At 66.2% G+C, this 55,575-nt stretch carries 54 protein-coding genes and 1 tRNA gene (1 of these 55 running past the window's edge); 18 read left to right on the top strand and 37 right to left on the bottom strand.

The window, feature by feature from the left end; translation table 11 throughout:
• The 4 genes from ACX3PH_RS05580 to ACX3PH_RS05565 all read right to left on the bottom strand — a co-directional run.
• On the bottom strand, positions 1 to 25 hold the start of the coding sequence (locus ACX3PH_RS05580) for a PadR family transcriptional regulator (RefSeq protein ID WP_459090266.1). 254 nt of this gene lie to the left of the window's left edge; 25 of the gene's 279 nt are visible here — the first part of the coding sequence; the start codon lies at positions 23 to 25; its stop codon lies off the left edge, out of view.
• 199 nt (positions 26 to 224) lie between these two features.
• Positions 225 to 995 carry a fumarylacetoacetate hydrolase family protein gene (locus ACX3PH_RS05575; RefSeq protein WP_459090264.1) on the bottom strand — a complete coding sequence of 257 codons (771 nt, stop codon included), beginning with the start codon at positions 993 to 995 and terminating at the stop codon, positions 225 to 227.
• 64 nt (positions 996 to 1,059) lie between these two features.
• Positions 1,060 to 2,166, bottom strand: a complete 1,107-nt coding sequence (locus ACX3PH_RS05570; protein WP_459090262.1) for a branched-chain amino acid aminotransferase — start codon at positions 2,164 to 2,166, stop codon at positions 1,060 to 1,062.
• A 29-nt stretch (positions 2,167 to 2,195) separates the two neighbouring features.
• Entirely contained in the window at positions 2,196 to 3,248 is a 1,053-nt protein-coding gene (locus ACX3PH_RS05565; RefSeq protein WP_459090260.1) for a 3-isopropylmalate dehydrogenase, read from the bottom strand.
• 180 nt (positions 3,249 to 3,428) lie between these two features.
• Here ACX3PH_RS05565 and ACX3PH_RS05560 point away from each other — a divergent pair, with 180 nt between their 5' ends.
• Positions 3,429 to 3,698, top strand: a complete 270-nt coding sequence (locus tag ACX3PH_RS05560) for a DUF6458 family protein (RefSeq protein ID WP_459090258.1) — start codon at positions 3,429 to 3,431, stop codon at positions 3,696 to 3,698.
• A gap of 57 nt (positions 3,699 to 3,755) precedes the next feature.
• Here the strand turns inward: ACX3PH_RS05560 and serA are convergent, their stop codons facing one another.
• A complete protein-coding gene (gene serA / locus ACX3PH_RS05555) occupies positions 3,756 to 5,345 on the bottom strand; it encodes a phosphoglycerate dehydrogenase (RefSeq protein WP_459090256.1) in 1,590 nt (529 codons plus the stop codon).
• 166 nt (positions 5,346 to 5,511) lie between these two features.
• On the opposite strand from serA, the gene ACX3PH_RS05550 reads away from it, so the two are divergent.
• From ACX3PH_RS05550 to ACX3PH_RS05535, 4 genes are all read left to right on the top strand, one after another.
• Positions 5,512 to 7,707, top strand: a complete 2,196-nt coding sequence (locus tag ACX3PH_RS05550) for an LLM class flavin-dependent oxidoreductase (RefSeq protein WP_459090254.1) — start codon at positions 5,512 to 5,514, stop codon at positions 7,705 to 7,707.
• Between the two features lie 18 nt (positions 7,708 to 7,725).
• A complete protein-coding gene (locus ACX3PH_RS05545) occupies positions 7,726 to 8,622 on the top strand; it encodes an LLM class flavin-dependent oxidoreductase (RefSeq protein ID WP_459090252.1) in 897 nt (298 codons plus the stop codon).
• A 39-nt stretch (positions 8,623 to 8,661) separates the two neighbouring features.
• Positions 8,662 to 9,549 (top strand): DUF72 domain-containing protein, encoded by an 888-nt coding sequence (locus tag ACX3PH_RS05540; protein WP_459090250.1) that lies wholly within the window; start codon positions 8,662 to 8,664, stop codon positions 9,547 to 9,549.
• A 102-nt stretch (positions 9,550 to 9,651) separates the two neighbouring features.
• On the top strand, positions 9,652 to 10,659 hold the full coding sequence (locus ACX3PH_RS05535) for a hypothetical protein (protein ID WP_459090248.1): 1,008 nt from the start codon (positions 9,652 to 9,654) through the stop codon (positions 10,657 to 10,659).
• A gap of 10 nt (positions 10,660 to 10,669) precedes the next feature.
• Here the strand turns inward: ACX3PH_RS05535 and ACX3PH_RS05530 are convergent, their stop codons facing one another.
• Positions 10,670 to 11,017 (bottom strand): hypothetical protein, encoded by a 348-nt coding sequence (locus ACX3PH_RS05530; RefSeq protein WP_459090246.1) that lies wholly within the window; start codon positions 11,015 to 11,017, stop codon positions 10,670 to 10,672.
• Positions 11,014 to 11,418, bottom strand: coding sequence for a hypothetical protein (locus tag ACX3PH_RS05525; protein ID WP_459090244.1), 405 nt, complete (start codon positions 11,416 to 11,418; stop codon positions 11,014 to 11,016). The genes ACX3PH_RS05530 and ACX3PH_RS05525 overlap by 4 nt, the downstream gene beginning before the upstream one ends.
• Before the next feature lie 171 nt (positions 11,419 to 11,589).
• Between ACX3PH_RS05525 and ACX3PH_RS05520 the strand changes: the two genes are divergently transcribed.
• Complete coding sequence (locus ACX3PH_RS05520) at positions 11,590 to 11,859, top strand: DUF1905 domain-containing protein (protein WP_459090242.1); 270 nt, start codon at positions 11,590 to 11,592, stop codon at positions 11,857 to 11,859.
• Positions 11,860 to 12,074: 215 nt separating this feature from the next.
• Here the strand turns inward: ACX3PH_RS05520 and ilvC are convergent, their stop codons facing one another.
• The 15 genes from ilvC to ACX3PH_RS05445 form a co-directional block, all read right to left on the bottom strand.
• Entirely contained in the window at positions 12,075 to 13,100 is a 1,026-nt protein-coding gene (gene ilvC / locus ACX3PH_RS05515; protein ID WP_459090240.1) for a ketol-acid reductoisomerase, read from the bottom strand.
• 66 nt (positions 13,101 to 13,166) lie between these two features.
• Complete coding sequence (gene ilvN, locus ACX3PH_RS05510; RefSeq protein WP_459090238.1) at positions 13,167 to 13,673, bottom strand: acetolactate synthase small subunit; 507 nt, start codon at positions 13,671 to 13,673, stop codon at positions 13,167 to 13,169.
• A 4-nt stretch (positions 13,674 to 13,677) separates the two neighbouring features.
• Complete coding sequence (locus ACX3PH_RS05505; RefSeq protein ID WP_459090236.1) at positions 13,678 to 15,480, bottom strand: acetolactate synthase large subunit; 1,803 nt, start codon at positions 15,478 to 15,480, stop codon at positions 13,678 to 13,680.
• Positions 15,481 to 15,540: 60 nt separating this feature from the next.
• Positions 15,541 to 17,220, bottom strand: coding sequence for a dihydroxy-acid dehydratase (ilvD, locus tag ACX3PH_RS05500; RefSeq protein ID WP_459091432.1), 1,680 nt, complete (start codon positions 17,218 to 17,220; stop codon positions 15,541 to 15,543).
• Between the two features lie 186 nt (positions 17,221 to 17,406).
• Complete coding sequence (gene mnhG / locus ACX3PH_RS05495; protein ID WP_459090234.1) at positions 17,407 to 17,775, bottom strand: monovalent cation/H(+) antiporter subunit G; 369 nt, start codon at positions 17,773 to 17,775, stop codon at positions 17,407 to 17,409.
• The gene (locus ACX3PH_RS05490) at positions 17,772 to 18,086 is read right to left on the bottom strand and encodes a monovalent cation/H+ antiporter complex subunit F (protein ID WP_459090232.1); all 315 of its coding nucleotides are present in this window, start codon (positions 18,084 to 18,086) and stop codon (positions 17,772 to 17,774) included. Before ACX3PH_RS05490 ends, mnhG begins: the two co-directional genes overlap by 4 nt.
• Positions 18,083 to 18,646: a Na+/H+ antiporter subunit E gene (locus ACX3PH_RS05485; protein WP_459090230.1), complete on the bottom strand. Its 564-nt coding sequence runs from the start codon at positions 18,644 to 18,646 to the stop codon at positions 18,083 to 18,085. The genes ACX3PH_RS05490 and ACX3PH_RS05485 overlap by 4 nt, the downstream gene beginning before the upstream one ends.
• Positions 18,646 to 20,205, bottom strand: coding sequence for a Na+/H+ antiporter subunit D (locus tag ACX3PH_RS05480; RefSeq protein WP_459090228.1), 1,560 nt, complete (start codon positions 20,203 to 20,205; stop codon positions 18,646 to 18,648). The genes ACX3PH_RS05485 and ACX3PH_RS05480 overlap by 1 nt, the downstream gene beginning before the upstream one ends.
• Positions 20,202 to 20,669, bottom strand: coding sequence for a Na(+)/H(+) antiporter subunit C (locus ACX3PH_RS05475; protein WP_459090226.1), 468 nt, complete (start codon positions 20,667 to 20,669; stop codon positions 20,202 to 20,204). The genes ACX3PH_RS05480 and ACX3PH_RS05475 overlap by 4 nt, the downstream gene beginning before the upstream one ends.
• Positions 20,666 to 23,611 (bottom strand): Na+/H+ antiporter subunit A, encoded by a 2,946-nt coding sequence (locus tag ACX3PH_RS05470; protein ID WP_459090224.1) that lies wholly within the window; start codon positions 23,609 to 23,611, stop codon positions 20,666 to 20,668. Before ACX3PH_RS05470 ends, ACX3PH_RS05475 begins: the two co-directional genes overlap by 4 nt.
• A gap of 99 nt (positions 23,612 to 23,710) precedes the next feature.
• Positions 23,711 to 24,469 carry a trehalose-phosphatase gene (gene otsB / locus ACX3PH_RS05465; protein ID WP_459090222.1) on the bottom strand — a complete coding sequence of 253 codons (759 nt, stop codon included), beginning with the start codon at positions 24,467 to 24,469 and terminating at the stop codon, positions 23,711 to 23,713.
• On the bottom strand, positions 24,462 to 25,949 hold the full coding sequence (locus tag ACX3PH_RS05460) for an alpha,alpha-trehalose-phosphate synthase (UDP-forming) (protein ID WP_459090220.1): 1,488 nt from the start codon (positions 25,947 to 25,949) through the stop codon (positions 24,462 to 24,464). The genes otsB and ACX3PH_RS05460 overlap by 8 nt, the downstream gene beginning before the upstream one ends.
• A gap of 86 nt (positions 25,950 to 26,035) precedes the next feature.
• Positions 26,036 to 27,910, bottom strand: coding sequence for a YhgE/Pip family protein (locus ACX3PH_RS05455; RefSeq protein WP_459090218.1), 1,875 nt, complete (start codon positions 27,908 to 27,910; stop codon positions 26,036 to 26,038).
• Positions 27,907 to 30,870, bottom strand: coding sequence for an MMPL family transporter (locus ACX3PH_RS05450; RefSeq protein WP_459090216.1), 2,964 nt, complete (start codon positions 30,868 to 30,870; stop codon positions 27,907 to 27,909). Before ACX3PH_RS05450 ends, ACX3PH_RS05455 begins: the two co-directional genes overlap by 4 nt.
• 2 nt (positions 30,871 to 30,872) lie before the next feature.
• A complete protein-coding gene (locus ACX3PH_RS05445) occupies positions 30,873 to 31,442 on the bottom strand; it encodes a TetR/AcrR family transcriptional regulator (protein WP_459090214.1) in 570 nt (189 codons plus the stop codon).
• A gap of 147 nt (positions 31,443 to 31,589) precedes the next feature.
• On the opposite strand from ACX3PH_RS05445, the gene ACX3PH_RS05440 reads away from it, so the two are divergent.
• Positions 31,590 to 31,781 (top strand): hypothetical protein, encoded by a 192-nt coding sequence (locus ACX3PH_RS05440; protein ID WP_459090212.1) that lies wholly within the window; start codon positions 31,590 to 31,592, stop codon positions 31,779 to 31,781.
• A 2-nt stretch (positions 31,782 to 31,783) separates the two neighbouring features.
• On the top strand, positions 31,784 to 32,344 hold the full coding sequence (locus tag ACX3PH_RS05435) for a hypothetical protein (RefSeq protein ID WP_459090210.1): 561 nt from the start codon (positions 31,784 to 31,786) through the stop codon (positions 32,342 to 32,344).
• A gap of 15 nt (positions 32,345 to 32,359) precedes the next feature.
• Here the strand turns inward: ACX3PH_RS05435 and ACX3PH_RS05430 are convergent, their stop codons facing one another.
• Positions 32,360 to 33,520 carry a mechanosensitive ion channel family protein gene (locus tag ACX3PH_RS05430; RefSeq protein ID WP_459090208.1) on the bottom strand — a complete coding sequence of 387 codons (1,161 nt, stop codon included), beginning with the start codon at positions 33,518 to 33,520 and terminating at the stop codon, positions 32,360 to 32,362.
• Positions 33,521 to 33,914: 394 nt separating this feature from the next.
• On the opposite strand from ACX3PH_RS05430, the gene ACX3PH_RS05425 reads away from it, so the two are divergent.
• Positions 33,915 to 34,415 (top strand): hypothetical protein, encoded by a 501-nt coding sequence (locus tag ACX3PH_RS05425; RefSeq protein ID WP_459090206.1) that lies wholly within the window; start codon positions 33,915 to 33,917, stop codon positions 34,413 to 34,415.
• 112 nt (positions 34,416 to 34,527) lie between these two features.
• Here the strand turns inward: ACX3PH_RS05425 and ACX3PH_RS05420 are convergent, their stop codons facing one another.
• From ACX3PH_RS05420 to ACX3PH_RS05400, 5 genes are all read right to left on the bottom strand, one after another.
• Complete coding sequence (locus ACX3PH_RS05420) at positions 34,528 to 35,817, bottom strand: HNH endonuclease signature motif containing protein (protein WP_459090204.1); 1,290 nt, start codon at positions 35,815 to 35,817, stop codon at positions 34,528 to 34,530.
• A complete protein-coding gene (locus ACX3PH_RS05415; RefSeq protein WP_459090202.1) occupies positions 35,781 to 36,110 on the bottom strand; it encodes a hypothetical protein in 330 nt (109 codons plus the stop codon). The genes ACX3PH_RS05420 and ACX3PH_RS05415 overlap by 37 nt, the downstream gene beginning before the upstream one ends.
• Positions 36,111 to 36,377: 267 nt before the next feature.
• Positions 36,378 to 37,280, bottom strand: coding sequence for a glycine betaine ABC transporter substrate-binding protein (locus ACX3PH_RS05410; RefSeq protein ID WP_459090200.1), 903 nt, complete (start codon positions 37,278 to 37,280; stop codon positions 36,378 to 36,380).
• Positions 37,277 to 38,269, bottom strand: coding sequence for an ABC transporter permease (locus ACX3PH_RS05405; RefSeq protein ID WP_459090198.1), 993 nt, complete (start codon positions 38,267 to 38,269; stop codon positions 37,277 to 37,279). The genes ACX3PH_RS05410 and ACX3PH_RS05405 overlap by 4 nt, the downstream gene beginning before the upstream one ends.
• Positions 38,266 to 39,582: a quaternary amine ABC transporter ATP-binding protein gene (locus ACX3PH_RS05400; RefSeq protein ID WP_459090196.1), complete on the bottom strand. Its 1,317-nt coding sequence runs from the start codon at positions 39,580 to 39,582 to the stop codon at positions 38,266 to 38,268. The genes ACX3PH_RS05405 and ACX3PH_RS05400 overlap by 4 nt, the downstream gene beginning before the upstream one ends.
• 405 nt (positions 39,583 to 39,987) lie before the next feature.
• Between ACX3PH_RS05400 and ACX3PH_RS05395 the strand changes: the two genes are divergently transcribed.
• Entirely contained in the window at positions 39,988 to 40,683 is a 696-nt protein-coding gene (locus ACX3PH_RS05395) for an SOS response-associated peptidase (RefSeq protein ID WP_459090194.1), read from the top strand.
• Between the two features lie 143 nt (positions 40,684 to 40,826).
• Here ACX3PH_RS05395 and ACX3PH_RS05390 read toward each other — a convergent pair whose 3' ends face one another.
• The gene (locus ACX3PH_RS05390) at positions 40,827 to 41,411 is read right to left on the bottom strand and encodes a cysteine hydrolase family protein (protein WP_459090192.1); all 585 of its coding nucleotides are present in this window, start codon (positions 41,409 to 41,411) and stop codon (positions 40,827 to 40,829) included.
• A 74-nt stretch (positions 41,412 to 41,485) separates the two neighbouring features.
• Positions 41,486 to 42,082 (bottom strand): helix-turn-helix domain-containing protein, encoded by a 597-nt coding sequence (locus ACX3PH_RS05385; protein ID WP_459090190.1) that lies wholly within the window; start codon positions 42,080 to 42,082, stop codon positions 41,486 to 41,488.
• Positions 42,083 to 42,151: 69 nt separating this feature from the next.
• Between ACX3PH_RS05385 and ACX3PH_RS05380 the strand changes: the two genes are divergently transcribed.
• Both ACX3PH_RS05380 and ACX3PH_RS05375 read left to right on the top strand, forming a co-directional pair.
• On the top strand, positions 42,152 to 43,180 hold the full coding sequence (locus ACX3PH_RS05380; RefSeq protein ID WP_459090188.1) for an NAD(P)/FAD-dependent oxidoreductase: 1,029 nt from the start codon (positions 42,152 to 42,154) through the stop codon (positions 43,178 to 43,180).
• Between the two features lie 5 nt (positions 43,181 to 43,185).
• Positions 43,186 to 43,848: an SAM-dependent methyltransferase gene (locus ACX3PH_RS05375; protein ID WP_459090186.1), complete on the top strand. Its 663-nt coding sequence runs from the start codon at positions 43,186 to 43,188 to the stop codon at positions 43,846 to 43,848.
• Between the two features lie 44 nt (positions 43,849 to 43,892).
• On the opposite strand, the gene ACX3PH_RS05370 is transcribed toward ACX3PH_RS05375, so the two are convergent.
• Positions 43,893 to 43,965, bottom strand: a tRNA-Lys gene (locus tag ACX3PH_RS05370).
• 81 nt (positions 43,966 to 44,046) lie between these two features.
• On the opposite strand from ACX3PH_RS05370, the gene bcp reads away from it, so the two are divergent.
• Positions 44,047 to 44,529, top strand: coding sequence for a thioredoxin-dependent thiol peroxidase (gene bcp / locus ACX3PH_RS05365; protein WP_459090184.1), 483 nt, complete (start codon positions 44,047 to 44,049; stop codon positions 44,527 to 44,529).
• Here the strand turns inward: bcp and ACX3PH_RS05360 are convergent.
• Positions 44,526 to 44,984, bottom strand: a complete 459-nt coding sequence (locus ACX3PH_RS05360) for a hypothetical protein (protein ID WP_459090182.1) — start codon at positions 44,982 to 44,984, stop codon at positions 44,526 to 44,528. The two genes, bcp and ACX3PH_RS05360, sit on opposite strands and share 4 nt — an antisense overlap.
• A 185-nt stretch (positions 44,985 to 45,169) precedes the next feature.
• Here ACX3PH_RS05360 and ACX3PH_RS05355 point away from each other — a divergent pair, with 185 nt between their 5' ends.
• A complete protein-coding gene (locus ACX3PH_RS05355) occupies positions 45,170 to 45,418 on the top strand; it encodes a WhiB family transcriptional regulator (protein ID WP_459090180.1) in 249 nt (82 codons plus the stop codon).
• 24 nt (positions 45,419 to 45,442) lie between these two features.
• On the opposite strand, the gene ACX3PH_RS05350 is transcribed toward ACX3PH_RS05355, so the two are convergent.
• Positions 45,443 to 46,939, bottom strand: a complete 1,497-nt coding sequence (locus tag ACX3PH_RS05350) for a sensor histidine kinase (protein ID WP_459090178.1) — start codon at positions 46,937 to 46,939, stop codon at positions 45,443 to 45,445.
• Positions 46,940 to 47,017: 78 nt separating this feature from the next.
• On the opposite strand from ACX3PH_RS05350, the gene ACX3PH_RS05345 reads away from it, so the two are divergent.
• Entirely contained in the window at positions 47,018 to 47,476 is a 459-nt protein-coding gene (locus ACX3PH_RS05345) for a nuclear transport factor 2 family protein (protein WP_459090176.1), read from the top strand.
• The gene (locus ACX3PH_RS05340) at positions 47,473 to 49,080 is read left to right on the top strand and encodes a DUF5671 domain-containing protein (RefSeq protein ID WP_459090174.1); all 1,608 of its coding nucleotides are present in this window, start codon (positions 47,473 to 47,475) and stop codon (positions 49,078 to 49,080) included. Before ACX3PH_RS05345 ends, ACX3PH_RS05340 begins: the two co-directional genes overlap by 4 nt.
• Before the next feature lie 12 nt (positions 49,081 to 49,092).
• Here the strand turns inward: ACX3PH_RS05340 and ACX3PH_RS05335 are convergent, their stop codons facing one another.
• Complete coding sequence (locus ACX3PH_RS05335) at positions 49,093 to 50,316, bottom strand: AAA family ATPase (protein ID WP_459090172.1); 1,224 nt, start codon at positions 50,314 to 50,316, stop codon at positions 49,093 to 49,095.
• Between the two features lie 2 nt (positions 50,317 to 50,318).
• The gene (locus ACX3PH_RS05330) at positions 50,319 to 50,972 is read right to left on the bottom strand and encodes an SAF domain-containing protein (protein WP_459090170.1); all 654 of its coding nucleotides are present in this window, start codon (positions 50,970 to 50,972) and stop codon (positions 50,319 to 50,321) included.
• A gap of 117 nt (positions 50,973 to 51,089) precedes the next feature.
• Between ACX3PH_RS05330 and ACX3PH_RS05325 the strand changes: the two genes are divergently transcribed.
• On the top strand, positions 51,090 to 51,377 hold the full coding sequence (locus ACX3PH_RS05325) for a helix-turn-helix domain-containing protein (protein WP_459090168.1): 288 nt from the start codon (positions 51,090 to 51,092) through the stop codon (positions 51,375 to 51,377).
• A gap of 68 nt (positions 51,378 to 51,445) precedes the next feature.
• Here ACX3PH_RS05325 and ACX3PH_RS05320 read toward each other — a convergent pair whose 3' ends face one another.
• The gene (locus ACX3PH_RS05320; RefSeq protein WP_459090166.1) at positions 51,446 to 52,048 is read right to left on the bottom strand and encodes a hypothetical protein; all 603 of its coding nucleotides are present in this window, start codon (positions 52,046 to 52,048) and stop codon (positions 51,446 to 51,448) included.
• Positions 52,049 to 52,224: 176 nt separating this feature from the next.
• Here ACX3PH_RS05320 and ACX3PH_RS05315 point away from each other — a divergent pair, with 176 nt between their 5' ends.
• Positions 52,225 to 52,695, top strand: coding sequence for an Rv3235 family protein (locus tag ACX3PH_RS05315; protein WP_459090164.1), 471 nt, complete (start codon positions 52,225 to 52,227; stop codon positions 52,693 to 52,695).
• 41 nt (positions 52,696 to 52,736) lie between these two features.
• Here ACX3PH_RS05315 and secA read toward each other — a convergent pair whose 3' ends face one another.
• On the bottom strand, positions 52,737 to 55,568 hold the full coding sequence (gene secA / locus ACX3PH_RS05310; protein WP_459090162.1) for a preprotein translocase subunit SecA: 2,832 nt from the start codon (positions 55,566 to 55,568) through the stop codon (positions 52,737 to 52,739).
• Positions 55,569 to 55,575 lie beyond the last annotated feature (7 nt).

The raw sequence follows: 55,575 nt of genomic DNA, 5'->3' as shown, positions 1-55,575 counted from the left end.
GGACGTTTCGGGCCGACGCGCGCACTTTTCAGTGGGTCGCGCAAAAGTATGCGCCTGCGAGCTACTGAAAAAGGCGCGCTGCCGGGTCTCGACAAGCTCGACCAGCGGATGTGACGAGCGGCGCCCCGTCGGCGAGCCCAGGGAACGGAAGCCGGGCAGACCCTTTGACGAGGTCAGGGCAGCGGATGGCTCTGGGCGGCGGGCGGCTCGGTGAGTGAGCAGCCTCAGGCGCGGTTGCGCGCCGGGTTGCTCAGGGTACCGATCTCGTCGATGGTGATGTCGACGGTCTGGCCGTCGACGAAACCGCCGAGGCCGGCGGGCGTCCCGGTGAGGATGACGTCGCCTGGCAGGAGGGTCCACACGTCCGAGATGTACTCGATCAGCTCGGGGATCTTGTGAATCAGGTCCTTCGTGTTGCCGTGCCGACGCGGCTCACCGTCGACAAAGGTCTGGATGTTCAGGTTGGTCGGGTCCAGCTCTGTCTCGATCACCGGTCCCAGCGGGCAGAACGTGTCATAGCCCTTCGCCCGGGCCCACTGGCCGTCGGCGAACATCTGGTCCCTGGCCGACACGTCGTTGGCGATCGTGTAGCCGAAGATGTAGTCGGCGTAGTCGGCCGCCTTTACCCGCTTGGCGATCTTGCCGACGACGATTGCGAGCTCGCCCTCGTGCACGATTCGACCCTCCACGGGCGGAATCTGGATGGCCTCGCCCGGGCCGATCACCGAGGTGTTCGGCTTGAGGAAGATCAACGGCGCGCTCGGCGCATCGATCGGCATCTCCGCCTTGTGCTCGGCATAGTTCAGCCCGACGCAGACGACCTTGGAGCGCGGAATGACCGGTGCCAGCAGCTTCGCGTCCGCGAGGGCCACGCGCTCACCGGTGGTGCCGTAGCCGCTGAACATGGGGTCCCCGGCCAGGACGACGAGTTCGTCACCATCAACAATTCCGTAGCGGGGGCTGGCATCATCAACTGCAAAGCGCGCGATTTTCACCGTTCGAGTCTACCGGCGCGGTTGCAACCGCTTACACGGGCGGATACCACGCAGTGCATGTCCACTACGCGTCCAGGCGGGTCAGCCACCCGTGCTTGTCGGGCACCCGGCCGTACTGGATGTCGGTGAGTTCCTGGCGCAGCGACATGGTCAGCTCACCGGCCACGGCATCCGCTGATCCGATCTCGAAACCTTCGGCCTTGACGACGGCGATCGGCGTGACGACGGCCGCGGTACCGCAGGCGAACATCTCGACGATGTCACCGGATGCCACGCCTTCGCGCCACTCATTGATGGTGACCCGGCGTCGCACCACCGTCAGCCCACGATCTTCGGCGAGCTGCAGGATGCTGTCGCGGGTGATCCCCTCGAGGATGCTGTCGGACTCCGGGGTGACGAGCGTGCCGTCCTTGTAGACCAGCACCACATTCATGCCGCCCAGTTCTTCGACGTATTTGCCCTCAGCGGAGTCGAGGAACAGCACCTGGGCGCACCCCTTCTCGGAGGCCTGCGCCTGGGCGAGCAGCGACGACGCGTAGTTGCCGCCGGTCTTGGCGGCGCCGGTTCCGCCGCGGCCGGCCCTGGCGTACTCGGTGGAGAGCCAGATCGCAACGGGGGCGACACCGCCGTGGAAGTAGGCGCCGGCCGGGCTGGCGATCACGTAGTAGTTGACCTTCTTTGCCGGTCGCACACCCAGGAACGCCTCTTTGGCGAACATGAATGGCCTCAGGTACAGGCTGGTCTCCGCGGCCGACGGCACCCAGTCGGCGTCGACCGCGATGAGCTGCTTGAGCGACTCGATGAAGTAGTCGGTGGGCAGTTCAGGCAGGGCGAGGCGCGCAGCGGAGTGCTGCATCCGGCGGGCGTTCGCCTCCGGCCGGAACGTCCAGATCGAGCCGTCCTGGTGGCGATAGGCCTTCATTCCCTCGAAGATCTCCTGGCCATAGTGCAACACCGCTGCCGCAGGGTCGAGGGCGATCGGGCCGTAAGGCTGAACCCGCGGACGGTGCCAGCCGCCCTGCTCCGACCAGCAGATGTCGACCATGTGGTCGCTGAAGCTGGTGCCGAAGCCCGGGTTGGCCAGAATCGCCTCCCGCTCCTGAACGCTTCGAGCGTTGTCGTTCTTGGTGACGGCGAAGGTCAGTTCGGTGGGAGCGAGCAGGTTCTTCATGGTGGTCCTTTACTGGTCTTGCGTAGAGATTACTCCGACAGTGCTGCGACGATCGCGTCGCCGATCTCGGCAGTGCTGCGCCGTGCGTCTCCGCGGACGGCGAGGTCGGCTTCAACGGCTGCGTCCACCCGGTCCGCCGCTTCCGGCAGCCCGAGGTGGTTCAGCATGAGCGCCACCGAGAGGATGGCTGCCGTGGGATCTGCCAGCTGCTGGCCGGCGATGTCTGGTGCCGAGCCGTGCACCGGCTCGAACATGCTGGGGAATGTGCCGTCCGGGTTGATGTTTCCGGATGCCGCCAGCCCGATGCCACCGCTGATTGCGCCGGCGAGGTCGGTGAGGATGTCACCGAAGAGGTTGTCTGTGACGATCGTATCGAATCGGGACGGATTCACCACCAGGTGGATGGTCGCGGCATCGACGTGCTGGTAGTCCACGGCGACATCCGGGTACTCGGTGCTGATGGCATCCACTGTCCGCTGCCAGAGGCTGCCCGCATTCACCAGCACGTTGGTCTTGTGCACCAGGGTGAGTTTCTTCGCCGGCCGCGAGTTGGCCAGTTCGAATCCGTAGCGAACCAGACGGTCGACGCCGAACGCCGTGTTGACGCTCACCTCGTTGGCGACCTCCTGTGGCGTGCCACGGCGGATGCTGCCGCCATTTCCGACGTACGGCCCCTCGGTTCCCTCCCGCACGACCACGAAATCGACATCGCCCGGATTGGCGAGCGGCGACGCCACAGAGGGGTAAAGACGGGTGGGGCGCAGGTTCACGTAATGGTCGAAAGCGAACCGGAGCTTCAGCAGCAGGCCGCGCTCGATGATGCCGCCGGCGAGGCGGGCATCCCGTGGGTCGCCGCCGACCGCGCCCAGGAGGATCGCGTCGTGCTTCGCCAGCTCGTTCAGGTCGTCGTCATCGAGGATGTTTCCGGTCTCCAGGAAGTGCCGCGCGCTGAACGGAAAGTCCGTCGTTTCGACCGCCACATCGTCCGAAACCACCGCGTTCAGCACTTTCACAGCCTCCGCAGTGACCTCGGGGCCGATTCCGTCCCCGGCGATGACGGCAAGCGTGATGGTACGGGGCATTTCTGGCTCCTCAGGGGCTCGGGACGGATGGCTCCCCCAAGGCTACCGCGCCGCGTTCCGCTATCACTTTCCCGCCGTTTTCGGCGTCGCCGCGCTAGCGTTGTGGGGAGATAGCAGTGCGCGGCTCAGCCTTACCGGCCGTTACTGAGGTCTACCAACGCAAGTGAGAGGACACAGAAAATGGGTATCGGATCTGGAATTTTTCTCTTCGTTGTCGGCGCGATCCTCACCTTCGCCATCAACGTTCAGGTCGACTGGGCAAACCTCGACCTTATCGGCTACCTGCTCATGGGAGCCGGAATCGTCGTGTTCCTGGTATCGCTCGTCCTCGTCATGAGGAAGCGTTCCTCGACTGAGACAGTGCGTCACGTTGACAGTGCGGGTGGAGAACGCGTCACCCAGCGCGAGAACCGCTCGACGACTGACAACACGACTGACCCGCTGGTCTAAGAACAGACGACGAAGGGCCCGGCAAGACTGCCGGGCCCTTCGCCATGTTCGAAGGTCTTATTCGCTGATTTCGATCTGACGCACCAGGTCTGCCTCGATCGCCACTCGCACGGTGTTCAGCAGGTCCTCGGATGCCGGCGAGTCGATAGTCAGCACGCTGAGCGCCTGTCCACCGGCTGTCCGCCGGCTGATCTGCATGCCGGCGATGTTGATTCCGGCTTCGCCGAACTCCTGGCCGAAGATGGCAACGATGCCCGGGCGGTCGGTGTACACCATGACGACGAAGTGGTCGGCGATCGGCACCTCGACATCGTAGCCGTTGATCTCGACTACCTTCTCGATCTGCTTCGTGCCGGTCAGCGTTCCCGAGACGGACACCTCCGAGCCGTCGGCAAGCCCGCCGCGGATGGTCAGGAGGTTCCGGTATTCGTCGCTCACGCCATCCGTGATCAGGCGGGTCTGGATTCCCCGTTGCTCGGCAAGCAGCGGTGCGTTCACGTAGGAAACGTTCTCGCTGACGATGTTCGTGAAGATGCCCTTGAGGGCAGCCAGCTTCAGCACGCTGACGTCGAACTCGGCGATCTCGCCCCGGGCTTCGATGTCGATGCTGGTCACGGGGCTGTCGGCGAGCCCACTGAAGATCTGGCCCAGCTTCTCCATGAGCGGGATGCCGGGTCGCACCAGGGGGTTGATGACCCCGCCTGCGACGTTGACGGCATCCGGAACCAGTTCGCCGTCGAGGGCAAGACGCACCGACTTGGCAACCGAGACGCCGGCCTTCTCCTGCGCCTCGTCGGTGGACGCACCGAGGTGGGGGGTGAGCACGATGTTGTCGAGGCCGAGCAGCGGGGAGTCGCGCGGCGGCTCGCTGACGAACACGTCGAGGCCTGCTGCCGCGATCTGCTTGGTGGAGAGCGCCTGGTAGAGAGCGTCTTCGTCAATGATGCCGCCGCGGCTGCAGTTGACGATGCGCAGGCTCGGTTTCGCCTTGGCGAATTGCTCGGCGCCGAACAGGCCGGTGGTCTCCGGGGTCTTCGGGATGTGGATGGTGATGAAATCCGACTGTTCGACGAGCTCGTCCAGGGTGACGACCTTGACACCGAGTTGCTGCGCACGGGTCGGGGTGACGTAGGGGTCGTAGGCGATGAGTTCGGCGCCGAATCCGGCCAGGCGCTCAGCCACCAGGCTGCCGATGCGGCCGAGGCCGACGATGCCGATAGTTTTCTCGAACAGCTCGATGCCGGTGTATCTGGAGCGATTCCACTCCCCCGCCTTCATCGACTGGTTCGCCTCCGGAATGAACCGGGCCAGGCTCAGGATGTGGCCGACCGCCAGCTCGGCGGCAGAGATGACGTTCGACGTCGGTGCATTCACGACCATGACGCCGGCGGTGGTTGCCGCCTTGATGTCGACGTTGTCGAGCCCAACACCCGCGCGAGCGATCACCTTCAGCTTCGTGCCCGCCGCGATGGCCTCCTCATCGAGTCGGGTCGCCGAGCGGATGAGCACAGCACTCGCATCCCCCAGTTCACGCAGCAGCGCGGCACGGTCCGTGCCGTCGACCTTCCTGACCTCGAAGTCCGGTCCCAGGGCCTCTACGGTGGCCGGCGACAGTTCTTCAGCGATCAGTACGACAGGTTTCGACACGAAACGTTCCTTCGGTTGCGCAGGCGGGAGGGCTTCGCGCCGCGACCCTGGGGCGCCAGATAGTTACATACTCTAACGGCAGGCGGATACGCACCGGGGAATGTGACGGCCATCCGCCCAAGCCCGCCGGAATACTGGGTGTCGTTCGCCACTTACTACCAGTGACATGGAGAGCGCGGTGGCGGGGATGGGATCGAACTACAACCATCCCCTTCGCTTCGGACTCTCGCTGGACCCGTCCTCGACGGATGAGGTCACGGGGCACGCAATCCTCGCCGACACGCTCGGGTACGACCTCGTCTCGGTGGACGACTCGGTAGTCCTGGACGCGTGGAGCGCCCTCTCCTGGATCGCTGGCCGCACCCGGAACATCCGCCTGCTTCCGATCGTGGACCTCTCCCTGCGCTCCCCTGGTGTGCTCGGACGTGCCGCTGCGAGCCTCGACCTGCTCTCCGGCGGTCGGCTGGAGCTCGGACTCACGGCCGACGACGCCGATGCTGTGGCTGAGGCGATCAGTATCATCCGGGGAATGTGGGCCGTCGACGACCGGCGACCGCCCCGCCATGCCGGTGCGCACTACCGCGTCGACGGAGCCGAGCGGGGCCCGGCTCCCGCGCACGATGTGCCAATCCTGGTGCAGGGAACGGGCGAGCAGATGCTGCGGCTGGTCGGCTCCGACGCGGAAGGCTGGCTCGTGCGATACCCCGCCGCCCTCGAATCGGGCAACATTGTCATCGATACTGAGGCACAAGGTGCCGGACGTGACCGGCGGGAGATCCGCCGAGTTCTCGACGTGGACTCGTTCGATGGTTCGACAATCGACTGGGTGGCGCAATTGCTACCCCTCGTCACTCGGGACGGCGTGGGCACGCTCCTGCTGAAGAGCGATGACCCGGCCATGATCCGCCGCTTCATCACCGAGGTCGCGCCCGCCCTGCGCGATGCGGCAGAGCAGGAGATTCCCGGGCTGTCGACCTCACGGCCGATCCGTCCGGCGGCATTCCTCGCGAAGCGGGTGCCTGGCATCGACTACGACGCCGTGCCAAGTACGCTCGCCGCCATCGAGCCGGGCGACATCCGCTATTCGGGCGTGCGCTCGACATATATGCGCGGTGGAGCGCCGGGGATCGTCCTGCTGCCCGCCACCCCCGCACAAGTGGCGGATGCCCTGGCCTTCGCGCGAGACCACCCCCAGCTGCCGCTCGGAATCCGTAGCGGTGGACACGGTATCAGCGGGCGTTCGACCAACCACGACGGCATAGTCATCAACCTGTCTGCGCTGAACAGCATCGAGGTTCTCGACCGCGCCACCCGGCGAGTGCGGGTCGGCCCTGGTGCGACCTGGGGCGAGGTGGCCGCTGCCCTTGAACCGTTCGGGTGGGCCATCAGCTCCGGCGACTACGGCGGGGTCGGTGTCGGGGGGCTGGCTACGGCTGGCGGCATCGGATTCCTCGGGCGGGCACACGGACTGGCGATCGACAACCTGCGTGCCGTCGAGGTGGTGCTCGCCGACGGACGGATGCTGCGCACCAGTGACACGGAGAACGCCGACTTGTTCTGGGCGATGCGTGGGGCCGGCGCCAACTTCGGTGTCGCCACCGCCTTTGAGTTCGAAGCCGCCGAGGTGCCCGGGGTCGGCTGGGCCCAGTTCGTGTTCGACGCGAGCGACACCGCAGACTTCCTCGTGAAGTGGGGCGCAGTGCTCGAAACGTCCCCCCGCGACACCACGAGCTTCCTCATCCTGGGAGGCTCCCACCCCGGCGAGCCCGCGATCGCCCGCTTCTTCGGAATGGTCGACTCGATCGACCCCGACACCATCATCGCCCGCCTTCAGCCGTTCGCCGACGTGGCACCGCTGTACCAGCAGTCGGTGCAGTTGCTGTCGTACAGTGCGGCGCTCATGCCGGCCCAGGGTCAGGCCAACCAGGGTCGCGGTGAGCCTGTCAGTCGCTCTGGCCTTCTGGAGCACATCACTCCCGAATTCGCGGATGCGGCCCACCGACTGCTCGACAGCGGCGCCACCCACTTCTTCCAGATCCGCGCGACGGGGGGCGCGGCATCCGATGTCCCGCCGGATGCGACGGCATACGCCCACCGCTCGGCCAACTTCTCGGTGGTGGCCGTCGCCTCGAGTCAGCAGCGGCTGGACACGGAGTGGCAGCGGCTCGCGCCGTTCTTCGACGGGCTTTACCTGAGCTTCGAGACGGGCGCGGGCCCGGAACGCATCCGCGACGCGTTCCCGCCAGCAACGCTGAAGCGACTGCGGTCGCTGAAGGCCGAGTACGACCCTGGCAACCTTTTCCGCGACAACTTCGCGATCGGCACCACCACCCAGGACACACCTGAACGACGCACCGCCTAAGAATGAAGAGGATCTGATATGACGGACTACGGCCACGACCTGCAATTCGGGGTGTTCATCACCCCGACGAATTCACCCGCCCAGCAGGCCGTGGAATTGGCGGTTGTGGCCGACCGGGCCGGCCTCGACCTGGCGACGTTCCAGGATCATCCGTACCAGCCGAGATTTCATGACACCTGGACGCTGCTGTCGTTTATCGCCGCACGCACGGAACGCATTCATCTGAGCGCCAACGTGCACAATCTGCCGTTGCGGCACCCCGCGCTGCTGGCGCGCAGCGCAGCCAGCCTCGACTTGCTGAGCGGCGGTCGCCTCGAGCTCGGCATTGGTGCCGGTGGTTTCTGGGATGCCATCGTAGCTATGGGCGGCGTGCGCAGGACTCCCGGCGAGTCGATAAAAGCGCTGGAGGAGGGCATCCGCATCATCCGCGAGATTTGGGATGTCGACCAGCCCGGTGGGGTGCGATTCGAAGGCGAGTATTACACCGTGAAGGGCGCCAAGCGCGGACCTGCCCCCGCCCACGACATCGGGATCTGGGTCGGAGCGTACAAGCCGCGCATCCTGCGCATGACCGGCCGCGCCGGCGACGGCTGGCTGCCATCGCTCGGCTACCTGCAGGGCGGACCGTCCGAGTTGGCCGCCATGAACGCGCACATCGATGAAGGGGCGGATGCCGTCGGTCGCGACCCGCGCGCCATCCGTCGCCTGCTCAACATCGGCGGGAAGTTCGCGCCGACGGGCGGCGGGCTGCTGCAGGGTCCACCGGAGCAATGGGTTCGCGAGCTGACCGGGATCGCCCTCGACTACGGCATCTCCGGGTTCATTCTCGCGAGCGACGACCAAGCGACGATTGAACTGTACGCCCGGGAGGTCGCACCAGGCGTGCGGGAGGCTGTGGCGAAGGAGCGGGGCTGAACCCAGGCCGACCGACAACCTCGCTACGCTACTGGCAGGATGAGCGAGAACGAGAGCCGCAGCCGGGTCGGCACCTCCGGATGGGATCACCGTCATTGGCAGGGCCACTTCTACCCGCAGTCGTTGCCACAGCGCGGGCGTCTCGGCTACGCATCGGAGCGCCTGTCCACGCTCGAGATCAACACGACATTTCACGGTGGCGGGTCACCGAGTAGCTTCCTGGCCTGGCGAGACGCGACGCCCGCAGACTTCGCATTCTCGGTCAAGGGCCCGAAGTCGATCACGCACGGTCAGGCGCTGAGGAATCCGGCGCGGGGCGTCGCCGACTTCTTCGCCTCCGGAGTGCTCGGTCTTCGCGAGAAGCTGGCAAGCGTGCTCTGGCAGTTTCCCCCAGGGCTGGGTTTCTCCCCTGAGGTGGTGGAAGGCTTCCTCGCACTGCTTCCGCATTCCATCGCCCAGGTCCAGCGGCTGATCGAGCAGGAGGGCAGGGCGGCAATCGACCCCGGTGCCTCGGATACCCCGATTCGTCATGCTCTCGAGGTGCGGCACGCGAGTTTCGACACTCCCGCGTTCGTCGACCTGCTCCGCCGCTATGACGTGGCCGCGGTCGTCACCAACTCCCCCACCTGGCCGCAGTTGCGCGAGGTCACCGCCGACTTCGCTTACCTGCGGTTGCACAGCGGCAAGGATCACCACCCGAACGGCTACGACGCGGCGTCCCTCGACGAGTGGGCCTCGCTTGTCGATGGCTGGCGCAGCGGGGCCGGCTGCACTGACGGAAGCGGGCGCGACACGTTCGTCTACTTCGTGAACCCGGAGCACAACAGTATTCGCCCGCCCTTCGACGCCATGGCCCTTCAGGGCAGACTTGGCGGCGCAGGCGGCAACGAGCCTCCGCTTTCTGTCGGGCAACCCTCCCTGTGGTGACGCCGCTCCGCCGGTACTGCTGCGGTCGGCCATCCGGCCAGGCCCCAACGTTCTCCGCCGGTCACGCGTCCTAGTTAACGTGGCCATGACGAGGGGAGTCTGGTGAAAGCACAACGAGGTGGCCGATCCGTGCTGCTGGCGAGCGTCGGCATGCTGACGGTGGCGCTCCTGCTGGCCGGATGCGCGGGCATCCGAGGGACCGTCCCGGATGCCGCCATCGTTCCCCAGGCCGACTGCGGCGAGACCGGCTCGGCCGGGCGCGTCCCGAGCGACTTCGTGCCGGTCAGTGTCGCTCTGTGCGACGACTTCGGCACGGTCACCGACGAGGATGGCGTCTGGTCGGGCCCGGCCACCCGCCACCTGGAGGGCGACCTCGTCCCGCTCATCGAAGCATTGAACCAGGCCGATGACCCGCGCTGGCTGGGACCGTGCACTGCGCACATGGTCATCGTTCCCCAGCTATGGCTCGCGGATGCTGCCGGGCGCGCCGTGCACGTGACCTACCCGGTCGACGGATGCAGGCAGCCGAAAACGGAGGCCGTGAATGCGGCCCTCGCGCTGCTTGAAGTCACCGCCGGCAGCGTCGACCGGCAGAACCTCACCGAGTCGGCAGCAGCCATCGAGGCCGGCTGCCGCACCCAGTGGACGCCGCTCCGAGTCGTGGCACCCGATGAGCTGGCTGACGTTCCCGGCCTCGACACATCTCCGAAACAGCCGGGCGACACCGGCTCGGACGAGTTCGCAACCGTTCCGCTCGGGTTGCCGCCCGTCGGCCAACTCGACGGAATGCGGCTGTGCCGGTACGCCGCCGACCCGAGCCCCGAATACTCCGAGCTGGTCGGCCTGCCCGTCGTGGGGACTTTCACCAATGGCTCGACACTGAACGCCGAAGAGGGACGCATCATCCTGACTGCCGCGGAGTACGAGGTCATGCCGCTGATCGCGTGCCTCCGCCCCGCAACGGAGTTTGTCGTCGCACACCCTCTCGTCGACGGGCAGCATGCCGGCGGTACCGTGACCATCGAGGTGGACGGATGCCAGCGGCTCTTCGGCACCACCGGCTTCACCCTGGTCTCGGAGGAGATTCTCGCGCTCGTCCGGCCGCGGTAGCGCGCCTGGCTCAGACGAGAGCGGTCAGCGTCAGCGTGACGGCCGCCACGATGGCCAGGGCCACCAGGTAGAGCAGCGCCTGATGTGCGACACTCCGGCGGCGGCCCATCCACCAGGCCAGCGCGAATGCGGCAATCGGAAGGACGGTGTTCGCGATCAATATGACCCATGGCACCTCGATCGTCGCCAGGCCGTTTTCGCTGGCGAAATCGTTGGCGTCGGCGATCTGGGCCGGCAGCCCCACCAGGTTGGTGATCGCCTCGAACAGGTCGTAGGCGAACAGCAGGCCGAACACGATAGCCACGGCAAACGGGAGGATGCGTCGCCGGGTGCCGTGGGCATCCGTCTGCCGCATCATGCGAGACCTCCCAGGATGAACGGCCAGGGGGCGACCAGGAGCAGGCCGGCCAGCAACCAGGAGATCCGCGCGACCGCGCGACTGTCACGGTTGAGCAGCAGCACGGCGCCGAACCACACCGCAGGCGATGCGATCGCCAGGAACTCACCGAACTGGTACATGATCTCGGAGAGCAGGCTGCCCTGAGTGTAGGTGTCGCGTTGCACGGCGATGATCCAGCCGACAATGTAGAGCAGGTAGGCGCCGCCGAATATTCCGTAGACGACAAGCATGGCCGAGCTGGTGGTCGGTGATGCGGAGGGGCTCGTTTCGGCATTCCGCTGAACTGCGGGCGGTGCATCGACGTGGGTCGGATCGGTCTCGTCACCCCAGCTCAGGGGGTCATCCGGGTCCCGGCTCATGCATCGACTCTACCGGGCCGCGACGTGCCGACCTCGGTGTGACGCCGCCAACCGCGCCGTCGTTTGTTGACGGTGAGCCCCCACCACAGGCTGACAGAGAGGGTTGTTCCCCCTCGAGGTCAACAAACCGAGGTGCCGTTGGCTGGGCACCGACATGTGTACACTGTGCACATGTCGGATATGCTCACCTTCTCCTCCACCATCGTGAACCCCGAGTGGATGCCGTCCTGGTCGGTCATCGAAGTGCCGGATTCCGAGGTCTTCTTCGGCACCGGCAAATCTGTGCGAGCCAACACCACTGTCGACGGGGTCTCCGTGACATCCGCCCTGATGCCCTCCGGCCGGGGCCACCATTTCATTTCGGTGAGCGCCGCGCTGCGAAAGAAACTCGACAAGGGAGTCGGCGATCAGGTCGAGGTGCGCATCGAGCGCATCCGCTGACGTTTCGCGGTGACATCACTCGACGATGACGGTGTTTCTCTTCGATGAGCCCGTTTGGATCAGCGTCATCGAAGAGAAACACCGTCATCGATGAGCGGAGGCGGAGTGAGACGACGAAGGGGCCGAGCCTCGTGGCTCGGCCCCTTCGCAAAGTGGAATACGGATGTCTCGACAGGCTCGACTGATCTCGACGAACTCGACCCGCTTAGACGTGTCTAGCGGGCGGCGGAACCGTCGGTGTAGTCCTCGTCCTGCTGCTTCCAGGCGAACAGCGAGCGGAGCTCCTTGCCGGTCGCCTCGATCGGGTGCTGGGCACCCTTCTCGCGGAGTTCCAGGAACTCGGGGCCGCCGGCATCCTGGTCCTTGATGAACCGGTCGGCGAACGCGCCGGACTGGATGTCGGCGAGAACGGCCTTCATGTTCTCCTTCACCGACGGGTCGATGACGCGCGGGCCGGAGACGTAGTCGCCGTACTCAGCGGTGTCGGAAACCGACCAGCGCTGCTTGGCGATGCCGCCCTCCCACATCAGGTCAACGATGAGCTTCAGTTCGTGCAGCACCTCGAAGTATGCGATCTGCGGCTGGTAGCCGGCCTCAATCAGCGTCTCGAAGCCGTACTGCACCAGCTGCGAAGTGCCGCCGCAGAGAACGGCCTGCTCACCGAACAGGTCGGTCTCGGTCTCCTCGGTGAACGTGGTCTTGATGCCGCCGGCGCGCAGGCCGCCGATAGCCTTCGCGTACGACCAGGCCAGGTCCCAGGCCTTGCCCGAGGCATCCGCCTCGACGGCGACGATGACGGGAACGCCACGGCCGGCCTCGTACTCACGACGAACCGTGTGACCCGGGCCCTTCGGAGCGACCATGATCACGTCAACGCCGTCCGGCGCCTCGATGTAGCCGAAACGGATGTTGAAGCCGTGGCCGAAGAGGATCGCCTTGCCATCGGCCAGGTGCGGCTTGATGTCGACGGCGTAGAGGTGACGCTGGTGCTGGTCCGGGGCGAGGATGACGATCACGTCGGCCCACTCGGCGGCCTCGGCAGAGCGCAGCACCTTGAAGCCGGCCTCCTCAGCCTTCTCGATCGACTTGGAGCCTTCCTTCAGGCCGACGACCACGTCGACACCGGAGTCGCGCAGGTTCTGTGCGTGCGCGTGACCCTGCGATCCGTAGCCGATGACGGCCACCTTCTTGCCCTGGATGATCGACAGGTCCGCGTCTTTGTCGTAAGCGATTTCGGTCATAGTGTGTGCTCCTTGGTTGTGTGAGGTTTTCAGGTGCGGGTCTCGACAAGCTCGACCAGCTTCAGTTCAATTCTTGAAGATGCGCTCGGTGATGCTCTTGGACCCGCGGCCGATGGCCAGCAGGCCGGACTGCGCGATCTCCTTGATGCCGTAAGGCTCGAGCACCTTCAGCAGTGCCTGCGTCTTGGCGGTGTCGCCGGTGACCTCGATGACCAGCGCATCCGTCGCCACATCGACGATGCGAGCCCGGAACAGCGTGGTCGCCTCCAGGATCTGGCTGCGGGTGGTGTTGTCCACCCGCACTTTGATCAGCAGGTGCTCCCGCTGAACGGTCTGCGCCGGATCGAGTTCGACGATCTTGATCACGTTGACCAGCTTGTTGAGCTGCTTGGTGACCTGCTCGAGGGGGAGCTCCTCGACATCCACCACCACGGTGATGCGCGAGAGGCCCTTCACCTCCGACTTGCCGACGGCGAGCGACTCGATGTTGAAGCCGCGGCGCGCGAACAGTCCGGCGACCCTGGTCAGCAGACCGGGTTTGTCCTCGACGAGGAGTGACAGAACGTGCGTCATGGGTTTACTCCTCTTCCCACTCTGGGGCGTTGTCGCGGGCGTATTGGACGGACGAGTTGCCGACTCCCTGGGGAACCATCGGCCACACCATGGCGTCTCGGCTCACGATGAAGTCGATCACCACCGGACGGTCGTTGGTCTCGTTGGCGAGCTTGATCGCAGCGTCGACCTCCTCCTTCTTGGTGACGCGGATGGAGAGGGCGCCGTACGCCTCCCCCAGCTTCACGAAGTCGGGGATCATCACGGTGTCGGCACCGGTGTTCAGGTCGGTGAAGGAGTGACGGCCGTTGTAGAACAGCGTCTGCCACTGGCGCACCATGCCGAGTGAGGAGTTGTTGATGATCGCGACCTTGATCGGGATCTCGTTGATCGTGCAGGTGGCGAGCTCCTGGTTGGTCATCTGGAAGCATCCGTCGCCGTCGATCGCCCAGACGGTGCGGTCGGGGTTGGCGACCTTCGCACCCATGGCGGCCGGCACGCCGTACCCCATGGTCCCGGCGCCACCGGAGTTCAGCCAGGAGTTGGGCCGCTCGTACTTGATGAATTGCGCAGCCCACATCTGGTGCTGACCGACACCGGCGGCGTAGATGCCCTCCGGTCCGGTGATGGCGCCGATGCGTTCGATCACGTATTGCGGCGACAGCAGGCCGTCGTCCGGCTCGTCGTACCCGAGCGGGTACTGCTCGCGCAGGAAGTCGAGCCGGGTCCACCACTCGGTCAGGTCCGGCCCGGATGCCTTCGCGGCGTCGGCGAAGGCAGCGATGAGGTCGATGATGACGTCTTTGGCGTCCCCGACGATGGGCACATCGGCGATCCGGATCTTCGAGATCTCGGCCGGGTCGATGTCGACGTGCACGACCTTCGCATCGGGGGCGAACTCGGTCGGCTTGCCGGTCACCCGGTCATCGAACCGAGCGCCGAGCGAGATCAGCAGGTCGGACTCCTGCAGCGCGAGAACCGCCGGAACGGTGCCGTGCATCCCCGGCATGCCGAGGTGCTGCTTGTGCGAGTCGGGGAATGCGCCGCGCGCCATCAGCGTGGTGACCACCGGAGCACCGGTCGCCTCGGCCAGTTTCAGCAGTTCAGCGGATGCGCCCGCCCTGATCACGCCGCCGCCCACGTAGAGCACCGGCCGCTTCGACTCGACCAGCATCTTCGCCGCTGCGTTGATCTGCTTGCCATGGGCCTTCACCACCGGGCGGTACCCGGGCAGGTCGACTTTCGGCGGCCAGATGAACGGCGCAGAGTTCTGCTGGCAGTCCTTGGTGACGTCGATGAGCACCGGCCCAGGGCGACCCGTCGTGGCGATCTGGTACGCCGCCGCCACCGTCTTCGGGACGTCCTCCGGCCTGGTCACCAGGAAGGAGTGCTTGGTGATCGGCATCGTGATTCCCACGATGTCGACCTCCTGGAACGCATCCGTGCCCATCGAGGTGGAGAAGACCTGTCCGGTGATGACGATGAGCGGAACCGAGTCCATGTGGGCATCCGCAATCGCGGTCACCAGGTTGGTCGCGCCTGGGCCGGATGTCGCGATCGCGACACCGACCTTGCCGGTGGATGACGCGTAGCCCTCGGCCGCGTGTCCTGCGCCCTGCTCGTGCCGCACCAGGATGTGGCGAATGGTGCTCGACGACATGAGCTCGTCGTAGAACGGCATGATGGCGCCGCCCGGCAACCCGAAGACATCCGTGATGCCGAGCTTCTCGAGGGAGCGAAGGATGGCGCCTGAGCCGGTGAGGATCTCAGGCGTCGCCTTCTGCTTGGGGGCGGATGCGTGGGGCACGGGCGGTGATTCCGTGGACATCAATCTTCCTTAGTTCGATCGTTTCGACCGAGTCGGCACGAAAAGGCGAGAGCCGCGAAGCTACCCGGTGACGGCGCCCTTGGCGGCGGAGTGCACGAGCTTCGAGTACTTGGCGAGGACACCACGGGTGTAGCGCGGTGGAAGGGGAGCCCAGCCCAGCTGGCGAGCTTCCAGCTCTGCCGCGTCGACAAGTAAGTCGAGCGAGCGAGCTGCGATATCGACCCTTATTAGATCACCATCGCGCACGAAGGCGATCGGACCTGCGTCCACCGCTTCGGGTGCTATGTGGCCGATACACAGTCCGGTTGTGCCGCCTGAGAATCTGCCGTCCGTCAAGAGTAATACATCTTTGCCGAGTCCCGCGCCCTTGATGGCTGCCGTGATGGCCAGCATCTCCCGCATTCCGGGCCCACCCTTGGGCCCCTCGTAGCGGATGACGACGATGTCGCCCTTGACAATGCTGCCGGCGGTGAGGGCGTCCATCGCGGCGCGTTCGCGCTCGAACACGCGTGCCGGCCCTTCGAATACCTCGGCGTCGAAACCGGCCGTCTTCACAACGGAGCCTTCCGGCGCGAGCGACCCGTGCAGAATACTGATGCCTCCGGTGGCATGAATCGGGTTGTCGAGTTTGCGGATGACCGTGCCGTCGAGTTCGTCGGGGTTCAGTTCGGCCAGGTTTTCGGCCACCGTCTTGCCGGTGACCGTGAGTGCGTCGCCGTGCAGGAGGCCGGCATCCAGCAGCGCCTTCATGACGACCGGCACTCCCCCGTGGCGGTCGACGTCGTTCATCACGTACTCGCCGAACGGCTTCAGGTCGCCGATGTGCGGAACCTTATCGCCGATACGGTTGAAGTCGTCCAGCGTGAGTTCGACCTCGGCTTCGTTGGCAATGGCCAGCAGGTGCAGCACGACGTTGGTTGAACCGCCGAACGCCATGGCGACAGCAATCGCGTTCTCGAACGCCTTCCTGGTCAGGATGTCGCGGGCGGTGATTCCGAGGCGCAGCAGGTTGACGACGGCTTCACCGCTGCGGTGGGCGTAGTAGTCGCGACGACGGTCAGCGGATGCCGGTGACGCCGAGCCTGGAAGGCTCATTCCGAGGGCTTCCGCGACGCTCGCCATGGTGTTGGCGGTGTACATGCCTCCACAGGCACCTTCGCCTGGTGCGAATGCGCACTCGATGCGCTTGGCATCCGCCTCGCTCATGATGCCCGCCTTGACCGAGCCGACCGCCTCGAACGAGTCGATGATGGTGATGTTTTTCTCGGTGCCGTCGCTGAGCTTGACCCAGCCTGGGGCGATCGAGCCGGCGTAAAGGAATACGGATGCGAGGTCGAGCCGGGCGGCCGCCATCAGCATTCCGGGGAGTGACTTGTCGCATCCGGCCAGCAGCACGGAGCCGTCCAGGCGCTCCGCCTGCATGACCACTTCGACCGAGTCGGCGATCACTTCACGCGAGACCAGCGAGAAGTGCATGCCCTCGTGGCCCATCGAGATGCCGTCCGAGACGGAGATGGTGCCGAACTGCAGCGGGTAGCCTCCGCCGGAGTGCACACCTTCCTTCGACGCCTGCGCAAGGCGGTCGAGTGACAGGTTGCACGGCGTGATCTCGTTCCAGGAGCTGGCGATGCCGATCTGGGGCTTGTCCCAGTCGGCATCGCCCATCCCGACGGCGCGCAGCATCCCGCGGGAGGTCGTCGCTTCGATCCCGTCAGTGACGACGCGGCTGCGGGGCTTCATGTCGATGTCGTTCGTAGGCACCCATTGAGTCTAACGATTCGCCGGATGCGCTTGTCTCGGCTTCGCCCGTCAGCACAAAAGGAGGAGAAACCCTTGTCTAGACCGAAAAAACTCCTCCTTTACCTGCTGATGTCAGAAAGGCTCTCTCATTTGCGGCGAGGAAGGGAGCAGGAACAGCAGGCGCGGCTAGGGCGACGGGCGCTCGGACTGCGCCTCGTCGATGGCTTCTTCGAGTTCATCGGCCAGCAGGTAGTCCGGGTTCACATTGCCTGCGCGGTACGCGGCGCGTCCGATCATGTGTGCGGAGATCGGCGCGGTCAGCATCTGGAAGATGAGAACGGGAATGAGCGTGGCCACCGTCAGCCAGCTGCGATCCGAGATGGCGACCGCCAGCAACACGAAGATCAGGCCGACCATCTGGGGCTTGGTTGCCGCGTGCATCCGTGACAGGGCGTCCGGGAAGCGGATGAGCCCGATCCCAGCCGCGACCGACAGCAACGCACCCACCAGCAGGCAGCTGGCGGCAACCAGGTCGAGTATTGCGTCGGGGCTCATTGCGCCTTCCTCCGCTTCTTCGCCGGCTTGACGGGCACGGTCGGCTTCCCGCCACCCTGCTTCGACACGTAGCGTGCCACCGACATGCTGGCGAACACGGCGGTCACGGCCAGCACGACCATGATCGGGATAGTGCGCGTGTGGTTGTGGTAGACCATTTCGGCACCGAGCACCAGGATGAGCGTGGTCACCAGCATGTCGGATGCGATCATCCGGTCGAGGATGGAAGGCCCCCGCACGATGCGGTAAACGGATGCGCCTGCGGCGGCAGCCAGCAGCACGCCGACGGCGACCAGGATCAGGTCGGTCATTTCTTCGTCGCCTCCTCGCGCTCGATGAGGTCGTACTCCTCGCGGGAACCGAGCGCCCTGACGATGCGCCGTTCGACAGCGAGCACGCTGGCCCTGGCCTCATCGACGTCCTCCAGGGTGTCGGTGTCGAGGACGTGCACGTACAGCACTGCACGCAGACGGTCGGCTTCCACGACCAGCGAGCCAGGCACCAGCGAGATGGCGATCGAGACGAACGTCATGATCAGGTCTGATCTGCTCCGCAGTCGCACGGCGACGACGGAGCTGTGCGGAATTTTCCGCGGGTCGATGGCGATCCACGCCACCTGAACGGATGCCCGGAACAGGTCGTAGGTGAAATGAGCCGCGAAGACGAGGGCCCACCACGGGTTGAACCGGCCGGACAGCCTGACCGGCGGCAGGTAGAACACCCGGGTGACCAGGAGCGCGATGATGACCCCGGTCAGCAGGGTCAGCCAGGTGAACGATCCCCACAGCAGGCCCCACAGCACGACCAGCCACACCAGCATGGGAATCTGGTGCAGGAGTACCCTGCGCAACCGTGCCCGGTTCTCCGCCATCACTCCACCCCCTCGGGGAAGACGAGGTCAATATAGTTGTTCGGCCCGTTCAGGTTCTCTCCTGCCCGGGAGCTGAGCCCGTAGAGCGGCCCGGCGAAGACGGTCAGCGCGACACTCAGTGCGACCATGCCGGCTGTTGCCGCCACCATCAGCGTCGGCGTGCTCTTCGCCTCGATGTCGCTGTTCTCGCCGGGAGCTTCACTGAGTTGCTCCAGCAGGCGGGACTCGTACTGCTCCACCTCGTCCGCCGGGCGCCAGAACGCCATGTTCCAGACCCGGGCAAGGGCGTAGAGGGTGAGCAGCGAGGTGAGCGCGCCGGCCCCCATGACCGTGTAGACCAGCCAGCCGGCGTCCTCCGCTGCGGCGTTGAACAGTGCCAGCTTGCCGAGGAAACCGGAGAACGGCGGTATTCCGCCGAGGTTCAGGGCGGGGATGAAGTACAGCACGGCGATGACCGGCGCCGCGGCGAGCAGCCCGCCGATCCGGTTGATGGAGGTGCTCCCGCTCTGGCGCTCGATCAGGCCGGCGGTGAGGAAGAGGGTCGTCTGCACGATGATGTGATGCACGATGTAGAAAATCGTGGCGTTCAGTCCGGCCACTGTCCCCATCGCGATCCCGAAGATCATGTACCCGATGTGGCTGACCAGGGTGAACGAGAGCAGCCTCTTGATGTCGGCCTGGGCGACGGCACCGAGGATGCCGACGATCATGGTGAGCAACGCGACGATGAGTAACGCATCGCCGAGCTGGTTTCCGGGGAACAGGATCGTCTCGGTGCGGATGATCGCATACACGCCGACCTTCGTCAGCAACCCGGCGAAGACCGCCGTGACCGGTGCCGGGGCCGTCGGGTAGGAGTCCGGAAGCCAGAACGACAGCGGGAACACGGCCGCCTTGATGCCGAAGGCGATCAGCAGCATCACGTGCAGGGTGAGCTGCACGCTGGGGTCGATCTCGGCCATCCGCACCGAGATCTGCGCGATATTGACGGTTCCGAGGGCGCCGTAGATCATCGCGATCGAGGCGAGGAACAGCAGTGACGACACCAGGCTCACCACGATGTAGGTGACGCCGGCGCGGATGCGTGGACCGGTTCCTCCCATGGTCATCAGCACGTAGGAGGCGACCAGCAGGATCTCGAACCCGATGTACAGGTTGAAGAGGTCCCCGGCGATGAACGCGTTGAAGACTCCGGCGGCCAGCACCATGTAAGTGGGGTGGTAGATCGACACCGGCGTCTCGCTGTCGCCGTCCGCCATACCCTGGCCGACCGAGAACAACAGCACCGCGAGGAGCACAGCGGCCGAGACGATGAGCATCAGCGCGGTGAGCCGGTCGACGACCAGCACGATGCCGACCGGTGCCGCCCAGCCGCCGACCTCCATGACCAGCGGCCCGGTGGCATCCACGTCGATCAGCAGGAAGATGCTGACCACCATCACGGCGACGAGCGCGACGACCGTGACCAGCACCTGCAGCAGTTGACGACGGCCGGCGATGAGCGCGCCGGCCGCACCGATCAGGGGCAGCATGACGACGAGCGGGATGAGGGCGGTCACTCCTCCTCCCCCGTCTCTCCCAGTTCCTGGGCGGCCGACAGCTCGTCGAGGTGGTCCACTTCGGTGTCGAGCGGGTCCGGATGCTGCAGCTCTTCTTCGACTGCGGCGTCGCGCTCCGCGATCGCGAGGTCTTCCGGGTCGTCTTCGAGTTCATCCGCCCGCGACAGCCGCCACGAACGGTAGATCAGCGCCAGCAGGAACGCGGTCACCCCGAAGGTGATCACGATGGCGGTGAGGATGAATGCCTGCGGCAGCGGGTCGTTGAACTCGTCAACGGATGCGCCGCCGCCCAGGATCGGCGCCAGCCCGCGGCGACCGCCCATCACCAGGATCAGGATGTTGGTCGCGTTGCCGACCAACAGGAAGCCGAGCACCACCCGGGTCATGCTGCGTTCGATCATCAGGTAGACGCCACTGGCGTACATCACGGCCATCAGGATGACCAGGAGCAGGGTGACGCTCATCCGGTCACCTTCTCGCCGACTGCGTCGTGGAGGCGTTCATTCGGGGTGTTCGGGTCTTCGTCCTCCTGCTGGCGGTCGACTTCGCCGCCAAGGCTTCGCAGCACGTCGAGCACGAGGCCGATGACGATCAGGTAGACGCCGATGTCGAAGATCGTCGATGTGACGAATTCGACGTGGCCGAGTGCCCACACTTCAGCTTCGATCCAGGTGGAGGTCAGGGCGTCGGCGCCGAAGAACAGCGGGACAAGGGCGGTGCCGACGGCGAGAACCAGTCCGGTGCCCAGCAGCTTTCCGGCGTCGATGGTCACGGCGGCGCCCAGTTCGTAGCGCCCGCCGGCCAGGTACCGGGCGACCAGCGCCATGCCGGCAACCAGACCAGCCGCGAAGCCTCCACCCGGCGCGTTGTGACCGGTGAACAGCACGAAGAGCGACACCACGATGATCGAGTGGAAGAGCAACCGGACCGTCACTTCGAGCAGGATCGAGCGGTTCTCCGGGGCGAGGGTGCGCCCGGCGAGCAGCCAGGCGAGTCGTGTCTCCTCGGTCTCATTCTCCCCGAGCTGCCTGCCGCGCGGCCGTGCCGGTTCTGTCACCGGGCGCTGGCGTGAGAGGAACCCCTGTCGTCCAGTCAGCTTGGTCGGCCGGGGCAGGTCGTCGATGCGCCGGTCGAGGAAGATCAGGCTCGCAACGCCGGTCGCCGCCACGATGATGACCGACAGTTCGCCCATGGTGTCCCAGCCGCGGATGTCGACCAGGGTGACATTGACCACGTTCTTGCCGTGCCCGCCCTCGTACGCCAGCGACGCCAGGTCGAGAGAGATCGGGTCGGCGATGCGGGAACCGAGCGCGATGATGGCGACCAGCGCCATGGTGACACCGACTCCGACTGCCAGGAGAACGCGCAGCCAACTGCGGCTGCGGCGCGGATGGGCGACTCCGATGCGCTGCGGCAGCCGGCGCAGCACCAGCACGAACGCGACCAGGGTGACGGTCTCGACGAGCACCTGCGTGAAGGCGAGGTCTGGCGCGCCCTGCAGCGCGAACAGGGCAGCCATGCCGTAGCCGGTCACTCCCACCAGCACGACCGCGGTGAACCGCTTGGTGGCTCGCACCGCGGCGATTGCGGCGACCGCCATGAGCACGGCGATGGCGAGCTGCCCGGGGAAATCCCACCAGAGGAACTCGGTCGGCCACGGCTGGTCGATGGTGAGTGTCGCGCCCACCGCGAGCACCATCACCAGCAGGATGACACCCAGGTAGAACGGCAGCGAACCGCGCTGGGTGGTCGCCGTGACGCGTGCGGCCGTGCGATCGATGAGCCGCATGCCCTTCCAGTAGCCGTCCGCGGCGTTGATGAGTGACGGCACCCGGTTCTGCAGTGCCAGCACCCGGCTGCGCAGGAAGAACATGACCAGGCCGAGCGCCAGGGTGCCCGCGGAGATGAATAGCGCAGGCTCCAGCCCGTGCCACAACGCCAGGTGGTAGTCCTCGTGGCCTGCGGCACTCGGGAAGCCCTGGGAATATCCACTGAGCCATCCGCCCACCACCGGGGAAATCACCCCGAGCGCCAAGCCGCCCACCGCCAGGACCGCCGGCGATGTCAGGATGCCCGGCCGGTCATCCGCCACTGTCGTCTGCTCGACGTCCGGCTTGCGGAAGAAGGCACCCCAGAGAAAACGTGCGCTGTAGGCGGTCGTGAAAACCGACCCGACCGCAACGCCGACCAGGGCAACGACGCCGATGCCGGTTCCCGATTGGAGCAGTGCGGTGAACACGGCCTCCTTGGCAACAAAGCCGAACGCGGGTGGCAGGCCGACCATCGAGATCACGGCGATGGTGGTGATCGTCGCCACTGCCGGCGAGCGCCTGCCGAACCCGCTCAGCTTGCGCAGGTCGCGCGTGCCGGTGCGGTGGTCGATGATCCCGACGATGAGGAACAGGGCCGACTTGAACAAGGCGTGGGCGATGATGAGGGCGATCCCGGCGAGCGCTGCGTCCCGGCCCCCGAACCCGATGATGACGGTGAGGAACCCGAGCTGACTGACCGTGCCATAGGCCAGGAGGAGTTTCAGGTCGTGCTGACGGATGGCCCGCCAGCCCCCGACGAGCATGGTGAACACGCCGACAATCACGAGGGTTTCGCGCCAGCCGGGGATGTCGGCAAACCCGGGGGCGAGCGCAGCGACAAGGTACACACCCGCCTTCACCATGGCAGCGGCGTGAAGGTAGGCGCTGACCGGGGTCGGTGCCGCCATCGCCGCGGGAAGCCAGAAGTGGAATGGCACCAGAGCGGACTTCGACAGCGCACCGACCAGGATGAGGAAGATCGCGGTGGCCACGACCGCACCGTTGGGCGGGTCACGAACAATGGCGGTGAGGCTGGTGGTACCAGCCTCCACCGAGAGCAGGACCAGGCCGACCAGCATGGCGAGCGCCCCTGCCGTGGTCACCAGCAGGGCCTGGAGCGCTGCACCACGGCTCGACTTGCGGTCGGTGTAGTGCCCGATGAGCAGGTAGGAGAACACCGTGGTTGCTTCCCAGAAGATGTACAGCAGGAAGACGTCGTCCGCGATCACCAGCCCATACATCGCGCCCGCGAACGCGAGGAAGATACCGGCGAAGCGACCGAGTGCAGGCTCGGATACCGAGAAGTACCTCGCGCAATAGATGAGCACCAACGCACCCACCCCGAGCACGATCAGGCTCATCACCCAGGAGAGCACGTCGAGGCGAACGCTGAGCGAAAGCCCGATTTCCGGGACCCAGCTGTACGACTCGCTCAGGATATTGCCGCCCAGCACCTCCGCCGACCCGGCCAGCGTCTGCGCGACCCCGAAAGCAGGAACCAGTGCGAGCAGGTAGAACACTCGGGTACCCAGCCACTTCGTGAGTACCGGCGCCAGAACTGAGGCCGCTACGAAGACGGACAGGGCGGTGAGCACGTGACCTCCGTCGTCTCGGCGGGCGGCGCGCGTACGAATTAACGTGAGCGGCTACTGGGTAGGCCAATTCTACCTGCGCGCCCGGGCTGGAATTACGGGCTAGACGCCGCGCCGCCTGTCCGCAAGCTCTTGCAGCACCTGTGCCACTTCGGGGAGGCCCGGAACGCTGAAGGTCGCATTCGTCGGGCCGGTTCCGCATTTAAGCCCGAGATCCTGCCCCGTCAACACCGCGAAAGCGTCCTCGTCGGTCACGTCATCTCCGGCGAAGAACACCGCCGTCGCACCGGAATGTTCGCGCAGCCGCTCGAGCGCGTCACCCTTGTTCGTCGATCGAACCGAGAACTCGAGAACATTGCTTCCGCGCCGGGTGGTCAGGTCCCCCAGGCTGGCGACAGCGGCCAGGGCGTGGCTGGTGGCCGATACGGCGTCATCAGCGGATGCGAGGCGGGTGTGCAGGGCGAAACCGGCCGGCTTAACCTCCACCCACACCCCGTAGAATCTGTCGGCGACCGCCTGCAGGGCCTCCCCCAGCCGACCGACGCGCCCCGTCTCATCCGCCGTCAACGTCAGTGACGGTTCAGAATCGAGCCTCACCTCGACACCGTGCGAGCCGCTGAGGAGCACACCGTCCGGCGCTTCGGAAACCTCGACCAGGCTGGCCATTGCCCGCCCCGAGATCAACGCGACGCGGGTTCTCGGCGCCTCCAGGAGCGCGAGGATCGCCTCCCTCGCCTCGGGGAGCGCACGCGCATCCGCCGGATCATCGACGAGCGGCGCCAGCGTGCCATCGAAGTCGAGGGCGACCAGCAGCGTCTCCGTACCGGCGAGGTCGGCGATCGCTTCAGTCAGCTCAGACACCGCGAGCGCCACCCAGCACCGCCAGGAACTCGGACGACCACTTGGCGACGTCGTTGTCCATCACCCGTTTGCGCAGGGAACGCATCCGCTGCCTGCGGTCGGCCGCCGGCATCTCGACGGCGCGCACGATACTGCGCTTCAGCCCGTCGATGTCGTGCGGGTTCACCAGCAGCGCCCGCTTCAGCTCATCGGATGCTCCCGCGAACTCACTGAGCACCAGCACACCGTCGTCGTCGATTCGGCTGGCGACATACTCCTTCGCGACCAGGTTCATGCCATCGCGGAGGGCGGTGACCAGCATGACGTCCGCCGCCAGGTAGAGCGCGACCATCTCTTCGCGTCCGAAACTCGTGTGGTGATAGCTGATCGGATTGTGGGCGATTGTCGCGTGATCACCGTTGATCCTGCCGACCATGAGCTCGATCTCATCCCGCAACTCCATGTAGGTGAGCACGCGTTCCCGGCTGGGGCTGGCGACCTGCACCAGGGTGACCTCGCCGACGGTCAGTTTCTCCTCCGCCAGCAGCTCACCGAACGCCTTGAGCCGGTGTCCGATGCCCTTGGTGTAGTCGAGGCGGTCAACGCCCAGGATGATCGTTTTCGGGTTACCCAGGTCGCGGCGGATCTGGCGGGCGCGCGCCTGGATCTCCGGTGTGCGGGCGAGTTCGGCATAACTGTGCGAGTCGATGGAGATCGGGAACGGCTTGGCCACGACCTTCCGGAATGGCTTGCCTTCCGGAATAGGACCGAAGGCGCGCACTCCGACCGACTCGTCGATCAGCGGAACATCGACCTGGGTGCCCTTGGTAGGAAAGCCCTTCAGCCGCCGAACCGCCTGCGTGAAGTTGTTGGCGTCCGCGGTGCGCTGGAAACCTATCACATCCGCGCCGAGCAGGCCCTCGATGATCGGGGTACGCCAGGGCAGTTGCGAGTAGATGCCGTACGGCGGGAACGGGATGTGATTGAAGAACCCGATGGTGAGGTCTGGGCGGGCCTCCCGTAGCATCTTCGGCACCAACTGCAGTTGGTAGTCCTGTACCCAGACGGTCGCGCCGTCCTCGCTGGCGGCCGCGGCGGCATCCGCAAACCGCTTGTTGACCTTCACGTAGCTGTCCCACCACTCCCGGTGGTAGGTCGGCGGCGCGATGACATCGTGGTACAACGGCCACAGGGTGCCGTTCGAGAATCCCTCGTAGTACGCCTCGATCTCGCCCTCGCTGAGCGCAACCGGCACGATGCGGATGCCCTCGCTGTCGAAAGCTTCGAGTTCGACACCGGCCTGCCCAGCCCAGCCGACCCAAGCACCGTCGTTGCCGCGCATCACAGGCTCGAGCGCGGTCACCAGGCCGCCCGGCGAATGCTTCCAGCGCGACGTGCCGTCAGGGTCGGTCACCCGGTCAACCGGCAGTCGGTTGGAAACGACGACGAACGAATGTTTCTCGTCGCTCGCTGGGGCCTTCTTCTGACTTCGTGCTGGCATGGAGCGGGGGCTTCCGTTCTCTTGGATGACGATGCGCTGGCCTCACTCAAGGCTACCCGTGCCCGCAGCCGGCGCTGGTTGCCGGCTCAGGCGGTGGCCAGCTGCATCGCTGTCGTCCTCCTGCCGCGACGGATGGCGACCAGCGCCAGGAGGGCACTGATCGTGCCGAACGCGGCGAGCGCGAGGCCCGCCCCGAGCACCGGCGCGACGCCTCCGGCGGCGATGATCGCCTGCATGCCGTCAACGGCATAGGTCAGCGGAAGCAGCGGGCTGACCCACTGGAACGGTGCCGACAGCAGCTCGATCGGGTACAGGCCACCGGTCGCGGTGACCTGCACGGCAATGGCGAACAACGAGATCACCAGGCCGGCGCGCCCCAACACCGACACGAGCAGGTGATGGAACGCGGTGAAGGCCACGGCCGTGATGGCGGCGAAGGCCAGGGTCGCCGGCAGCAGCGACCAGGCGACGCCGAGCCCGAAGTGCAGCAGCGCGACCAGCACCGCCGCTTGGGCGAGCGCGATCAGGCTGGTGCGCCGGAGGGTGTCCAGCAGCAGGCGGCCGGAGCGCGCCGTCGACGCGAGCACCCGGGCGGACAGCCGGCGTTCGATGAGGAAGATCGCCAGCGCGCCGATCCACAGGCCGAGAGGCACCAGGAAGGCGGCCAGCGCCTGGGTCGTCTCGGCCACCTCGTTGTCGCGGGTCACGTCCACGCCGACCGGGTCGGCAGCCAGCTTGGCGGATGCTTCGCGCTGGCCGTCGTCCATGGCCGGCACCTGCGCGGCTCCGCTTTCCAGCCCGGTCGCGAGTTCGCCGGCACCGGTCGCCAACTGGTCGGCTCCGGCTGCGGCCGAGTCGGCACCGATGGCCAGCCCGCCGACACCGCTGGCGATCGAGGCTGCGCCGGAGCGCAAGCCGGCCGAGCCACCGGCGAGCTGAGCGGCCGCGGATGCGCTCTGGCTGATGCCACTCTGCACTCCGTCGATGCCGCCGCTGACCTGTTGGGCCAGCGGAGGGCCGCTTGCCGCAGTGGTGGACAGCTCTCCCGAAAGGAAACCCAGGGTGCCTAGCGCGGCGCGAGCGTCGAGCGCCTCCTGGTTCGTGGGGTCTGCCGAAAGGATGGCGTCGATGGAAGCCGTAGCCGCGACTACCTGGCCGGCGATTCCATCGCTCAGTTGCTTGACACCGGAGGTGTAACTGCGCACTCCGGCTGACAGCTGGTCGAGGCCGGACGTACCGTCGCGCAGCGTTCCGAGCCCGCCGGCCAGTTGGTCAACTCCCCCAGTGTATTTCGACACCCCGGCGGCGAAGTCGGTAGCGCCGGCTCCTGCTGATGCGGCGCCGTTCGCGAGTTCGGAAAGGCCGCCACTCAAGCCGGCCGCTCCCTCGGAAAGCTGGCCGGCACCATCCGCTGCCTCCCCGAGCGCGAAGCCCAGCTCGCCCATTCCGGAAGTGATGCCGCCGATGTACTGGGCGGTGATCTCGGTGCCGAATGCGTCGGCCATGCCGGTTCCCACCGACTCGGACAGCACACCGGTGAGGTAGCTGTGGGCGTCGTCAGTCCTGATGCCGAGAACGGCCTTCTTCGGGCTGTCGCCTGACAGCGACAGGATCGAGGCCGAGAAGTCGGAGGGAATGGTGAGGATGGCATGCACCTTCCCGTCGATGAGCGCCTGTTCTGCGTCGTCGCTGTTGCTGATCGTCCAGTCGAACGAGTCGTCCGCGATGAGCTCGGTGACCAATTGGCGCCCGGCGAAGATCGGAATCTCGCTGCCGTCCGCGGCGGTCTGGTAGATCAATTCGTCCTGGTTGACCAGCGCGGCCGGGATGTTGCCTGCTGTGTCGTCGGAGTTCGCAATCGCACCGACGAACAGTCCGGCGAAGGCGAGGGGCACCAGGATGACCGCGCCAATGGCGGCCGGGCGCAGCCAGCGGCGGCCTGCGGTTGTTCGGGCGCTCATCGGAGCACTTCCCTTCTGTCGATGCTGCTGGTTTCGCTGGCGCTCAGCGCTGTGTCTTCGAGCGCTGTGTCTTCGAGCGCTGTGTCTCCGACTGCCGCTGTGGCTTCAACCGCATCGACGTCGATCGTGATGACGGGGCGTCCGACGATCAGCGGTGTCGTCGGGCGATGCGGTACACCGGTGACGATGGTCACCCGCGGGCCGGCCAGCAGCACAGCGGCCGTGATCAGTTGATCGGTTCCGGCGAAGTCGTCCGGCTGGTCGATAGAGACCACGGGTGTTCCCTCCGCGACTGCCGCCGCCACCAGCACGGTGGCCGACTCGAGGGCGTTCAGCGTCGCCATCGGCGTTCCGGCCTCGATGCGGGAAACGGCGGCACCCACGTCGGCGAGCGCAGCATTGATGGCGTGCACCCAGGAGTCAGCGTTTGCCGCGCCGCGTCGGCGGACGCCGGTCACGCGCATCCGCTCGCCCAGGAGTTGGCCGACCGTCAGCCCGTCGGCGACCCCGCTAACCTCGGTCATGGCCACGATCCGCCTCACCCGCGAGCCTTCGGATGGCAGCGGATGCCCGCCCACCTGGGCGCGGCCGGACACTGGGTCGAGGCGTCCGGCAAGCGTCGCCCCGAGCATCCGTCGCCGTGAGCGGTCGCCGATGAGCATCAAGAGAGAACCGGCCACGACCGTCACGGAGAAGGGGCCTGCTGACATTGTGGGAGTCCCGACGACCAGGTCGTCCGTGCTGATGACGGCGCGCTGCTGGTCATCCGCCCAGCCGACAGCCTCCCGATGCTCGCGGAGCTTCTCACCCTCGACGTCGGCGTGCGGCAGCAGACGGGCCAGCCAGGCCGGCATCCACCAGGCGGCGCGGCCGAACAGCGTCATCAGGGCGGGCACCAGCGTCATCCGCACAAGGAAGGCATCGAGCGCGATGCCGACCGCGAGCCCGAGGGCGATCGGCTTGATCATCCCCGCACCCTCCGGAACGAACGCGAAGAAGACGAAGAACATGATGAGCGCCGCCGCGGTGACCACTCGTGCGCCGTTGGTGAAGCCCCGTTCGACAGCGAACCGTGCGTTCCCGGTACGCACGAACTCCTCCCGCATCCCGGACACCAGGAACACCTGGTAGTCCATAGCCAGACCGAACAGCACCGCCATCAGGATGATCGGCATGAAACTCAGGATCGGTCCCGGCTGCTCGACGTGGATGAGCTCGGCGAACCAACCCCACTGGAAGACCGCGACGACCACGCCGAAGGATGCGACCACTGACAGCAGGAACCCGAGCGCCGCCTTGACCGGCACCAGCACCGACCGGAACACCATCATCAACAGCACGATCGACAGGCCGACCACGATGAGGCCGAACGGGATGAGGGCATCCGTCAACCGCTTGGAGATGTCGATGCCGATCGCGGTGTAGCCGGTGACGGAGACGGGCGTGTCGTACTCCGCTTCGAGCTCGGGGGCGAGGTCGCGGATCGACTGCACCAGCACCTTGGTCTCGGCCGAGTCGGGCACACTGTCGGGCACCACCTGGATGATGGCGGTGTCGAGGCCTTCGTCCGGGATGCCCTGACTGACTTCTGCGACGTTGTCCAGGGTTTCGAGCTCGCCCGCGATGGCCTCCAGGTCGCCCAGGATGTCGGTCGTCTGCGTGATGTCGATCGCGACGACCAATGGACCGTTGTAGCCGGGCCCGAACCCTTCGGTGATGAGGTCGTAAGCCTTGCGCTGCGTCGAATCGACCGCCTCCGAGCCGTTGTCCGGCAGGTTGAGGTCGAGGCTCGCTGCGGGGATCGCGAGCACGCCGAGGATGATGATCACGGCGGCGGATGCCAGCAGCGGCACCTTCATGACAACGCGCACCCAGCGCCGGCCGAGCGACGGCTTGCCCGCCTCGTCCATGTTGGCGAGCGCACGCCGCTGCCCGCGTGAGCCTTCCTTCGGTGCCAGTCGGGCACCGGCGAGCCCGAGCAGCGCCGGCAGGAGCGTGGTGGCAACGCCGATGGCGATCAGCACGGCGAATGCCGCGCCGATTCCCATGATGCTGAGGAACGGGATGCCGACCACCAACAGCCCGAGAAGGGCGATGATTACGGTCACCCCGGCGAAAACCACGGCACTGCCTGCCGTGCCGACCGCCATGGCGGCGGACTCCTCCGGCTCTTCCCCCCGCGCGAGCTGGTCGCGGTGCCGCGACAGGATGAACAGCGCGTAGTCGATCCCGACGGCCAGGCCGATCATCAGCGCCAGCAGCGGCGCGGAATTGGAAACGGTCGTGAACGCGGAGACGCCGATGATCCCGCCGATGACGATTCCGACACCGACCAGGGCGCTCAGCAGGGGCATTCCGGCCGCCATCAGCGAGCCGAAGGTGATGACCAGCACCACGCCGGCGAACAGCACGCCGATCATCTCGGTGACGGTCACGCCGAAGGTGCTCTGCTGGAACACCTGCCCGCCGAACTCGATGTCGAGCCCTGCGTTCTCACCGATCGCGGCGGTGGCGGTCAGCCCCTGCAACTGGCCGTCCGTGACATCCGCTGAGCCGTGATCGAACTGGATCTGGGTCTTCGCGATCCGGCCATCGTCGCTGACCGCGGTTCCGGCGTACTCGTCGAAGGGGGTCAGCACGCTGTTGATGCCATCAATGCGGCGGATGTCCGCGGCCATCTCCTCGATCGCCTCGCGATACTCCGGATCGTCGACGGATGCGCCGGCCGGCGCGACGCTGACCACCTGGGCGCTGGCACCGGCCACCTGCGGGAACACCGATTCGAGTCGGTCGAGCGCGCTCTGCGACTCGGTGCCGGGGATGGCGAACGATTCCTGCATCTGGCCGCCCAGCGCGAACCCACCGCCGAGGATGGCGAGCAGTGCGAGCATCCAGGCGCCGATGACAAGCCAGGCACGACGGTAGGCGAACCGCCCGAGGCGGTAGAGGAGGGTGGCCACGGTTACTCCTGGGTTGCTTGTTTTGTTGCGACCGGAACCAGAAGCTCGGTCATGATGGTGACGAGGGCGACGCGGATCTCCTCGATGGGCGGCCCCGTGATCTCGAGGCTGCGCATAGTGCAGAGCATGTAGGCCGCGCCACCCAGGGCGATGCCGAAGCGCATCTGTTCCTCCGTGTCGGCAACCGCCGTCGAGAAGTACTCCGCCAGGCGCATGACGAGGGCGTTGGCCCGGTCGACCACGGGAACATCGACGAGCGATGGCCCCTGGTTGATGAACAGGTTCACCTCGAGGCGGTGCTCGAGCAGGAAGTCGACGAACCCGACGATGAACTCGCCGCGGCGTTCGGCGGTGAGGGGCTGCGCTGAGGTGGTGTCGAGGATGGCGCCCATCCGGTCGATTGCCGGGCCGATCGCCGCCTCGAGCAGTGCCTCCTTGGAGGCGTAGTGGTAGAGCACGCTCGACTTGGAGAGCCCCGCCAGTTCGGCGATGCGCGCCAGGGAGGTTCCGGCGTATCCAGCCGTGGCGAACTCGGCGAGTGCGATCGTCTTGAGGTCGGAGGCGCTGGACATGGAATCCACCATACCTGACCGATCGGTCAGGCTCTGACCGATCGGTCAGAATAGGGACGGTTTCACAGGGCTTCCTCAGCTTTCGGCACCACCGCACACGGGCGGGTACCGTTGACACGAACATTCCACCGGAAACCAGGAGGGCTCATGAGAAAGTTTCTGTTCAGTGGAACCGTGATCAGCGCTCTGTTCGGCGCGGGGACCGTGGTCAAGGCGACCAAACAGGGACCGCACGACTGGCGCTTGATCCTGATGTGGGTCGGCTGGGCATGCACGCTCGCCGTCGCCGTCGGCACGGTCGTCAAACAGGCCCAAACCGGCAACGAGATAAAGGAGTAGACATGCGCAACTTCGACTGGGGCCACCGTGTTGCCCACCTGATGGGCGGGATCATCGAGGCTCTCATCATCCTCGTTGCCGTCGCCGTGCTGGCAGCGGTCGTCTTCCTGCTGGTGCGCTACCTCCTCGTCGCCACCAGGGCCGCGCAACTCTACGTCGACCAGCATGAGCCCCCGCGCTCACGCCGCGACGGCTACGGCTCGGGCCCAGGCTCCGGCCCTGGTTCGCCCGGTGACGCAGCTCCGAGTGCGCCGATGGGCGGCGGAGCAACGTCGACCGTTGCACCCGCCACGACTCCCGTCACCTCTCCGGCCAGTTCTTCCACTTCTTCCGCGACTTCTTCCGTGACGAAGCCCGCAACCAAGCCGGCCACTGCACCCACCGTGCCAGCCGATGCGGCATCCGCAAGCGGTGACGTCACCAAGCCGACCCCGACACGGGCGAAGTCTGCGCCGAAATCGGGGACCAAGCCGGCCACCACGCCCGTCACCAAGCCGGCTACGACACCCGCGACCAAGCCGGTAACCAAGCCGCGGACCCCGAAGACACCGCCCAGCGTGTAGCAGCAGGAGACCAGCTCAGCGCTCGACCGGCGGGACCGTGCCGATCGGCCCGGTGAATTGCTGACCCCGACCGGACTCGTCACCGCTGAACAGCGCGGACTCGTCAGCCGAACCCGTGGCGCCCCTGGCCCGACGCAGTTCCGGCTCTGCCTCGACCAGTTGCACGCGGGAGCGTGGAATCGACTGCGGACTCGTCTCGTGCAGCCAAGTGATCATCTCTTCGCGAACGAGGCAGCGCAGGTCGAACAGTTTGCCGGCGTCGAGCGCGCTGACCAGGATGCGCACGCGCACCTGGCCGCCGACAGCATCCGTGATCTGCAGCACGCCGACCCGCTGGTCCCACAGTTCGGACGATTCGAGGATGCGGTGCAGTTCGTGGCGCATCTGGGCTGGCGTCACCCGCCAGTCCAGGTCGAATTCCACCGAGCCGAGCAATTCCGAGTTGCGCCTTGTCCAGTTCTCGAACGGGGTTGTTGTGAAGAATGTGGAAGGCACGACCATCCGCCGGTCGTCCCAGATGTGCACGGCGACGTAGGTGAGCGTGATCTCTTCGATCCTGCCCCACTCCCCCTCGACGATGACCACGTCATCGACGCGGATGGCGTCGCTGAAGGCCAACTGCATTCCGGCGAAGACGTTGGCGAGGGTCGACTGTGCTGCCAGGCCGGCGATGATGCTGATCAGGCCGGCGGATGCGAGGAGGCTCGCCCCGGCAGCGCTGGCGCCAGGGAAAGTCAGCAGGATCGCTCCCACGGCGATGATCACGGTCGCCACGACGGTCAGGCGGCGAATGATCAGCACCTGGGTGCGTACCCGGCGCGCCACCCGGTTGTCCGGGACGTCCACCCGGAACCGGTGGAGCCACAGGTCTTCGAAGAAGATCGCCAGCGAACAGGCGAACCAGGCACCCAGGGCAATGGTGACGATCAGGAACAGGTGCGAGATGACATCCTGTGCTCCGAACTCCGGCGCGTACGCCGCGAAGGCGATCCAGAACAGCACGCAGACCAGCAGCAGGCGGAATGGGAGGCGGGAGCGGGCGATGAGTTGACGCGCCCAGACCGCTCGCCGAGCGGCCAGTCGCAGACTGAGCGCAGCGACGGCGGTGAGGATGACGGCGGCGATCAGGGCACTGCCGAGAGCGACCAGGAAGAGGACCCAGGGATCGGAAAGCATCGATCCATCGTGACACGATCCCAATGGCCTACGCACGGCTTCCATACAGGCAACGCACAGCCTCGCGGGGCGCTCATCAGAGCAATCTTCGAAGAACGCCTCCGATCGCTGGCGTGTCGCCGATATAGTGCCGTACAGTGGCGGCGAGGTGAGGGTCGGAATGCAGGTTTCGGGGAGAGCCATCGGGCGGGTTTTCACCCAGCCGGTCGCCCCACCACGCAAATTTCGCGGGGCCATCGACGCCGCTCTCACTCTTGCTCTCGGTTCGGTTTGCGCCTTCGCGCTGACTCTGGGCCCGGCGCCTTTGAACACGGTCGCCGCGTCTTCGGCCGCAGCTGCGTCGTTCGCCGGACACTTCGGTCCCTCGGCACAGTCGGGGCTGCTTCCTGCGGAAGTGGATGACTCGGACGGGTCGTCGAGCAACTCGGGCAGTGAGCAGGATGAAGGTTCGCCAACGGTCGATGACTCGTCGACGACTCAGACTCCCGCCGAGTCCTCGGCACAGGTGACCTCACCGGGTGCCGCCAAGAAGGCCGAGAAGACTCAGCCGAAGGTCCCTGGCCCGCTTCCGCACGCTGAGACGACTGTGCCGCCTCCGCGCGCTTCCGTTCTGGATCCGCTGGTGCAGGCCCAGAACGTGCCCAGCCCTCCGCAGGGTGTCGCGGGCTCTGCAGTTGTGAGCATTATGGAGTCGTTCCGTGTCGCGTCCGGTCTCGCGGCTTTCGTCGCAGCGGATGCCTGCACTCGGCCCACTCTCCACGCCACTGTGACGGTGGGCGCCAATGGCGCTTTCGCACCGGGTGAGGCGAAGATGTCGCTTGCACCCGACCCGGCGCACGCCACGGTTGGTATCAGCGCCGGGTCGTTGTCCGTGACCGTCTACGCCTGCGAGTAGTAGCTACCGGATTCCCCGCTGGTTGAGCCTGCGCTGCACTCCGCTGCTTGAGCCCGTCGAAACCGACCGAGCCTTCGGGGTTCCGCGTGGTGGGCAGAGTGTGGGCAGAGTTCTACCCCGTAGCTTTGCGTGGCTTTCGTTCTTGTCGTTCTCGGTCTCGCCGTTCTTGTTCTTGTTGTTCTCGTTGGAGGTCGGCGAGGGCGGCGGATTTGTGCGGCATCAGCCGGGGGGTGCGGGTGGGGTCGATGTTGGCGGGTGGGTGTAACCAGTAGGTGCCGCCGGTGCGGGTGATTTCCCAGTGGTTGTTGTGCAGGAGCATGTGGTGGTGTCGGCAGAGCAGAATCCCGTCGGCCAGGTCGGTTGTGCCGTGGTCGCGTTTCCACTGGTGGATGTGGTGGGCTTCTGCCCAGGTGGCGGGGCTGGTGCAGCCGGGCCACCGGCAGCCGCCGTCCCTAGCGGCCAGGCCGATGCGTTGCAGGGCACTGTAGAGGCGTTGTTCCCGCCCCAAATCGATGCATTGCCCGTCCCGGTCGAAGCTGACCGGTACCATCCCGGACTCACACAGATGCCTCTCCACCGTTTCGATCGATACCGGGGTGGTCTGGCCTTCGATCCGGCCATGCCCGCGACGGCCTGATCCGGCAGCGCCGTCGGCGTCGTCGGTGGGCTCGGCGGGGTCGCCGGGTTCGGCGGCGCTGTCGAGGGTGGTGCCGGTGACCAGGACTCGGACGGCGGGTCGGCGGGCGCCGAGCACGGAGCGGGTGGCGGTTTTCGCGTCGGTGTCGGCCCCGATCCGCAGCACGGCCATGAACCCGTCGAAGGAGAGTTGTTCGATGCTGCGCGGGTCGGCCTCGATCGCCTCATCGTGGGCTTTCGCGGTGACATCCACCATCCGGGGACCGCCCCGGCGGGGAGAGGTCAGGGAATCGTAGATGGAGTCGAGGTAGGCGGCGTTCTCCGGATCGGCCAGCATCGTGTAGACGGTCATCCCATCACCGCGCCGGTACCGTTTGAAGGATCGGGCCTGGTGCCGGGCGCGTTCCCGGTCGGCGATGCCCGCCTCATCCAACTCATCCCGCAGGCTCCTCGCCCGATCCAGCAACTGGTCGGCATTCAACGAATCCGCTACCCGGGCATCCGGGTCGGCCGAGTCGAGACCGCTGGGGCTGGCCAGTTCAACGAGTTGGGCGGCGGCTTCGGCCAGCAGCTCGGCGGTGATGTCCTCCGTCGGGACCCCCAGCCCGAGTCGGATCGCCTCGCCCGCCTCCATCGACAACACCCCGGCGGCCACCGCCCGGCCGACCGGGGCCAGCCACGGTTGGGTCAACTCCGGGGAGACTTTGCCGGTGTGTTCGGCTTCGGTGATCAGTTCGGCTTCGTGGATGATCCCGCCGGTGCGCACCAGCTTCGCCGCCTCCCGGGAGGTGGACCGGTCAAATGCTGCACCAGTTTCTCCGGAGTGCGAAACCCACCCTTCTGCGCCAAACCCTGATAGCCGAGCTCGTAACTGGAGCGGCGGGCGATCTCCCCGGCGGTGGCGGCGAGGGAGGGCTCCAGTTGCCGGGTGATGTCAGCGAACAGGGCCGGGATGGCCAACAGTTCCTCTTCGGGCAGGCCGGCCAGGGTCGCCGAATCCCGCGGCAGTATCGCGGCGGCTGCCGCGATGCTGCTGAGGGAATCGGTGAACTGGGACATGCCACAATTCTCCCACATTCGAAGGTTTATTCGAGTGAATGTGCGTAGTTCTTCTCCACAGATTTGTTGTGGATAAAGGGAAGCGAGCGGGTTGTGGAGGAGAAGACGAGATGCGAACCTCGGCGGGTTTCGACAAGCTCAACCAGCGAAAAACAAGCTCAACCAGCACAAGCCGCCCTCCGACTCAACCAGCGGGAGCGCGCCGCGCGCCGGAAACGCAAGAAGGCCCGCACCATTCGGCGCGGGCCTCCTCGTTGAATACGGTGACTAGCTGGTGAGCGTGTCCACGTAGTCCTGGTTCTCGGCGATCCAGTCGGCGACGATGGTCTCGTACTCGCTCGCCTCTGCACCGCTGTTGTACATCGCGTTCTCCAGCGAGTACAGCAGTTCGGAGTCCAGCTCCCAGTTCTCGATCCATCCGGTCAGCTCGGGGAAGTCATCCGCGAACCCGGTACGGGCGATGGAGTGGATTTCCTCCGCGTCGCCGAGGGTGCCCTCAGGGTCCTTGAGGTCCTTGATCGGGAACTCGTCGTAGGCCCAGTGCGGACGCCACAGGGTGACGGCGATGTTCTCGCCGGCATCCAGCGCCGCCTTGAGTTCAGCCAGCATCGCCGGTGTCGACGAGGTGACGAACTCCATGCCGTCCAGACCGTAGGCCGGGATGGTGCCGTCGGCCACTGCAGCGGTCAGTCCGGCACCGGGCTCAATGCCGACGATGCGGTTGCCGAACTCATCGGCGTGCTCGGCCAGCTCATCGAGCGAGTCGATCGGCGCGTCCTCGTTCACGGCCATGGTCAGCACGGCGTCATTGTTCCAGGACCCGAGGTCTTCCAGGTCGGCGCCGAATTTCTTCATATAGTCCGCATGGGTCAGCGGCAGCCATCCGTCGAATGCCACGTCGTAGTCACCAGTGCTGAGGCCTGCGAAAACAGGGCCTGCGTCTGCGTACTCCAGGGTTACGTCGTAACCCTTCTCCTCGAGCACTGCCTTCCACAGGTATGAGGCGGCCTCGCCCTCCGGCCATCCGTTGAACACGCCAACGGTCAGTGACTTCTGGTCACCGGAGTCTCCGCTTCCGGCGTCGTTGGACTCCGGGGTTCCTGCGCACGCGGTCAGGCCGAGCAGTGCCACTGCTCCGACCGCGATGGTCGTCATAAAGCGCTTCTTCATACTGTTTCCTTTCCACCCGATGCTGTGACCCGGGCGATTGGTGGTTGTGCATTGTCCATCGGGGACGACTCAGTGGCCTCCCCGGTGGCGGACTTTGCGTTCTCGGCCGACGTGGCGTCGGTCGAAGATCTGAGGGTGGTGTTGCGGGTCGCGTTCTTGCGCCCAGCACCAAGGCTCGCGGTGAGCCGGTCGAGGATGATCGCGAGAATCACGACGGCAAGTCCCGCTTCGAATCCGAGCCCGACGTCGATGCGGCTCAGCGCCTGGATGATCGGCTTACCAAGACCCGGTGCACCGACCATGCTGGCGATGACCACCATGGACAGCGAAAGCATGATGACCTGGTTGACACCGGCCATGATGCTGGGCCGTGCCAGCGGAAGCTGGATCTGGGCGAGGATGCGACGCGGTGACGAACCGAAGGCGTGTCCAGCTTCGACAACCTCCTTGTCGACCCCCCGGATGCCTAGCTCGGTCAGGCGGACGCCTGGCGCCATGGAGAAAGCGATGGTCGCAACAATGCCGGGTACCACTCCGACGCGAAACAGGATGATCGCAGGAATCAAGTACACGAACGCCGGCATAGTCTGCAGGAAGTCGAGCACCGGTTTGATGGCCTGCGATACCCGGTCGGACCGTGCCGCCCAGATGCCCAGCGGGATGCTGATGACGACGGCGATGAAGGCTGACACGATGGTGAGTGCCAGCGTGTCCATGGCGTTCTCCCACTGGTTCACCGACATGATGACGAGTAGGCCGACGCCGACGCCGACGCCGAATCGCCAACCTCGCACGTACCAGGACAGCCCGGCGAGAACTACGATGATGGCCCAGAAGGGCGGCGTCACGAAGAGCCAGTCGGCAGCGTCATACAGGCCGTTGAAGATGCTGCGGATGAAGTCGAACAGGAACCCGAGGTTCTCGGTCACCCAGTCCACGGCCACCTTGACCCACTGGCCGAGCGGCAGGCGGAAGAAGTCGTCGCTCACAGTGATGCCCCCTTCATGTGGGCATCTTCAGCAGCAGCGGCGGCGCTGAGGGCGGAGACGCGAAGCGTCTCGCTGATGACGTTGACCGGGATGGTCGGTGGTGGCTCGATGGCCGGCGTCTCTCCGGTGTTGGTAGACACGTTGCCGACGGCAGCCAGCAGGGTGACCCTGGGGATGACCCCGATCAGCCGGTTGTTCTCGTCGACGACCGCAATGGGCAGCGGGCTTTCCACCGATACTTCGTACAGGTCGGCGAGGGCGACGTCGCCGGTGACGGATGCCACGGGCTCGGTCACAGCGGACAGGTCGGTCTCCCCCGCCTTCACCTGACGCATGACGTCTTTGTCGCGAACGGCGCCGATCAGGGTTCGCCCACGACCGACCACCAGCGCGGCCGACGTCTGCAGGTCGCGCATCTCGCGAAGTGCTGCGCGCGGCCCGGCCGTCACCGAGACGACGGAGCGTGCCGGTTCCATGGCGCTGGAAGCCGTCAGCACCCTGGCGCGATCCACATCCTGCACGAACTGGGCGACGTAGTCGTTGGCGGGGTCGGTGAGGATGTCCTCGGGGGTGCCGATCTGCACGATGCGCCCGTCGCGCATGACGGCGATCCGGTCGCCCAGGAACATGGCCTCGTTGAGGTCGTGGGTGATGAAGATGATGGTCTTGCCGAGGTCGGCCTGCAACTCGACGAGCTGTTCCTGCATTTCGCGGCGGATGAGCGGGTCGAGCGCGGAGAACGCTTCGTCCATCAGCAGCACGTCGGTGTCGGTCGCGAGCGCGCGGGCCAGGCCGACACGCTGCTTCATCCCGCCGGACAGCTCTGAGGGGAGGCTGTCAGCCCAGCCCTCCAGCCCGACGAGCGTGATGATCTTGCGTGCGCGCTCGAGCCGTTCCTGGCGAGCGATGCCCTGGATCTCCAGCCCGTACGCAACGTTGTCGATGACGGTGCGGTGCGGAAGCAGTGCGAAGTGCTGGAACACCATGGAGACATCCCGACGGCGGATGTCACGGAGTTGCTTCGCCGGTACGCCCGTCACCTGCTTGCCAGCGATGGTGACGGAGCCGGAGGTTACCTCGAGAAGGCCGTTCAGCATCCGGATCAGTGTCGACTTCCCGGAGCCGGATAGCCCCATGACGACGAAGATCTCGCCCTTCTTCACTTCGAATGAGGTGTCGATCACGGCTGCGGTTCCGAGGGAGGAGACGTCCTGCCTGCTGGCACCGGCCTCAAGCTGGGTCACTGCGTCTTTGGCCCGTCGGCCGAAGACTTTGTAAAGTTTGTCTGCCTTGACGGCAATGGTTTCGGTCATGTGATCTCCGGCACGCCAACGCAACCGAACTCAGGCTGGTGGGTGCTCACACTCACGGACGGGAGGGCTGTGACTGCACGTGGCACCCTAGACGGGTGCGGGCTGGCGCGAACATCGGGATCGCCGCCATCAGAGCTTCACCGTACGTCCGCGCGGAGTTCCTAGGGCTCTCCGCGGGGCCGCGTCCTGATTAAGAGGTCGTAAAACCGTGTTCTAACCTAACAGGTGAACTGCTCATTTTCTGGGTCAGGTCCGTACTGACGGCTACGTAACCCGGCCGATCGCTGCCATACCGGGCGATATACCGTTGCCTTATCGTTACCTTGGTATTTGTCTGGCTGGCAACCGAGGTCGCTGTGCTCGTCGAACGGCGGCAGTGTCGGATGCTCGGCGTACGGTGGTGGCATGTGCGGACGCTACGCCCTCGACCAGAGCACGGACGAACTGATCCGCGAGTATGTCGCCGCCGGCGGCGACTACCGCGACTGGCGGCCGGACTGGAACATCGCCCCGACCGACACCGTGCCGGTCATCCGCTCGCACAATGACCGGCGGGAGCTCGCCGCTGTGCGCTGGGGTGCTGTGGCGCAGAGTTCCCCCACCTTCGGCGGTGGCAAGCCGATCATCAATGCCCGGGTCGAAACCGTCGCGACGAACGGCATGTTCCGACAGGGTTTCGCTGCCCACCGCTGCATCGTGCCTGCGCTCGGTTACTACGAGTGGCAGCTGCGACCGGACGGCAAGCAGCCCTTTTTCGTGAACAACGCGGATGCGCACCTGGCGATGGCGGGGATCATCCTTCCGTGGCGCGACCGGAGCAAGGCCGACGACGACCCGGATCGCTGGAGACTCTCAATGGCGATCATCACCATGGATGCCCATGTCACGCCTGGTGAGGTGCACGACCGGATGCCTGCCTTCCTCACCCCGGACAGCTACGACGACTGGCTGGGCGATCACCTCAGCGGTGAGGATCTGCTCCGGCTGATCGACGGCACCTCGCACGAGCAGGCCCACGACCTGCATTACCACCCGGTCTCCCGAGCGGTGAACAGCGTGAAGAACGATGGTCCGGAACTGGTGGAGCCGGTCGAAGAGTAGCCGCCCCTCCGCTCTCGCTGCGCGCGCGTCTCTCGCTTCCGCCTCAACACAAACGAGAGATCTATTCGGCGATCCGCAGCGAAAGGAGGAGGTATTTCCGCAAAGTTGCGGCTTTCTCCTCCTTTCGCTCAGCAGCTGAGACGTCAGACGAGCTCGCGCAGCAGGGCACCCGTCGTCGTCACGGTGGCGAAGCCCCCTCCTGACAGATTGATCGCGGCGATCCGCATCAACTCGTCCGCGCTTGCGCTGCCCTCCTCGCCGGCTGCGCCGACCGTGCCGGCCAGGTCGAAGGTGCGCGTAGCATCCAGCGGAACGATCACCTCGTAGCCCAGGTTGCCGCCCATCCTCGCCGTCGTTTCGACGCACATATTGGTCTGGATGCCGCACAGCACCAACTGCGTTGCCTCGTTCGCCTTCAGCCAGTCACCGAGGTTCGGCTCGCCAAGGAACGCCGAGTTGACACTCTTCACCACCAGCAATTCGGCGCTCGCGTTGGCGGCGACGGGCTTCAGCTGGTTGCCCGGATGGCTGGGGTGAAGTGGCGACTCCGGCGAGACACTGTCATGGCGGACTACCACGATGGTCCCGCCGCGCTCATGCCAGGCGTCGACGAGCGCCGCAATGTTGTCCTCGCACGCTGGGTTGCTGGTCGGCCCCCAATACGGATCGTCGAAGGCGTCCTGCACGTCAATGAGGATGAGCACGGCGGAGTCGGCAATGGTGGTCATGTTCCGATTCAACGCCAAGCGGATGCCGTCTGCAGCAACACTGCTGCCAGCCTGGGTTGAATTCCCGCCAAGGATCAGCTCATCTCGGTCCCGGAATTCGTTGTGGGGCGGGCACGCAGGTGGATGCGTTTGCCCTCCTTGCTGAAGATGGACAACATTTCGACGGGTCCGGTGCCGGTCGCGGACAGCCAATGCGGAATCCGGGTATCGAACTCGGCGGCCTCGCCGGGCCCCAACGTCACCTCCTGGGCACCGATCACGAGCCGTAGGCGTCCGGATAGCACGTACAGCCACTCGTGGCCGTCGTGAACCTTCGGGTCGGGAACCGCGGCGACCCCGGCCGGGTTCGCGGGCAATGTGACTTTGTAGGTCTGCACTGGGCTCGACTCAGGCGAGAGCGTCTCGTACTGGATCTCGCCGATGCGCTTCTTCGTGCGCGACACTCGCGGGTCGGGGGCCGCGCGCGGCACGATGTCGTCGAGTTCGAGCCTCAGCGCTCGCGCTATCGGCACCACGAGTTCGAGGTTGGGTGCACGCTTGCCCGCCTCCAGGCGAGACAGCGTGCTCGATGAAATTCCGGTGGTCCTCGAGAGCTCAGCGAGAGTCATGCTGCGCTTCTCCCGCCAGCTCTTCAGGCGGGGGCCAATGAGGGCGAGAGAGTCGTTCGGCAATGTGGCTCCGTTGTTGCTGATTCGGCATGGATAGTTGCCACAACGGTACCAGCTCGGCACGATGATGGCATGACGAACGACAGGCACCCTTCCGCAGCATCCGCCCCCGGCCCCGCCCACCCGATATCTGACGAGCCCTGGGACGTCATCATCATCGGTGGTGGCAGTGCCGGGCTCAGTGCGGCCCTCATCCTCGCTCGCGCCCGTCGGCGCGTCCTCGTGCTCGACGCGCAGGAGCCACGCAACCGGTTCGCGCCCCACATGCACGGTGTGCTGAGCCGCGACGGCTACTCACCGCTGGACCTGGTGGCGGATGGTTACCGCGAGGTCCGAGCCGTCGACGGGGTGATCGAGAATGCCCGCGTCGTCGAGACTCGTGCGACCGCCGGCGGCTTCGAAGTCGTGACCGACAGCGGCGCCCGCGCCAGCGCACGCCGGCTGATCGTGGCGACCGGAACCCGTGACCAATTGCCCGACATCCGAGGCCTCGCCGAGCAGTGGGGTCGCGGAGTCGTGGCGTGCCCGTACTGCGACGGCCACGAGGCGACCGGTCGCGCGATCGGCGTGCTCGCAGGCTCCGTGATGGGGCTGCACAAGGCGCACATGCTCCGGTCCTACTCCGACGACATCACTGTGTTCACCGCACTTGCGGGGCCCATACCGGATGCCGACAGACTCGTGCTCGAAGAACGGGGAATGCTGCTGGAGGATCGTGCCGTCACGCAGGTCATCACGGATGGCGTCACGCTGACCGGGCTGGGCCTCGCAGACGGCACGGTCGCACCGCTCGACGTGGTGTTCGCTGAGCCAACACCCATCGCGCTGGACGAGCCGCTGAGGCAGCTCGGCGCTGAACGCGCATACACGCCGTTCGGGTCGTGGACAGTCGTCGACGAGTCCGGCAAGACAAGCGTCGAAGGCGTCTGGGCCGTCGGCAACGTCGCCAACCCGGCAGCATTGGTCCCCATTGCGGCAGGCTCCGGCGCTGCCGCGGCCCTCGCCATCAACGGGGAGTTGGTGGCGGAGGAGGTCGCGGCGGCCGCCGATCGGGTCGTCGTCGCAGCATCCGCAACCCTCGACTCATCGATGGGAAGCTGACGACTATGACTGAGTCACAGGATGAAGCGATCACCGACCCGGCCGAGTTCTGGGAGGCCCGCTACACCACCAATCGAGACGAGAGCGGACACGTCTGGAGCGGACGCGTCAACGCGACGGTCGAGCGCGAGGTGACCGGGTTGACCCCTGGCACTGCCCTCGAACTCGGGGCCGGCGAAGGCGCAGACGCGCTGTGGCTCGCAGCCCGGGGCTGGGCCGTGACGGCCATCGACATCTCGGCGACCGCGCTGGCTGTGGGAGAAGCGAAGGCAGCACAGGAAGGGCTGGCCGGACGCATCGACTGGGTACAGGCCGACCTGGCCACGTGGCATCCGTCGGCGGAGTTCGACCTCGTGACGTCCGCGTTCCTGCACTCCCCCGTCGAGTTGCCGCGCGAGGAGATCCTGCGCCGTGCAGCATCGGCAGTGGCACCCAGTGGACGGCTGCTCGTCGTCGGGCACGGAGCGTTCCCGCCCGGGTCGAGCCACGCAGAACACGATCACGATGCCCCGCCCCTGCCCACACCGGACGAGGTTCTGGCGTCGCTCCAACTCCCTAAAGGCTGGATCGTCGAGACCAGCGCGCTCGTCGACAGGCCAGCCACCGGGCGAGACGGGACGACCGTGACCCTCGTCGACACCGTGCTGCGAGTCCAACGGGAACGATAGACAAAGAAAGCCCCGTGTCTCTCAGGAGACACGGGGCTTTTCGGTACACCCCCCGGGACTTGAACCCGGAACCCACTGATTAAGAGTCAGTTGCTCTGCCAATTGAGCTAGAGGTGCTTGGCCGATCGCACGAAATCGCGGACCGGTGAACAAGATTAGCATGAAGGGAGACCCGTCCGAATCACAAGGGAGCCCTACATGGCCAACGCCGAAACCGTACTCGAGAAGGGCCAGCCTGCGCCCACCTTCACGCTCAGCGACCAGGACGGCAATCAGGTATCGCTCTCCGACTACGCCGGCAAGAAAGTCATCGTCTACTTCTACCCCGCCGCAAGCACTCCCGGCTGCACCACCGAGGCCTGCGACTTCCGCGACAACCTGAACTCACTGGCATCCGCCGGCTACCAGGTGCTCGGACTGTCCAAGGATGAACTGCCAGCTCTTAAGAAATTCCAGCAGAACGAGAACCTCAACTTCCCGCTGCTCAGCGACCCGAGCCTCGACGTTCATCACGCGTACGGCACCTACGGCCCCAAGTCGATGTACGGCAGGCTCATCGACGGCACCCGCCGGTCGACCTTCGTGGTCAGCGAGGATGGCACGCTCGAGCTCGCTCTCTACAACGTGAAGGCGACGGGTCACGTCGCCATGCTGCGCAAGAAGCTCGGCCTCGACGCCTAGCGCTGGTCTTCAGCGTCGGTATCGTCGGAGGCGGTGGCGGCCAGCACCGGCTTGGTGAACAGCAGCACCAGCACGACTAGCGACAGGATGATCAGCGGCCAGCCGAGGTCCGGCCGGGGGAAGAGCCCCTGCATGCTGCCCACGCCGATCGAAGCCTGAAGCACCTGCCACACCACGGTCGCCCCGCGCGTCCAGGACCGGCCAAGCATGGTGTGGCGGATGATCGTTGCGAGCCAGATCGCGGCCAGCACCGCGAGCACAAGAATGGCGATCGCCGACGGCAGCGACTGCGGCGTGTCGATCAGCAACTCGATCACGAGGTAAACGACAGCAGCCCCAACGAGCAACAACTCGATGAACAACAGGATCAGCAGAATGACCAGCTGAGGGGGACGTTTCCGGGGCGCGGATGCTCCGTTGAGCGGCACCCCAGTGGGGGGCGTTTTGTCATTCACAGTGAGATCCCATACAAAACCGTTGATTTGCTACAACCGATATGAGAGTCTATTGGAGGTTGATTTAGCGCCTACAAGGCTGTGGGCAAATCCCAGAAAACCTCTTCTTTTCCTTCCCGGAATTTTCTGTACCCCTGTGCGTGGAGAATCGTTTCCCGCACGTTTACCAAAGGAGCATCCACAGCATGGATTGGCGCGACCAAGCAGCTTGCCTTACAGCCGACCCCGAACTCTTCTTCCCGGTCGGGAACACTGGTCCGGCAGTGGACCAGATCGAGAAGGCCAAGACTGTCTGCGGTCGCTGCACCGTCAGTGAGATGTGCCTGCAGTACGCACTCGACACCAACCAGGACTCCGGTGTCTGGGGTGGCCTCAGCGAAGACGAGCGCCGCGCCCTGAAGCGTCGCGCAGCTCGCGCACGCCGCGCCTCCTAAGCATTCCAGCATCCGCTTGGCGCGCTAGTCCTTCTTGGTGAGCCAGTTCAGCGGAATCGAGATCGTCACCTCGGTGCCACTGCCGACCAGCGTGTGCCAGTCGATGGTTCCCCCGAGCTCCCCCTGGATGAGCGTGCGCACGATCTGGGTTCCGAGCCCTGAACCCACTTTGCCCTCCGGCAAGCCGCTGCCGTTGTCCCGCACCTGAACCGTGAGGGTCTCATCCGTTCGCGCCGCGGCGATCTCAACGTTCCCCTCGCGTCCGGCCAGCCCGTGCTCGACGGCGTTGGTCACCAGCTCGGTGAGCGCCAGGGACAGCGGGGTCGCATAGGCGCTCGGCAGCTTGCCGAAACTGCCGGTGAAGGTCGGATGCGCCTTCGTGTTGTGGGTGGACGCCACCTCGGCGATCAGCAGCAGCACTCGCTCGAACACGGCATCGAAATCGACGTTCTGGCTGAGCCCCTCGCTGAGCGTGTCGTGCACCACCGCGATGGCGGCGACCCGTCGCATCGCCTGGTTGAGTGACTCGCGCGCCTCATCCGAGTGCGACCTGCGCGCCTGGATCCGCAGCAGCGACGCGACCGTCTGCAGGTTGTTCTTCACCCGGTGGTGGATCTCCCGGATAGTTGCATCCTTGGTGATCAGCTCCTGCTCCTGGTGCCGCAGCTCGGTGACGTCGCGGCAGAGCACGATCGCGCCGACGCGCTCCCCCTGGTCCCGGATCGGGATCGCCCGCAGTGAGACGGTAACGCCCTTCGACTCGATGTCGGTGCGCCACGGCGCCCGCCCGGTCACCACCAGCGGCAGTGATTCGTCGACCACGAGCTTGCCGGTGAGCAGCGACGTCGTCACTTCGGCCAGCGATTCGCTCTCCAGCTCCCCCGAGAACCCCATGCGGTTGAACGCCGACAGCCCGTTCGGGCTCGCGAAGGTGACATACCCGTCGACGTCCAGGCGAATCAGGCCATCGGATGCCCGTGGCGCGCCCCGACGCGGACCGGTGGGTGCCCCGAGGTCCGGGAAGTCGCCGTCCGCGATCATCCGGAACAGTTCGTTGGCGCACTCGTTGAACGTGAGTTCCTGCCGGCTGGGCATGCGCGCTTCACTGAGGTTGGTGTGCCGGGTGATGACCGCGATCGGATGCTTCGTGGTCTGGGCTCCGCTGGCGGACAGTCTGCGCAGCACCGGCACCGCGCGCACCCGGGTCGGGGTCTCCTCGTACCAGTCCGGGGCCGCGGAGTCGACGATCTGAGAGGACTCGTACGCATCCGTCACCTGCTTCTTCCACTCCGGCTTGATCGGCTGGCCGACGAAGTCCCGGTAGAAGAGGGTGGCGGAGCTGGACGGCCGGGCGTGGGCGACCGCGACGAAGCTGCCATCGACGGTGGGCACCCACAGCACGATGTCGGCGAAGGCCAGGTCGGCGAGCAACTGCCAGTCGCCGATCAGCAGGTGGAGCCACTCGATGTCCGCGTCACTGGAGCGGCCCTGGGCGGTGACGAGTTCGGAGAGGGTGGACACCCGAACAGCCTACGGGGGCGGCTGGGCGCGCGCACATTGAGGATGGCGTCGCCGGGGCCACTACGACAGGCTGTAGCCATGGACGCATCTGCACCGAAACCCGACCGAACGCTGCTCGGAGTCCTGGCCGTCATCGCCGTGCTCGTCGTGGTCGCCGTGGTGGTGGTGTTCACCCGCGGAACGCCGGAACTGCACGACCCGGGTACACCGGAACGCGCCGTGCAGGAGTATGCCGCCGCGGTGATCGACGGTGACTTCGAAGCCGCCCGCGAGTTGTTGGCGCCGGCGCCAGCTGAAGACTGCGTTGATTTCGGGCCCAAGGCGACCGACCTCCGCCTGACCCTGGTCGAGACCCGCGAGCGCGGCGAGACGGCCACCGTCACGGTGCTGGTCGCGTCCGGCTACAGCGGTGGCCCGTTCGGCGGATCCGGCTACGAGTATGAGGAAGCGTTCCAGCTGGAGCACTCCGGCGACGACTGGCTGATTTCGAGCGCCCCGTGGGAGTTCACGGTCTGCCCGAAAGCGGATGCCTCGTGAGCACGGCTGCGGGCGGCGGCGTGCAGACCGTGCGCCGGGTGATCACGTACACCCTCCTGTTCGTCATGGTGGTTACCGCGGCGATCGGCCTGAGCGGGCTCCTCGGACGGCTGCTTGACCTCGAAAATGAACTGATTGACGACTCCTCCGGGCTCGCCCAGTCCCTCGCCTTCACGCTCATCGCCGGGCCGCTGGCAGTGGGACTGTGGTGGCTGGTGTGGCGCGGACTTGCCGACGAGCGGGACCGCGCATCCGTCGCCTGGGCGTTGTACCTGGCGTTCGCCTCGACCGTCGCGTTGATCGTGTCGGCGAGCGCCCTGCTCTCCGCTGGCGCTGCGGTGGCAGGCGGCCGGTGGCTCGCGAGCGAGTTCGCCACGGGTCTGGTCTGGGCGAGCGTCTGGTTCTGGCATCGCTGGATGCTGCGGCATCCGGGCAAGGTACCAACGCGCCTCGGCGGGGTGACACTGGTCGTCGGCTCGTTCTACGGGCTGGCCGTCGGGGTCGGCGCGGCGGTCACCGCGTTCGCTGACCTGCTGACGGCGTCGCCGGATGCGCTGGGAGTCTCCGTGGTCATCGGCAGCCCCTGGTGGCAACCGGTACTGCAGTCACTGGTCTGGGCGCTCGGCGGCGGCCTCATCTGGTGGTGGCATTGGTTCCGCGGCGGTGTGCGGGGGCTGAGCACCGGGTTCGCGCAGGTGGTTCTGGTCGTGGTCACCGGTTTCGGGGCGACGGCCTTGTTCCTGACCGGCGTCGCGGTCACGCTATACGTCGCGCTGCGCCTCGCGTTCGACCCTTCCGATCCGGTTCTCGAACGCATTGACCCGCTCGGGTTCGCTGTCTCCGCCGCGCTGATCGGCGCACTGGTGTGGCACTACCACCGCGGCATTGTCGCGCGCCACGTCGCACCGGTACGCCAGGCGACCACGCTGGTAGCCTCCGGTATTTCGCTGGCTGCCGCAGCATCCGGTGTCGGCGTGATCGTGAACTCGCTCCTGGCGGCGATCGGCACGCCCCTCGCCGAGGAAGGGCTGCGCGCACTCCTGCTCGGCGGCGTGAGCGCGCTGGTTGTCGGCGGTCCGGCCTGGTGGCTGTTCTGGAAGCCGCTCTCCCAGGACGACCAGCGCACGACGACCGGTCGGCGGGTGTACCTGGTGGCCGTTTTCGGCGTCAGCGCGCTGGTCGCCCTCATCACCCTGATCCTGATCGCGTTCCGGCTGTTCGAGCTCGGCCTCGCCGACGTCAGTGGCGAGAGCGTTCTCGACCGGGTGCGCGCGCCCGTCGGGTTGCTCGCCGCGACGCTGCTGGTCGCCGGGTATCACTTCGCCGTCTGGAGGCGCGCCCAACGGAACGCTGAACCGATCGGCCCTGCAGCTTCCGCCATCCGCCAGGTGATCCTGGTGACCGGGTCGGACCCTGAGCCGCTTCGGCGCTGGATCGACGACACCATCGGCGCCTCCGTCACCGTCTGGGCGCGGGCGGATGCTGCGGTCAGCACCGTGGGCACGGATCAGCTGGCGGCTGCACTGGAGGGCGTCAGTGCACGCCGGGTGCTCGTCGTGATCGGTGCTGGCGACAAACTGGAGGTTGTGCCCCTGGAGGGTTGAACCTGGGGATGCTCAGCCGGCCTTGACCAGACGACCCAGCCAGTTGCGTCGTGGTGCCGCCACCGGCGGTGGGAGGATCCGTGCGGTGACCAGCTCTCCGATCGCCACCCGAGCCGGGCTCTTCGCGGCGGTGTCGAGTAGGGTCTTGCCGCTCAGGATGGCAGCGTCGAGCGCAACCTGGTCGTGGGGAACCATCACCGGCGAGGTGATACCGCCGAAGCGTTCCAGCGAGCTGCTCACCTGGGCTGCCGGGCTCGGGCCGATCGCTCCGGTGCGCACCTTGTTCATCACGACAGTGACCCGGTCGGTGACGACCGTCTCGACCAGGTCGACGTGCGCGCGGAGGAATCGGGAGAGCCCGACCGGGTCGGCCGCTCCCACCGCGACGACGTGATCTGCTTCTCGCAGTGCCGCGATGGTTGCCGCGTTGCGGCGCGGGGCGTGCAGGTCGCTGGAGATCTCCTCGTCGTTCTCCAGGCTGAAGCCGGTGTCGACCACCGTGTAGTCCACCCAGTTGCGGCACTCGCGCAAGGTCGACACGACGCGAGCCGCAGACAGTTCCGGCCAACGGCTCGGACGGCCGATGCCGGTGAGCACCCAGAAACTGCCGTGGGCGGACAGGTAGCGCTGCCCGATCCGCTCCAGTTGCTGCAGGTCGAGGCCGCCGGCACCGGCCAGGCGGCAGGCAGCGGCGAATCCGGGCGCCTCGTCGAGAAGCCCGAGGGTCGGGGCGACCGACCCGCTGTGGGTGTCGACGTCGGCGAGCGCAACGGTGTGCCCGGCAGCAGCGAGTTCAGCCGCCAGGTTGACAGCAATGGTGGTCCGCCCGGGCGACCCGGCCGGGCCCCAGACGACGATGACCTGGCCCACCAAGTCGACCAGAGGCGGCGCGGTGTGCAACCCGTCGCCGCGCAGGGCCTCCTCCACGGCGTCCCATCCCGCCTCGGCCAGCACCACCTCCTGCAGCCCCAGTGCCGCCGCGAACCGCGACCCCTCGTCGCCCTCGGCGAGGGCGACCAGGCGGATGCCCTGCGCATCCGCCTCCACCATCAGCCGATCGGTGAGGTAGCGGGGCTCGGCCGCGACCAGTGCGCGCTCCGCACCGGACAGCGCGAGAACGGATGCCAGCTCGTCGGCACTGTCGCAGCGGGCAACCACCTCATGTCCGTGCCTGACCAGCTCGGCGTTGACCCGATCTTCGACCGCAACGGGGACGGCAATCGCGAGCGCGCTCATCGTCAGCCCTTCGCCGACGCGGTCATCGGGAGGTTCACCGGCACCAGCGAGAGCGCATCCGCATTGGCCAATGCCTCGAGCATCCGTGCGGTGCGATTGCGGGGCACCAGCAGTTCGACGCTGACGGCGGCGGAGCCGGCGATGATGCTGTCCGACTCGATCACCTGCACCACGGTGGCCGCCGGGACGAGAACGGATGGCGGGCCGAACAGCCCGGAGTCGCCTTCCCGAGCCGCCCAGACGTCGACCACGGAACCCGCATCGACGGATCGCGGCAACTGGGTGGTCACGGCGATGACGACGGATGCCAGCCGCTGCCCGGCCGTGCTGCCCACCGCCGACGACGGCACCAGTTCGCCCTCGGCGATGGTGCGGGTGACGATCAGCCCGTCGGACGGGATCGCATCCGCGTCCAGGTACTTGCCGGTGACCGTACCCAGCCGGACGCTCTGCTCGACCAGGTCATCCGCGCCGATGCGGTCGCCGACACTGAGCACGGCGCGGGCGGCGTAGACGGTGGTCGTCTGGTCCGCGGATGCGACGACCACGAGTACGCCGGCAACGGAAGCCACGACCAACACGATGCCGATCGCGAAGCGGGGATCGAACCAGAACGAGCGCGGCGTTCGTTCGCGTTGTTCGGCTTTGGGTGTCATCCGTCGTCTCCATCGGTCGTGTCTGCCGTGTCGGTTAATGGTTACGGTCGTTCGCGCTGCGCGGGAAAGTTATCCACAGCCCGGCACTGGATGGGCGCGCTCGCGCACAATAGAGGCATGGATGAGAACGGCACCGAGGGCGCAGACCTCGCGGGTGTTGGGGCGCTGGGGCGTTTCCTGACGCTGGCGGACACTGCGGAGATCCTCAACATCTCTGCCGGCCAGGCGTATGCCCTGGTGCGTTCTGGCGAGCTCCCGGCGATCAAGATCGGTGCCGGCGGACATTGGCGTGTCGAGCGGATGGTGCTCGAGACGTACATCCAGGCGATGTACGAGGAGTCGCGGCGCATGAGCCTGTGGAACCAGTCCGACTTCGGCAACGTGACCGAGTTCTCCCGCGGCTGACCATCGGCAACCAGCGCCTGAGCGAATCCCGCTTCCTGAACTCGCCGAAGGGACAGCCGCTGGCGAGCTCAGAGCCGGACCAGCCGCAGTTGCGCGAGCGGCACGATGCGGTGCTGCTTCACCTCGGACTCCCGCCTCGGCGCGTCCCTCTCGTGCAGCGCCAGGTCGACGTGGTCCCTGCCGACCCGGTCGATGGTTCCGTGAATGGTGCCGGTGAGCAGTTCGAGGTCGAGGGCCTGGCGCCGCCGGCACAGGTCGCGCAGCACGAACGCGAGGCTCAAGCGCGCCGAGAGTTCGCGAGGACCAGATCCGCCGTCCGTCGAGGTGAGGCTGCCGGCCACCTGCTCCGGTCGCAGCACAATCCCGCTGACCCCGGCGAGCGGAATGATGCATTGCCGACGGCTCGAGGAATCGTCGAGCAGGTCGGCGGAGAGCCAGTCCTTGCCGAGAGCGACCGGATGCACCACGATCGGCTGTCCGTCGGCAAGCAGCAGGCGGATGGTGTAGTCCTCCCCCGCAGATTCGGCACCGTGCAGCGCCGCCAGCCGGTCGCGGATGGACATCCTCCCCAGCCGCAGCCGCTCTTCTTCTGCCCGCAGGTCGATGTCTTCCGCAGTCAGCTCGTGCTCGAGTTGGCTCTCCAGGTCGTCAAACAGGTTGTCCCATCGCATGGAGTGAACGTATCGAGCGGGTGCGACACCGGGGCGAGGTTATCCACAGCCCCGAAATGGGGGCGTGGACTATTCCTCGAAACACTGGTTGAGTCACATCCGAGTCGGACCGCCCCCATTCGGGGGTAGACGCCATCCGCGCCCGGCCCGCTTCCTCTCTACTGGAAAGTGACCTGATGAGCGCTGCGTCGACCGCCACTGCCACCGTTACGCTCAGCAGCCGGGCAACCAGCCTCCCCAGCAAGGTCATCCACGCCCCGTTCCAGTCGGACGAGTTCTTCGGGCGGCAGCCGACCACGACCTCGACGCTTCCCGACCCGACCCCGCTGCTGGAGAACCTCACCCGGTGCGTCATTGAGATCCTCGCGGGCGCCCGCGAACTGGAGCAGATCTCGCGCTGGGTGAGTGATGAGGTGTATCGGCACCTTCTCAAGCGCGTCGTCTTGTCGGCGCGGGCCAGGCGAGCACGTAATCAGCCGGTGGCCCGGCCGAATTTCGCTATCGGCTCGACTGTCTTCAGCGAGCCGAAGGACGGGATTGTCGAAGCCGTGGTCATTGTTCGCGGGCGGGCGAGGACCCGCGCGGTGGCGATTCGCCTCGAGGGCCTCGACAGCCGCTGGCGCGCGACAGCCATCAACGTGCTGTAACTTCTCTCGATACTCTGCAGTCGGCCGGCTCCACCGAACACCTACTTCTTGGCGCGCTTCTCCTGCGCACGACGCTCGGCCCGGTTGATCGGGGCCGCTCCCCCACCACCGGTGTTCTGCCCGAACGCGCCACGCGCTGCCGGCTGCTCGGCCTGCGCCGTCTTGCCCTGCTGGGTGCTGAAGGCCGGGCTGACGGCATCCGCTGCCTTCTGCGCCTTCGCGGTTGACGCCTGGTCGAGTTGTCCGCGTTGGTTGCGCACCTCGACACCACCGGCTTCTGCCGGAGCCGAGTAGCTGAGCTTGGTTGCCGGCGTGGTGTTACCGGTCAGCCCCTTCGCGGCGACGATCGGGGCCGCGGCGGTGGTTCCGCCCTGCGTGACCTCGACCTCCAGGTTGAACATGAACCCGATGGTCTCCTCGCGGATCTGGCCCATCATGGTCTGGTACATCACGAAACCCTCGCGCTGGTACTCGACCAGCGGGTCGCGCTGTGCCATCGCACGAAGGCCGATGCCGTCCTTCAGGTAGTCCATCTCGTAGAGGTGGTCGCGCCAGCGGCGGTCGATCACCGAGAGGACGACGCGGCGTTCCAGTTCGCGCATGGCCGGCTCGCCTAGCGTGTCGGTGCGCTTCTGGTAGGCGACCTTCGCGTCGGAGAGGATCTCGTTGCCCAGGAAGTCGCGGGTCACCCGACCGCGCGATCCGGCCTCGCTAAGCACCTCGTCGATGGAGATGGACACCGGGTACAGGGTGCGCAGCTCGGTCCAGAGGGCGTCCAGGTCCCAGTCGTCGGCGTGGCCCTCGGCGGTGTGCTCGTCCATGAGCTCGTTCAGCACGTCGTCGAGGAACTTCTGCACGCGGTCCTGCAGGTCATCACCCTCGAGGATGTGACGGCGGTCACCGTAGATCGCCTCGCGCTGGCGGTTCAGGACGTCGTCGTACTTGAGCACGTTCTTGCGGATCTCCGCGTTGCGAGACTCCACCTGCGACTGGGCACTGCGGATGGCTCGACTCACGACCTTCGACTCGATGGCCAGGTCGTCCGGAACGTTGCTACGACCCATCAGTGCTTCGGCTGCGCCGGAGTTGAACAGGCGCATCAGGTCATCCGTCAGTGACAGGTAGAAGCGGCTCTCGCCGGGGTCGCCCTGACGTCCGGACCGACCACGCAGCTGGTTGTCGATACGACGGGACTCGTGGCGCTCGGTGCCGAGCACGTAGAGACCACCGACCTCGATGACCTTGTCTGCCTCGTGCTTGACTTCGGCGGTGACGCGCTCGAATACCGGGTCCCACTCCTCCTCGTACTCCTCCGGCGTTTCGGCCGGGCTGAGGCCCTGCCGGTTGAGCTCGGAGACTGCGAGGAACTCGGCGTTTCCACCGAGCATGATGTCGGTTCCACGGCCGGCCATGTTGGTGGCGACGGTGACGGAGCCGAGACGCCCGGCCTGGGCGACGATCGCGGCCTCACGGGCGTGGTTCTTCGCGTTCAGCACTTCGTGGCGCACTCCGCGCTTGGCGAGCAGGCGAGACAGGTACTCGCTCTTCTCCACCGATGTGGTTCCGACGAGTACCGGCTGGCCCTTCTCGTGGCGCTTCACGATGTCTTCGACGACCTGGCCGAACTTGGCCTCCTCGTTCTTGTACACGAGGTCCGACTTGTCCATGCGAACCATCGGCTTGTTGGTCGGGATCTGCACGACCCCGATCTTGTAGGTGCTCATGAACTCGGCAGCCTCGGTCTCGGCCGTACCGGTCATGCCGGAGAGCTTCTTGTAGAGGCGGAAGTAGTTCTGCAGGGTCACGGTGGCGAGGGTCTGGTTCTCTGCCTTGACCGCGACACCCTCCTTGGCCTCGATCGCCTGGTGGATGCCCTCGTTGTAGCGGCGGCCCATCAGGATGCGGCCGGTGTGCTCGTCGACGATCAGCACTTCGCCGTTCATGACGACGTAGTCCTTGTCCTTCTTGAACAGGGCGGATGCCTTGATCGAGTTGTTGAGGAACGAGATCAGTGGCGTGTTGGCCGACTCGTACAGGTTGTCGATGCCGAGGTAGTCTTCAACCTTCTCGATGCCGGGCTCCAGCACGCCGACGGTGCGCTTCTTCTCGTCAACTTCGTAGTCGACATCCGGAACCAGTCGCTTCGCCAGGTTCGCGAACTCGGCGAACCAACGGTTGGCCTCCCCTGAGGATGGGCCGGAGATGATGAGCGGCGTGCGGGCCTCGTCGATGAGGATGGAGTCGACCTCGTCGACGATGGCGAAGTGGTGGCCGCGCTGCACCATGTCGCTGGCCTGCCAGGCCATGTTGTCGCGCAGGTAGTCGAAGCCGAACTCATTGTTGGTGCCGTAGGTGATGTCGGCGGCGTACTGCTCGCGGCGGTCGGCGGGGGTTTGGCCGGAGACGATGCATCCGGTGGTCATGCCGAGGGCGCGGAAGATGCGGCCCATCAGTTCTGACTGGTAGCTGGCCAGGTAGTCGTTGACGGTGATGACGTGAACACCGCGGGAAGTGATCGCGTTCAGGTAGGCGGCAAGGGTTGCGACCAGGGTCTTACCTTCACCGGTCTTCATCTCGGCGATGTTGCCGAGGTGGAGGGCTGCCCCACCCATCAGCTGCACGTCGAAGTGGCGCATGCCGAGGGTGCGCTTGGCGGCCTCACGCACGGCGGCAAACGCTTCGGGCAGCAAGTCGTCGAGCGACTCGCCGTTCGAGTAGCGTTCGCGCAGCTCCACGGTCTCGTTGCGGAGCTCGTCGTCGGTCAGTTCGGTGAAGTCGTCTTCGAGTTGGTTCACGGCTGCGGCATAGCGCTGCAGCCTGCGGAGGGTGCGACCCTCGCCGACACGAAGGACTCGCTCTAGAACATTGGCCACCGATTAA

The organism is Homoserinimonas sp. A520, from assembly GCF_054489245.1.
The sequence above is the reverse complement of the archived record's forward strand: the minus strand, read 5'-3'. Positions and strand labels throughout refer to the sequence as shown.

Excerpts from the sequence above, each read along its gene's own strand:
- ACX3PH_RS05570 (WP_459090262.1), bottom strand. The coding sequence starts at position 2,166 with ATGAAGAACCTGCTCGCTCCCACCGAACTGACCTTCGCCGTCACCAAG.
- ACX3PH_RS05565 (WP_459090260.1), bottom strand. The coding sequence starts at position 3,248 with ATGCCCCGTACCATCACGCTTGCCGTCATCGCCGGGGACGGAATCGGC.
- ACX3PH_RS05560 (WP_459090258.1), top strand. The coding sequence starts at position 3,429 with ATGGGTATCGGATCTGGAATTTTTCTCTTCGTTGTCGGCGCGATCCTC.
- ACX3PH_RS05550 (WP_459090254.1), top strand. The coding sequence starts at position 5,512 with ATGGAGAGCGCGGTGGCGGGGATGGGATCGAACTACAACCATCCCCTT.
- ACX3PH_RS05545 (WP_459090252.1), top strand. The coding sequence starts at position 7,726 with ATGACGGACTACGGCCACGACCTGCAATTCGGGGTGTTCATCACCCCG.
- ACX3PH_RS05540 (WP_459090250.1), top strand. The coding sequence starts at position 8,662 with ATGAGCGAGAACGAGAGCCGCAGCCGGGTCGGCACCTCCGGATGGGAT.
- ACX3PH_RS05530 (WP_459090246.1), bottom strand. The coding sequence starts at position 11,017 with ATGATGCGGCAGACGGATGCCCACGGCACCCGGCGACGCATCCTCCCG.
- ACX3PH_RS05525 (WP_459090244.1), bottom strand. The coding sequence starts at position 11,418 with ATGAGCCGGGACCCGGATGACCCCCTGAGCTGGGGTGACGAGACCGAT.
- ACX3PH_RS05520 (WP_459090242.1), top strand. The coding sequence starts at position 11,590 with ATGTCGGATATGCTCACCTTCTCCTCCACCATCGTGAACCCCGAGTGG.
- ilvC (WP_459090240.1), bottom strand. The coding sequence starts at position 13,100 with ATGACCGAAATCGCTTACGACAAAGACGCGGACCTGTCGATCATCCAG.
- ilvN (WP_459090238.1), bottom strand. The coding sequence starts at position 13,673 with ATGACGCACGTTCTGTCACTCCTCGTCGAGGACAAACCCGGTCTGCTG.
- ACX3PH_RS05505 (WP_459090236.1), bottom strand. The coding sequence starts at position 15,480 with ATGTCCACGGAATCACCGCCCGTGCCCCACGCATCCGCCCCCAAGCAG.
- ilvD (WP_459091432.1), bottom strand. The coding sequence starts at position 17,220 with ATGAAGCCCCGCAGCCGCGTCGTCACTGACGGGATCGAAGCGACGACC.
- mnhG (WP_459090234.1), bottom strand. The coding sequence starts at position 17,775 with ATGAGCCCCGACGCAATACTCGACCTGGTTGCCGCCAGCTGCCTGCTG.
- ACX3PH_RS05490 (WP_459090232.1), bottom strand. The coding sequence starts at position 18,086 with ATGACCGACCTGATCCTGGTCGCCGTCGGCGTGCTGCTGGCTGCCGCC.
- ACX3PH_RS05485 (WP_459090230.1), bottom strand. The coding sequence starts at position 18,646 with ATGGCGGAGAACCGGGCACGGTTGCGCAGGGTACTCCTGCACCAGATT.
- ACX3PH_RS05475 (WP_459090226.1), bottom strand. The coding sequence starts at position 20,669 with ATGAGCGTCACCCTGCTCCTGGTCATCCTGATGGCCGTGATGTACGCC.
- ACX3PH_RS05460 (WP_459090220.1), bottom strand. The coding sequence starts at position 25,949 with ATGCCAGCACGAAGTCAGAAGAAGGCCCCAGCGAGCGACGAGAAACAT.
- ACX3PH_RS05455 (WP_459090218.1), bottom strand. The coding sequence starts at position 27,910 with ATGAGCGCCCGAACAACCGCAGGCCGCCGCTGGCTGCGCCCGGCCGCC.
- ACX3PH_RS05445 (WP_459090214.1), bottom strand. The coding sequence starts at position 31,442 with ATGTCCAGCGCCTCCGACCTCAAGACGATCGCACTCGCCGAGTTCGCC.
- ACX3PH_RS05440 (WP_459090212.1), top strand. The coding sequence starts at position 31,590 with ATGAGAAAGTTTCTGTTCAGTGGAACCGTGATCAGCGCTCTGTTCGGC.
- ACX3PH_RS05435 (WP_459090210.1), top strand. The coding sequence starts at position 31,784 with ATGCGCAACTTCGACTGGGGCCACCGTGTTGCCCACCTGATGGGCGGG.
- ACX3PH_RS05430 (WP_459090208.1), bottom strand. The coding sequence starts at position 33,520 with ATGCTTTCCGATCCCTGGGTCCTCTTCCTGGTCGCTCTCGGCAGTGCC.
- ACX3PH_RS05415 (WP_459090202.1), bottom strand. The coding sequence starts at position 36,110 with ATGTCCCAGTTCACCGATTCCCTCAGCAGCATCGCGGCAGCCGCCGCG.
- ACX3PH_RS05410 (WP_459090200.1), bottom strand. The coding sequence starts at position 37,280 with ATGAAGAAGCGCTTTATGACGACCATCGCGGTCGGAGCAGTGGCACTG.
- ACX3PH_RS05400 (WP_459090196.1), bottom strand. The coding sequence starts at position 39,582 with ATGACCGAAACCATTGCCGTCAAGGCAGACAAACTTTACAAAGTCTTC.
- ACX3PH_RS05395 (WP_459090194.1), top strand. The coding sequence starts at position 39,988 with ATGTGCGGACGCTACGCCCTCGACCAGAGCACGGACGAACTGATCCGC.
- ACX3PH_RS05390 (WP_459090192.1), bottom strand. The coding sequence starts at position 41,411 with ATGACCACCATTGCCGACTCCGCCGTGCTCATCCTCATTGACGTGCAG.
- ACX3PH_RS05380 (WP_459090188.1), top strand. The coding sequence starts at position 42,152 with ATGACGAACGACAGGCACCCTTCCGCAGCATCCGCCCCCGGCCCCGCC.
- ACX3PH_RS05375 (WP_459090186.1), top strand. The coding sequence starts at position 43,186 with ATGACTGAGTCACAGGATGAAGCGATCACCGACCCGGCCGAGTTCTGG.
- bcp (WP_459090184.1), top strand. The coding sequence starts at position 44,047 with ATGGCCAACGCCGAAACCGTACTCGAGAAGGGCCAGCCTGCGCCCACC.
- ACX3PH_RS05355 (WP_459090180.1), top strand. The coding sequence starts at position 45,170 with ATGGATTGGCGCGACCAAGCAGCTTGCCTTACAGCCGACCCCGAACTC.
- ACX3PH_RS05345 (WP_459090176.1), top strand. The coding sequence starts at position 47,018 with ATGGACGCATCTGCACCGAAACCCGACCGAACGCTGCTCGGAGTCCTG.
- ACX3PH_RS05335 (WP_459090172.1), bottom strand. The coding sequence starts at position 50,316 with ATGAGCGCGCTCGCGATTGCCGTCCCCGTTGCGGTCGAAGATCGGGTC.
- ACX3PH_RS05330 (WP_459090170.1), bottom strand. The coding sequence starts at position 50,972 with ATGACACCCAAAGCCGAACAACGCGAACGAACGCCGCGCTCGTTCTGG.
- ACX3PH_RS05325 (WP_459090168.1), top strand. The coding sequence starts at position 51,090 with ATGGATGAGAACGGCACCGAGGGCGCAGACCTCGCGGGTGTTGGGGCG.
- ACX3PH_RS05320 (WP_459090166.1), bottom strand. The coding sequence starts at position 52,048 with ATGCGATGGGACAACCTGTTTGACGACCTGGAGAGCCAACTCGAGCAC.
- ACX3PH_RS05315 (WP_459090164.1), top strand. The coding sequence starts at position 52,225 with ATGAGCGCTGCGTCGACCGCCACTGCCACCGTTACGCTCAGCAGCCGG.